Below are 49,274 nucleotides of genomic sequence, written 5' to 3'. Positions count from 1 at the left end.
TTTTTCTCGTCGCAAGATTTTGATGACGACCGACCTGGTGTGTGGTCTCCTTTGTTTGGCGATTTCTTTTATCAGGAACGATCGTTGGATGATTGGAGCTTTGATCTTTGCTAATATTGTTCAGGCCATTGCCTTTGCATTTTCTCGTACGGCTAACAAAGCCATTATCACTGAGGTCGTAGAGAAGGACGAGATTGTGACCTATAATGCCCGCTTGGAGTTGGTCTTACAGGTTGTCGGTGTTAGCTCACCTGTGTTCTCTTTCCTTGTTTTACAATTTGCCAGTCTCCATGCGACCCTCTTACTGGATGCACTGACCTTTTTCATCGCCTTTGTCCTAGTGGCATTCCTTCCGAAAGAAGAAGCCAAAGTTCAAGAAAAGAAACGGTTCACAGGAAAAGATATTTTTTCGGACATCAAGGATGGACTGCACTATATCTGGCATCAGAAAGAAATTTTCTTTCTCCTCTTGGTGGCTTCCAGTGTCAATTTCTTCTTTGCAGCTTTTGAGTTTTTACTCCCATTTTCCAATCGGCTCTACGGGGTCAAGGGCGCTTATGCGACCATCTTAACCTTGGGGGCTATTGGCTCCATCATCGGAGCCTTGATTGCTAATAAATTTAAATCAAGCATGGAAATGCTTCTCTTCTTATTGATTTTAACAGGAGTAGGAGTATTCATGATGGGCTTGCCTCTTCCTCCTCTTCTATCCTTTTCTGGAAATTTAGTCTGTGAACTCTTTATGACGATTTTTAATATCCACTTTTTTACCCAAGTGCAAACAAAGGTGGAAAGAGACTATCTGGGCAGGGTATTAAGCACTATTTTTACCCTAGCCATTCTCTTTATGCCCATCGCTAAAGGCTTGATGACTTGGTTACCAAGTGTCCGAGTAGAATCGTTTCTCCTGATTGGAGCTGGAGTCATTCTCTTTTCACTCCTAGCTCAAGTAGTCGCCAAACAACTGCAAGCAAAAGAAAGTAAATCAGCATAAAAAAAGCACCGATCGGTGCTTTTTTAGTTGTTATCTTTTTCTTCTATTTTTACTTCTTTCTTTTCTTCCTCCAGTTGTTTTTGAGTGCTCTTGAGTTCTTTTTTTAGGGAGAAGCCCTTTGAAAAATTAACCAAGGTCATGACAAATGCACCCAAGAGGACACAGAGCAAGATCAGAATGATCAAGGGCAATTTAAATTGGACCAAGAGGAAATTCACAGTTACTGGTTGCATGTTTGCAAGGGAAATACCAGCAATCAATAAAATTAAAAGTAATAAAGCAATGTAGTGTAGATTATTTTTGTTCATCATTATCTCCTTATTGTTCAGTCGGTGCCTTGCTTTTCACATCAGCGTATTCTTCCGGCTGCTCTAGGCTTAGAATCTCCTCATAAGCCGGTAGGGAAAGGTCCTTGCCATATTTATTTTTTAAGGCAGTGCTCACTAGGCGATAGGCCAAATTGGCATTTCGGGACAAGATAGGACCGTGGAAGTAGCTGCCAAAGACATTTTTGTAATGAACCCCTTCGCCCCCATCTTCTTTGTTGTTCCCATTTCCATAGACAACCTTGCCCAGCGGTTTTTCATCCTCTGCCAAGAAGGTCCGACCTTGGTGGTTTTCAAAACCATAGTAGGTTTCATTGAACTCTTCGTTATGGATTTTGATGTCGCCAATGTAGCGATTGTTTTCTTGGTTGAGGGTATAATGCCCCATAATACCAAGGCCCTCAATGCGTTTGCCAGAAGCTTCAATGTAGTACTGGCCTAGAAGCTGAAAGCCACCACAGATAGCAAGGACCACACCATCTTCATCAATAAAGCGTGCAAGATCTTCTTTTTTATCTGGAAGATCTTCTGATACAATGGTCTGTTCGTAGTCTTGGCCTCCACCGAAAAAGGCGATATCATAGGCATCAGGGTCAAATCGGTCTTTGAGAGAGACGATATCCACTGTGACATGGGCTCCAAGTTTTTCCGCAACGTACTTGAGCATGAGGATATTCCCATTGTCTCCGTAGGTATTCATTAAGTTGCCGTAGAGATGGGCAATGCGCAGGCTGTAAGGATACTGTGCCTGATCAGAAGATTCTAGAGAAGTATAAGTCATTAGTGCATCTCCTTTTCAATCAGGTGTTCTTGGGCCAAGAGTTCACGGAACTCAAGCATGGCCGTATAAGTGGCTAAGATATAGGCGTGAGGGGTTTCCTGTTGCTGGATGCGTTGGAAGACCTCTTTTAATTCAGCCATTTCTGTGATCTTTTCAGCCGGATAGCCAGTGACCCGAAGTCGCCGAGCAATCTCAGAGTGGCGCACCCCACCAGCATTGATTTCTGGAATATCCATCTGGGTGATTTGCTCAAAATCTGCATCCCAAATCCAGCTGGTGTCGATTCCGTCTGCATAATTCGCATTAAGGAGGACTGATAAGCTAAAGGAATAAGGTGCTAGTTTGATCATTTCAATGGCTTGGGTCGCACCAACTGGATTCTTAATCAGAACCAAGGTACATTCCTTATCCCCAATCTTAAAGGTTTCCTGACGACCAAAGACAGCGCGACTGCGATCAAATCCTTGCTTAATCACTTCAGGTTGCACTCCAAAGAATCCAGCAACGGAAACAGCAGCTAAGGCATTGTAGATGTTGTAGAGACCGCCGATATTGATGTGGTAGTCTTGGCCTTGAATCCGAAATTGGGAAGAGCGCTGGGTTAAAGAGAGGAGGTCTGATACGGCATAAGTCAGAGGAGGTCTGTGGAAACCACAGTGCTCACAGATATAATCCCCAAGATTTGCATAGGTATTGAGCTTGTACTTGAGGATGTTGTGGCAATGCGGACAGAGGATTCCTTCCGTATTGTAATGAGCTAGTTGTGGCTCTGATTTGTCAGTATCAAATCCATAATATTGGATCGGATTGGATAAGGTCTGACTATTAAAGAGCGGACTATCACCATTTAACAAGACTGTTGCAGTTGGGACCTTGTGAATGGCATCCAAAATCATTTGGTAGGTCGTATAGATCTCTCCATAGCGGTCCATCTGGTCCCGGAAAATATTAGTGACCACAAAAAGGCTGGGCTTAATATAATCACAAATCCGAGAGAGGCTGGCCTCGTCAATTTCAAGTACCGCAATCGGTCGATTTGATTTCGAATGCTTAGCCCGTAAGAAGGTCGTTGTAATCCCAGAGATCATATTGGCCCCACTTGGATTGGTCAAAATAGGTCCAAAAGCTTCTTGGAGAATACCTACTGTTAGCGCAGTGGTCAGGGTTTTTCCATTTGTCCCTGTAATCACAACAATCTCATAGTTTTTTGCCAGTTGACTGAGAATATCTTTATCAAATTTGAGGGCTACTTTACCTGGTAGGGTTGATCCCCGCCCCATCTTTTCTAGAATAGAGCCGGAAAGCTTTCCTGCCAGAAGGCCCAAGGTTGTATTTATCTTCATAAATCATATTTTATCATAAAAAGCATCAGAAGGTTACAGAAAAATCTGTTGAAACGTGTTATAATAAGATGATGTCTTTTAGAGAAGTGGTAGGTATGAGAATATGAATATTCAACAGTTTTCAAATCCACAATTTTGGACCAGTTTGTTCCCGAATTGGTGGAGTGTTATTATCAATATCATCGATATTGCCCTGGTGGCTTGGTTGTTGTATTTTTTGATCAAGGCTATCGTCGGGACCAAAATCATGATTTTGGTGCGTGGGGTCATTATCTTTTTCTTGGCTCAATTTTTAGCCAATTTTTTGGGTTTAACGACTATTTCTTGGCTGATCAATCAAGTGATTACCTATGGGGTTATCGCGCTGGTTGTGATTTTCTCCCCTGAAATTCGGATTGGCTTAGAGCGTTTAGGTCGGGCGACAGAATTTTTTACGACGAGTGAAGTCAGTCAGGAAGAGAAAATGGTACAGGCCTATGTTAAGGCAGTGGCTTATATGAGCCCACGTAAGATTGGTGCTTTGGTAGCTATTCAAGGGGCCAGAACCCTTCAGGAATACATTTCTACAGGGATTCCACTAGATGCGGAAATTTCAGGAGAATTGCTGATTAATATCTTCATTCCTAATACTCCTTTGCACGATGGAGCGGTCATTGTCCGCAATGATAAAATTGCCGTTTCTTGTGCCTACCTGCCCTTGACGGAAAATACCGGAATTTCAAAAGAGTTTGGAACGCGTCACCGTGCAGCTATTGGCTTATCTGAAGTTTCTGATGCCTTTACCTTCGTGGTATCAGAAGAAACGGGCGGGATCTCTGTGACCTATAATGGAACTTTCCGACACGATTTAACTTTAGAAGAGTTTGAGGCAGAATTGAGATCCTTCTTGGTTCCTGAAGAGAATAAAACGAGTAGTTGGAAAGAGCGTCTATTTGGGAGGGTAACAAAATGAGATCGAAAAAAGAATTTCTTTATGTTTTCGCCTCCGTCTTATTGTCCTTTATCTTGTTTATCAATGCATCTTCCTTTAATTTTCAAAATAATAGTAGCGCTAGACAAGTGAGCTCAGAGACCTACACCAATACCTTGACCAATATTCCAATTGATGCCAAGTATAATGACAAGAAATATTTTGTCAGTGGATTGACATCTGAGGTAACAGTCTTTCTAAAGGGTTCAAACCGGGTCGCACTTGCAAGTGAGATGCAACCGGGAACTAGGAAGTTTCGCGTGGTAGCGGATCTTCGTAAGGTCAAGGAAGGTACCGTTGAAGTGCCGTTGATTGTGGAAGATCTTCCAGCTGGTTTGACAGCAACCGTAGAGCCTCAGAAAGTTTCTGTAAAAATCGGTAAGAAAGCGAAAAAATCGTTTGCAGTTAGAGCCACGATCCCGGATAATCAAATTGTGGATGGAATTACGGTAACGGATATTTCTCTTGAAAAAACTAAGGTGGAAGTGACGAGTGATCAAGAAACCTTAAGTCGTATTGATCATGTCCAAGCTGTCTTCCCATCCAGTGAGATCATCAGTGGAAATTATAGCGGAGCCATTTCCTTAAATGCAGTGGATGCTCAAGGAAATATTCTACCAGGCTTGGTTAATCCGAGTGAAACACGGATTCAAGTGACTACAAAGAGTAGCTCGTCTACGTCAAGCTCTAGCAGTTCGTCGTCGACCTCTTCCAGTTCAAGTAATTAGAAAGTAAAAAGGTAATCAAAAATGGGTAAATATTTTGGAACGGACGGTGTCCGTGGAGAAGCAAATGTAGAATTAACGCCAGAATTAGCCTTTAAGTTGGGTCGTTTCGGTGGTTATGTGTTGAGCCAACATGAAGAAGAAACACCTTTGGTATTTGTTGGACGTGATACGCGTATTTCTGGTGAAATGCTGGAGCATGCTTTGATCGCTGGCCTCTTATCAGTTGGGATTCGCGTTTATAAGTTGGGTGTGATTGCCACGCCAGGTGTTGCCTATCTGGTTCGTACGGAAAAAGCCAGCGCCGGCGTTATGATTTCTGCTAGCCACAATCCAGCCTTGGACAATGGAATCAAATTCTTTGGTGGTGATGGTTTCAAATTGGATGATGATCGCGAGCTTGAAATTGAAGCCTTGCTTGATGCCGCTGAAGATACCCTTACACGTCCAAGTGCGCAAGGTTTAGGAACAGTCATGGAATATCCGGAAGGCTTGCGTAAGTATCAAGAATTCCTTGTATCGACAGGTGTCCAACTCGAGGGCATGCACGTGGTTTTGGATACAGCAAATGGTGCAGCCTCTACCAGTGCTCGTCAAATCTTTGCAGATTTAGGAGCTCAATTGACTGTCATCGGTGAAAACCCAGATGGTTTGAACATCAATGATGGGGTTGGCTCTACTCACCCAGAGCACTTGCAAGAGAAAGTGAAAGAAGTAGGCGCAGCGATTGGTCTTGCCTTTGACGGAGATAGTGATCGCTTGATTGCAGTGGATGAAAATGGAGAAATCGTAGACGGGGATAAGATCATGTACATCATCGGTTCGTATTTTTCAAGCAAGGGCTTGCTCGAAAAAAATACGATCGTTACAACCGTCATGTCCAATCTCGGTTTCCACAAGGCATTAGATGCGAAGGGGATTCAAAAAGAAATCACAGCTGTTGGAGACCGTTATGTGGTCGAAGAAATGCGCAAATCTGGGTATAACCTTGGTGGGGAACAGTCCGGTCATGTAGTCATCATGGATTACAACACGACTGGTGATGGTCAATTAACAGGCGTTCAATTAACCAAAATCATGCAAGAAACCGGCAAAAAATTGTCTGAATTAGCTGCAGAAGTAACCATTTACCCACAAAAGCTTGTCAATATCCGGGTTGAAAATAGCATGAAAGACAAGGCGATGGAAGTGCCTGCTATTCGTGAAATCATTGAAAAAATGGAAGCGGAAATGGCAGGAAATGGTCGTATCCTTGTGCGTCCAAGTGGAACCGAACCCCTCCTTCGTGTCATGGCAGAAGCACCAACCCATGAAGAAGTGGACTACTATGTGGATACCATTGCTGCAGTTGTCCAAGCAGAAATCGGACTTTAAAAATGAATGTGTCTAGGTGTGAGCTTTGTGTATTCAAAAGTCAGGGACCATTCTTATCGATCCTGCTTATGAGCGTTCGTATCTTTCGCTCAGAAAAAAACACTCCTAAAGATAAAAAGAGATCAGACTTCTGTCTGGTCTTTTTGTGTAGGCGCGATTTGAAAAATCCCCTATTTCGTGGTAAAATAGGGCTAATGAATTTATAGTAATCGAGGTATTAGAAGTGGCTTTTGGAGATAACGGAAAACGTAAAAAAACACCATTTGAAATGATCACGATGGTTGTCATTGTGATTATGTTGATTGTAACGGTTGGTGCAATCTTTGCAACCGCAATTGGTGCTCTTTCTTATTAAGACGCACACAGAAATAAAGGAAATCATCTATTTATGAGTATGTTTTTAGATACAGCCAAGATTAAGGTCAAGGCTGGAAATGGCGGCGATGGCATGGTGGCCTTTCGCCGTGAAAAATATGTCCCTAATGGCGGACCTTGGGGTGGTGATGGAGGTCGTGGAGGAAACGTCATCTTCGTAGTAGACGAAGGTTTGCGCACTCTGATGGACTTCCGTTATAACCGTCATTTCAAAGCCCAAAATGGGGAAAAAGGAATGACAAAAGGGATGCACGGACGGGGAGCAGAAGATCTCTATGTACGAGTCCCTCAAGGAACGACCGTCCGAGATGCTGAGACTGGCAAGGTCATTACAGACCTAGTTGAAAATGGACAAGAGTACATTGTCGCACACGGTGGCCGTGGAGGACGTGGAAATATTCGTTTTGCTACTCCAAAGAATCCAGCTCCAGAAATTTCTGAGAATGGGGAACCTGGTCAGGAACGCGAACTCGAATTAGAACTCAAGGTCTTGGCAGACGTTGGTTTGGTTGGCTTCCCTTCTGTTGGGAAATCTACCCTTCTTAGTGTCATCACTTCAGCCAAACCAAAGATTGGAGCTTATCATTTCACTACTATCGTTCCAAATTTGGGCATGGTTCGGACGCCATCAGGTGAATCCTTTGCAGTCGCAGACCTTCCTGGATTGATCGAAGGAGCTAGCCAAGGTGTTGGACTAGGAACCCAGTTCCTTCGTCACATCGAGCGCACCCGTGTTATCTTGCATGTTATTGATATGTCGGCGAGCGAAGGACGCGACCCTTATGAAGACTATGTTCAAATTAATAAAGAGCTTGAAACCTATAATCTTCGTTTGATGGAGCGGCCTCAGATTATTGTGGCAAATAAGATGGATATGCCAGAGAGCCAAGAAAACTTGAAAGAGTTCAAGAAGAAATTGGCAGCCAATTACGATGAGTTTGATGAACTGCCACAGATCTTCCCGATCTCTAGTTTGGCGCATCAAGGTTTGGACAACTTGTTAGAAGCAACGGCAGAATTGTTAGACAAAACGCCAGAATTCCTCTTGTATTCAGAAGACGAAATGGCCCAAGAAGAAGTCTACTATGGCTTTGATGAAGACCAGCCAGCCTTTGACATCAGTCGGGATGACGATGCCGCTTGGGTCTTGTCTGGTGAAAAACTTGAAAAACTCTTTAATATGACGAATTTCGATCGTGATGAAGCGGTCATGAAATTTGCTCGTCAATTGCGTGGCATGGGTGTTGATGAAGCTCTCCGTGCGCGTGGGGCAAAAGATGGCGATATCGTCCGGATCGGTAAATTTGAATTTGAGTTTGTAGATTAGGATAGATCCCCAGCGGATCAAGGATTCCAAATAAGAAGTGAGGCTTTTTCAGTGGGAGATAAACCAATATCTTTTCGAGATGAAAATGGAAATTTTGTTTCAGCAGCCGATGTTTGGAATGCTGAAAAACTAGAAGAACTCTTTAATACGCTAAATCCTAAGCGCAAATTGCGCTTACAAAGGGAAAAATTAGCAAAAGAAAACCAGCAGAAGTAAATAGACTTGGAGAATACTATGGCAAAAACAATTCATACAGATAAAGCACCCGCAGCAATTGGACCTTATGTTCAAGGGAAAATCGTAGGGAATCTTCTCTTCGCAAGCGGACAAGTTCCCTTGTCACCTGAAACAGGCGAAATCATTGGCGAAACCATCCAAGAACAAACAGAACAAGTCTTAAAGAACATTGGGGCTATTTTGGAAGAGGCTGGGACAGACTTTGACCACGTGGTGAAAACTACTTGTTTCTTAAGTGATATGAATGACTTTGTACCTTTTAATGAGGTCTATAAAACAGTCTTTACTACAGAGTTTCCAGCTCGATCTGCTGTTGAAGTAGCACGCCTGCCACGTGATGTGAAGGTTGAAATTGAAGTTATTGCGGAAATCAAAGCCTAATAACCATTCAAAGACAAAAAGACAGAGTGGAGAGCAGGAAACTGTAGGCCACTCTGTTTTATTTATGGGAGGAGAAAATGACAGAAAGTAAGATTCAACTGGTCATGGTAACAGGGATGAGCGGTGCGGGCAAGACCGTCGCCATCCAATCGTTTGAGGATTTGGGTTACTTTACCATCGATAATATGCCACCGGCGCTCTTGCTGAAATTTATTGAGCTCATGCGCCACAGTCCCGATAACAATAAATTAGCCGTTGTTGTGGACATGCGGAGCCGTTCTTTTTTCAATGAAATTCGCACCATTTTGGATGAATTGGACAACCAAGAAGACCTCGATTTCAAGGTCTTGTTCTTGGATGCCACTGATAGTGAGTTGGTAGCACGATACAAGGAAACCCGTCGCAGCCACCCACTAGCGGCAGATGGCCGTGTCTTAGATGGGATTACTCTAGAGCGCGAACTCTTGTCCCCTTTAAAAAATATCAGTCAAAATGTAGTAGATACGACTGAGTTGACGCCTCGTAATCTGAGAAAAACTATCGCAGAACAATTTGCCAGTCAAGATAATCAGCCAGATTTTCGGGTTGAGGTCATGTCATTTGGGTTTAAATATGGCCTTCCGATCGATGCTGACCTCGTCTTTGACGTGCGTTTTCTTCCCAATCCCTACTACAAGTTAGAACTTCGTAATTTAACAGGTCAAGATCCAGCTGTTTATGATTATGTCATGGATCACCCTGAATCAGAGGACTTTTACCGTCATCTCCATGACTTGATCGTACCTATTTTACCGTCTTATAAACGAGAAGGTAAATCCGTTCTCACCATCGCCATGGGCTGTACTGGAGGGCAACACCGTTCAGTAGCCTTTGCAGAGCGATTAGCGCATGATTTAGAAAAAAATTGGCAGGTCAATTGCAGTCATAGAGACAAGGACAGACGGAAAGAAACGGTGAATCGCTCATGAGAAAACCTAAAGTAACCGTTATTGGAGGAGGAACAGGGATTTCTGTTATTCTCGATAGTCTGAGAAAGAAACCGGTCGATATCACTGCAATTGTAACCGTTGCAGATGATGGCGGGAGTTCAGGTGAATTGCGGAAGAACATCCAAAAATTGACACCACCTGGGGATCTTCGAAATGTGCTGGTTGCCATGTCAGATATGCCTCGTTTTTATGAGAAGGTCTTTCAATACCGCTTTGCTGACGATGATGGCCCTTTGGCCGGACACCCTTTGGGAAACTTGATCATTGCAGGGATTTCAGAGATGCAAGGTTCGACCTATAATGCCATGCAGTTGTTAACCAAGTTCTTTCATACGACCGGCAAGATCTATCCTTCCAGTGATAGTCCTTTGACCCTTCATGCCGTCTTTCAAGATGGAAAAGAAGTGGTAGGAGAAAGCCATATTGCCAACTACACCGGCATGATTGATCATGTCTATGTGACCAATACCTTTGATCAAGAGCGTCCAAAAGCTAGTAAGAAAGTGGTGGAAGCTATTCTTGAAAGTGATATGGTCGTCTTAGGTCCTGGTTCGCTCTTTACCTCGATCCTTCCAAATTTGATGATCGATGAAATTGGGAAAGCCATCCTTGAAACCAAGGCTCAGGTAGCCTATGTGTGTAACATCATGACCCAAAGAGGAGAAACCGAACATTTCACAGACAGTGACCACGTTGCCGTTCTCCATAAACATTTGGGAGAGAAGTTCATTGATACAGTCCTTGTCAATATCAATCAGGTTCCCGCAGCTTACATGAACAGTAACAAATTTGATGAATACTTGGTGCAGGTAGAGCACGATTTCAAGGGACTGCACTTGCAAGTTCCCCAAGTGATTTCTTCTGATTTCTTAAAGCTGGTCAATGGAGGAGCCTTTCATGATGGCGAAAAAGTAGTCGAAGAGTTGATGCAGATCGTGCAGGTGAGAAAATGAGTTTTACGGTTCGGGTCAAAGAAGAATTATTGTCTCTCAAGCGATTTGAAAAGAGTGAATTGGCTGCCATTATCAAGATGTCTGGAAGTCTTGGGATTTCAATGGGGGGCTTGACGCTCTCGGTAACGACAGAAAATGCCAAGATCGCACGCCATATCTATGAATTGTTGCATCATTTTTATGAGGCTAAATCGGATATTCGCCACCACCAAAAAACCAATTTGAAAAAAAATCGTGTCTACACAGTATTCTTGGATGAAAAGGTGGAAGAGATTCTAGCTGACTTACATTTGGCAGATGCCTTCTTTGGGATTGAAACAGGTATTGATGCTAGTGTTTTAGAAGATGAAGCAGCTAGTCGTGCTTATCTTCGGGGGGCCTTTCTGTCGAGTGGTTCCATCAAGGATCCTGAAAAAGGGAAGTACCAGTTGGAAATTCATTCTATTTACACAGACCACGCGGAAGGAATTGCCCTTCTCATGCAAGGATTTTTACTAGATGCCAAAACCATCGAGCGGAAAAAAGGAGTGTTGACCTATCTGCAACGAGCGGAAGATATTATTGATTTTCTCATTGTAGTAGAGGCCATGCAAGCCATGCAGGAATTTGAGGCCATCAAGGTCATGAGAGAGACGCGCAATGACCTCAATCGAGCCAATAATGCCGAGATGGCCAATATCCAGCGCACGGTTACTGCTAGCATGAAAACCATTAATAATATTAGTAAAATTGTGGATACGGTCGGTCTAGGAAGTTTACCAAGTGACCTGCAAGAAGTTGCCTATATCCGGATGAATCATCCAGATTATTCCATCCAGCAGATCGCAGATAGCTTGCAACAACCTATTTCAAAAAGCGGCGTTAACCACCGCTTGCGTAAGATCAATAAGATCGCAGACGATTTAGACAAATAAAAAAGGCCAAAGGCCTTTTTTATTATAAACTAGTTGAGTGCGTTGGTTGGACTTTCTTATCTGGATAGATGTAGTTGATGGCATTGTTCACGGCTGTTGGAGCTTCCCCCAGACCTGTAGCGATGAGATCAATCTTTCCTTCGTAGAAGCAGCAGTCTCCACAGGCATAAATTCCAGGAAGGCTGGTTTCTTGTTTTTGGTTCACCTTGATTTTATGGCGTTGCAATTCTACACCCCATTCTTTCAAGTTTCCGATTGAAGATTTAAAGCCATAGTTGACAAATAAGTGATCAATCGGGATAAGTTCGGTTTCATCAGCTTTAACTTTTGTGATTTCAAGATGAGTGGCATGACCATTTTCGCCAATCAAGCGGCTAGGAACAAATGGTGTTTTGATGCTGACAGAAGATTGTTTGAGTTCTTCAACGCTATGTTCCAAGGCACGGAAGTTGTCCCGACGGTGAATGATTGTAGTTGGAGCAATCTTGTCAAAAGCAAGAGCCCAGTCCACAGCAGAGTCCCCACCACCAAGGACGGTCACTTGCTGTCCTTCATATTGCTGGATGTTTGAAACATGGTAGTGGACGTTGTCAAAGTCTTCAGCTCCCTCGATATCAAGAGCGCGTGGCTTGAAGGCCCCGCCACCCATGGCAATGATGACTGCTTTAGACTGATGAACCTGGCGAGAAGTAGTGATAGTGAAGAGGTCACCCTCTTTTTGAATATCCTCTACAGTTTCATTGAGGAAGATCGGCGTATCAAACCGTTTGACTTGCTCGATCAAGCGGTTGCTCAATTCTTCACCTGTTAAATTGGTAAATCCGGGTACATCGAGGATACTTTTTTCTGGATAGAGAATGGCTGGTTGCCCTCCAAGTTGAGGTAAGGAATCAATCAGTTTGACTTTAACTTGGCGCATATTGCCATAAAAAGCAGCAAACAGACCAACTGGTCCGCCCCCAACAATCGTAATATCATAAATTTCTGACATGGTATCTCCTTCAGGGTTTTCTTTGTTTCCATTGTATCATAAAATAGGAGGATTGAAAAAGTCATAAAAAAGAAATGGCATAAAGGCTAGGAAGGCTAGAAAAGTTTCAAAAGATCTTGACAGCACCTTTAAAATGTGATAAAATGATTAAGATTTTAGGCTTGAAGGGAGTGAAAAATATGTCAAAAACAGTAGTACGTAAGAATGAATCTCTTGACGATGCTCTTCGTCGTTTCAAACGTGCGGTTACTAAAGCTGGTACTCTTCAAGAAACACGCAAACGTGAATTCTATGAAAAACCTTCTGTAAAACGTAAACGTAAATCAGAAGCAGCTCGTAAACGTAAAAAATTCTAATTGAATACAGAAACAGACTTCGGTCTGTTTTTTGTTTTTTCTCATCCATCAAAGACAAAAAAACCGACCTTCCAGCTAGAAGATCGGATCTTTTTATCTGATTATTTGTTTGCAAGCAAGTCGCGGATTTCAGCAAGCAACTCTTCTTGAGTAGGAGCTGGAGCTTCTTCTTCGACAGCTTCTTCTTTTTTACCGAAGTTTTGAGCTTTTTCAGCAGCTTTCACTACGAAGAAAAGAACAGTACCGATAACAAGGAAGTTGATTACAGCGCTCAAGAAGCTACCATATGCAACACCGTTCCAAGTCAACTCAGCAATCTTTTCAACACCAGCAGCTTTCAAAGCTGGGTTCAAAATAAGCGGAGCGATGATGTCGTTTACAAATGATGTAACGATGGCTCCAAATGCAGCACCAATAATCACTGCAACAGCAAGGTCAACAACGTTTCCACGAAGGAGGAAAGCTTTCAATTCTTTTAACATATCCTATATATGTCCTTTCATAATAATTTTTTACTATGACAGTATAACGGAAAATAAATCGGCTGACAAGAAATATGCCTAATTTTTTAAAAATTAGTGATAAAGGTTGAAAATCTTTTCTTTTCTTTTCTTTTCTGTGTGAAATCGGTAGGAAAAAATTTACTTTTACTAACTTTTAGTATAAAATATAAAGTGATAGTCTATGGTAAAATGGAGGCACTGTTTATGGTTGATAAGGAGCTGATTGCAGAAATTAAAAACAGTGTAAACATTGTTGAAGTCATTGGAGAAGTTGTTTCTTTGACCAAGGCTGGCCGTAACTTTTTAGGCCTCTGTCCTTTTCATGGCGAAAAGACTCCTTCCTTTAATGTCGTTGAAGACAAGCAGTTTTACCATTGTTTCGGATGTGGTCGCTCTGGAGATGTCTTTAAGTTTATTGAAGACTACCGTGGAGTCGCCTTCATGGATGCGGTCCAGATCGTAGCGGAAAAGGCTGGCATTGCGCTTCAGTACCAGGCAAGGCCGGCTCAACCAGCGTCTGTCAATCCAAACCAAGAACTTTATGAGATTCATCAGGAAGCTAGTAAGTTTTATCAGGCGATTTTGATGACGACTAAGATGGGGGAAGAAGCGCGACACTATCTGCATGAACGTGGTCTGACCGATGAAGTGATCCGACATTTTCAATTGGGCTTAGCACCAGCAGAAGGAAATTACCTCTATCGCAATCTCTCTGAGAAATTCTCTGAGAAAGTGATTACCGATTCGGGTTTGTTTACAATTTCAGATGCTGGAACGGTTTTTGATGCCTTTCAGGATCGGATCATGTTTCCCTTGACGGATGATAGTGGACGTGTCATTGCTTTTTCTGGTAGGCTCTGGAAACTGACGGATGATGGCAGTCATCAAGCTAAGTACAAGAATAGTCGTAGTACCCGTCTATTTAATAAAAGTTATGAACTCTATCATTTGGATCAAGCCAAGACGAGCGCCAAAAAGCAACATGAAATGTATATCATGGAAGGCTTTATGGATGTCATTGCGGCTTATCGGGCTGGGATAGAAAATGCAGTCGCCTCTATGGGGACAGCCTTGACACCAGAGCACGTCCAGCACCTGTCTCATTTTACTAAAAAGGTCATCTTGACCTATGATGGGGATAAGGCAGGACTTGAAGCAACAGCTAAGGCCTTGGATATCTTGCAGGATCTAGAGTTGGAGATCGTCCGTATCCCAGATCAGATGGACCCTGATGAGTACCTCAAAAAGACGTCTCCAGAAGATCTAGCTACCCTCTTGAAGAATTCTCGGATCAGTAAGGTTGAATTCTTGATGCACTACTGGAAACCCCAGTATATCGAAAACTTGCAAGCGCAAATTGAGTTTGTCGAAAAGTTGGCACCGATTATCGCCCAGACGCGCTCTATTACAGCGCAAAACACTTATATTTATAAGCTGGCCGATTTATTGCCGGACTTTGATTACTTGCAGATTGAACAGATTGTCAATAATAGTCGTTTGCAACAACGGCAGGAGGGTCAAAGTGGTGGACGATCAAAAACGTCGAATTTTTCAGTGGAGCTCTTGCCGAATCGTGGGATGACGCGCTTGATCAAGGCGGAAAATCATTTATTAAGTAGGATGAAGGATTTTCCAATGGTCCTCAATGATTACCGTTTGCGACCTGATTTTGCCTTTGACACGCCGGAGTTACAGATCTTGTATCAATTGCTCTGTCAAAATGGAGAAGTCACCTCTCAGGATCTATCCGAGCAGCCTGAAGGGGTTCAGCACGCCTGGTACCGCATGTTAGAAGAAAATTTACCAGAAGAGATAGCAGATGGTGAGTTAGAAGAAGTAGAAGCGACGCGGAATCGTGAACTTCTTCGAAAAGAAAGTCAACAAATTGGAAATAAAGTGAAGGAAGCTTCCTCAATAGGGGATGCGGAAAAAGCTTTATTGGAACTCGAGCGTCTAATCGCTCAAAAAAGAAGAATGGAGTAAGAATGGCTAAAGAACAAAAAGATATTACAACATTGGACGTTCAAATTGCAGAATTTATTCGCAGCCACAAGAAAAGCGGAACTGCAACAGATGATGAAATTAATGACCAATTGGTTATTCCATTCACGCTAGATGCAGATGGGATTGAAGACCTTTTGCAACGCATTCAAGATGCAGGGATTTCGATCACTGATAAAGACGGCAACCCGAGTGCGCGTGTGCTGAACAATGAGGAAGAGCCAGAGTTGTCAGATGAGGAATTGCTTGGAAGCAACTCTGCTAAGGTCAATGACCCAGTACGGATGTACTTGAAAGAAATTGGGGTTGTTCCTCTTTTGACCAATGAAGAAGAACAAGAATTGGCTATCTTAGTGGAACAAGGTGATTTGGAAGCTAAGCAACGTCTAGCAGAAGCCAACCTTCGTTTGGTTGTATCCATTGCGAAACGTTACGTTGGTCGTGGAATGCAATTTTTGGATTTGATCCAAGAAGGAAACATGGGCTTGATGAAGGCGGTTGATAAGTTTGACTATACCAAAGGGTTCAAGTTTTCTACTTATGCTACTTGGTGGATTCGTCAGGCCATCACTCGTGCCATTGCAGACCAAGCGCGTACCATTCGGATTCCTGTTCACATGGTGGAAACCATTAACAAGTTGGTTCGTGAACAACGCAATCTCTTGCAAGAATTGGGACAAGACCCAACACCTGAACAAATCGCTGAACGCATGGATATGACACCAGACAAGGTGCGTGAAATCTTGAAGATTGCTCAAGAGCCTGTTTCTCTTGAAACTCCAATCGGGGAAGAAGACGATAGCCATTTGGGTGATTTCATCGAAGACGAAGTGATTGAAAATCCAGTAGACTACACCACTCGTGTGGTTCTACGTGAACAATTGGATGAAGTCCTCGATACCCTGACAGACCGGGAAGAAAATGTTTTGCGTCTTCGTTTTGGTCTCGATGATGGAAAAATGCGGACCTTGGAAGATGTGGGGAAAGTCTTCAACGTGACCCGTGAACGGATCCGTCAGATCGAAGCCAAAGCCCTCCGCAAACTCCGCCATCCAAGCAGAAGCAAACCATTGCGTGACTTTATAGAGGATTAAAAAGGTCCGGGGGACCTTTTTAACCCGAGCCAAGAAATTCAAAAGCGAGGAATGTCCAGTGGACCTTTTTAACGGTCGCCCCAAAATAAGAGAGTGGCCCAGGTCCTGCGGATCTTTTTAACTCGAGCCAAAAAATTTTATCGAAAGTAAATAGCAGAAAAAGGAAGTCATATGGCATATACAACTGAGCAAATTGAAGAAATTAAAAATAAAATCTTAAATGCTTTGGAAGAGGTAATCGATCCTGAGCTTGGGATTGATATTGTCAATTTAGGTCTTGTCTACGAGATCCATTTTGACGGTGAAACTGGAGCAACCGTCATTGATATGACCCTAACGACCATGGGGTGTCCATTAGCGGATCTTCTGACAGATCAGATTCATGATGTTTTAGCAGAAGTAGAAGAAGTGACATCAGTGGATGTGAAGTTGGTCTGGTACCCTGCTTGGACGGTTGAAAAGATGAGCCGTTATGCACGGATCGCACTTGGAATCAGTTAAACATTCTATGCATCAAAACAAATCAGAGGTTGGGGTTTCCCTAACCTCTGATTTATTTATCCCTATTTTTTTGAACAAGCATTTACAAATTCTTAGCAAATTTTCAGATAAAGTTGCAATCATCAAGGGGACAAGGTATAATAGCATAAATAGAAAATAAAGGAGATTTACATGAATCAGTATCCTTTGGTCTACTTGGACCATGTGACAAAGAATTATGGGCATGAAGTTGCTCTCATGGATGTTAGTTTGAACATCCAACCTGGCCGTATTATTGGCCTTTTGGGTCCCAATGGTAGCGGGAAAACAACCATCATTAAATTGATTAATGGTTTGTTGCAACCAAGCCTTGGAAATATCTATATTCATGGGCAATTACCATCCCCAGCTTCTAAAAAAGTGGTTTCCTATTTGCCAGATACAACTTATCTGAATGAAAATATGAAAATTATTGATGCTATTAACTATTTCCAAGATTTTTATGCAGATTTTAATGTCCAACGAGCTTACCAATTGCTCAACGATTTGCATTTGCAGCCAAATCAAAAATTGAACAGCCTTTCAAAAGGGAACAAGGAAAAAGTGCAATTGATTTTGGTGATGAGCCGTGAAGCTGACTTGTATGTTCTTGATGAACCAATCGGTGGGGTTGATCCAGCGGCGCGTGATTATATTTTGCGGACCATTATTCAAAACAGACGTCCAAACTCTTCTGTCTTGATTTCTACTCACTTGATTGCGGATATTGAGCAAGTTTTGGATGAAGCTATTTTCATCAACCAAGGAAGAATCCTCTTGCATGAAAATACGACTGTTTTGCGCAATCAACACGGAAAATCTATCGATGAAATCTTCCGTGATCAATTCCGTGTTTATTAGGAGGAACCCATGTTTGGTAAATTATTAAAATACGAATTTAAGTCAACAAGTAAATGGTATCTGTTGATTACTTTGATCGCACTAGGTTTGTCAGTGATTACAGGTGTTATTGGTGGAAGTGCTACAAACGGTTTTGTGAATATGGAAACCAATAGTATGCAAATCATGACGGGGACTCTTGGGATTCTCATTTTTGGAGGAGTCATTGGTCTTTATCTTAGTAACTACTATATTATTATCCGTCGTTTTTATTCCAACTTATACGGACGTGAAGGTTACTTGACCTGGACCCTTCCAGCTAGCCCACATGCGATTATTTTGTCTAAATTTGTGGGAGCTTTAGTAGCGAGTCTTTACTGCCTATTCCTTCTATTTTTGAGTGGTTTTATCACAATTATTGTGATGGGCGCTGTCATTGGACAAGACCTCTCTCCTGTATTTGGTATTATCGCTGAGGCTTTTAGTCATTCTATTGCTTATTGGATTATCGTTTGGTGGATTTTTACCACAGCTTCAGGGATCTTCCTATTTTATGTATCGATCGCACTTGGCCAACTCTTCCAAAATCGTCGTGGATTTAAGGCTATTCTGTTTTTCTTTCTCTTGTGCATTGTTTTAAGTATCATCGGTACAGCATTCAATCCATTAAAAGATTCATATGCTGTCGGGTCTGCATTGGTTTATGGAAATATTGATGATTTTGGACCTAACTTCATCCCAGGCCTCATCTATGAAGTCATCAAAATTGTTTCTATGTACTTCACGATTCACTATATCAGCAAGTACAAGTTGAATCTTCAATAATAACAGTAAATTGAGCAAGAAGCTTCCCAGTGGAAGCCTTCTTGTTCAATTTTTTTCTTTTGCATTTTTGGCTACATTTTGATATACTAATTGTATTCGTTTTGGGGTCGTTACGGATTCGACAGGCATTATGAGGCATATTTTGCAACTCATCTAGCGGATGTAAAACGCCAGTTAAATATAACTGCAAAAAATAATAATTCTTACGCTTTAGCTGCCTAAACACCAGCAGGCGTGACCCGATTCGAATCGCTCGTGTTTGATGACAGGTCTTAATTTTAGCGAGATACGATCTAGCTTTGTCTAGGAGTTAGATAAGAGATTGATAGACTCGCAGGTACAGGGCTTGAGTTATGTGTCGTGTAGCTGTTAAAATAAAACATAACCTATGGTTGTAGACAAATATGCTGGCAGGTGTTTGGACGTGGGTTCGACTCCCACCGGCTCCATATTTTTATTCATGGAAGATTACTCAAGAGGCTTAAGAGGCCGTGTTGGAAACGCGGTAGGCGTGTAAAAGCGTGCGTGGGTTCGAATCCCATGTCTTCCGTTGTTGAGACATCATTGTGTAGCAGTGGTGTTTTTTTGTACAAAAAAGAGTCCCAAAAATAGACAAGTGAGGGAGGAGAAAAAGTGATTGCACAGCTAGATACCAAAACAGTCTATACCTTTATGGAAAGCCTTGTGAGCATAAAAGACTATGTCCAAGTGGCTAAAAGCATGGGTTATGGCGCATTGGGAATCATGGATGTAGATAATTTGTATGGTGCTTATGAATTTATCGAAGCCTGTCAGGCCCACAAGCTCAGTCCCTTGGTCGGTTTAGAAATTGAACTAGAAGTAGACAATGAAACAATTCCGTTTCGGATGATGGCCTTGTCAACGAAGGGCTACCAGAATCTGATGAAGATGTCGACCGTCAAAATGATGGGGAAAAATAATTGGGAAGATGTGAAACACCTAACAGAAGGAGTAGCAGTCATTGTCCCAGCGCCTTTTGCTAGTGGAGACTTGCCACTTGGTCTAGATTACTTCATCGGAGTTTTTGTGGATACGCCGGTCCAAGAGTTTAGCCACCCTGTGCTCCCTCTTCATACTGTGCGTTTCTTTGAGGTGGAAGATGTGGAAGCCATGCAGATGCTGGCAGCCATCAAGGACAATCAAAGCTTGACAGAAACAGGGTCAATTGATCCTACAACAGTCCTAAAAACTCCTCAGAATTTAAAGAATGATTTTGCAGAGCGATTTCCTCAAGCCATCACAAATCTGGAAAAACTAGTCCAAGGGATTCAATATGATATTGACACCCAGTTGAAATTGCCTCGCTTCAATCCCCAGAAACCAGCTGTTGAGGAACTGAGAGAATTAGCTCAAGCGGGTCTCCTTCGAAAGAACTTGACCAGTCCGGTCTATCAAGAACGTCTGGAGCATGAATTAGACATTATTCACCAGATGGGCTTTGATGATTATTTCTTAATTGTCTGGGACCTTCTTCGTTTCGGACGGAGTCAAGGCTATTATATGGGAATGGGACGTGGGTCTGCTGTAGGCTCACTGGTAGCCTATTCCCTAGGGATTACAGGGATTGATCCTGTGGAGAAGAACCTCCTCTTTGAGCGCTTTTTAAATGTGGAGCGCTACACCATGCCGGATATTGATATTGATATTCCTGATATCTATCGTCCAGAATTTATCCGCTATGTGCGAGACCGTTACGGGAGTTACCATGCAGCTCAGATCGTGACCTTTTCAACATTTGGAGCCAAACAAGCCATTCGAGATGTCTTCAAACGTTTTGGGGTCCCAGAGTATGAATTGACCTCCATTACCAAGCGGATTGGCTTTAGGGATACACTGACGACTGCTTATGAACAGAATCTAGCTTTTCGACAAGTGATTCATAGCCGAGCAGAATTTGAGCGTGGCTTTGAAATTGCCAAAAGAATAGAAGGCCAACCAAGACAGACATCGATCCACGCAGCTGGGGTTGTGATGAGTGACCAGGATTTGACGGATCACATTCCTCTCAAGTATGGAGAAGACATGTTTGTCACCCAGTATGATGCCCATGCGGTTGAAGCCAATGGTCTGTTGAAGATGGACTTTTTGGGTCTGCGAAATTTAACCTTCGTTCAGAAAATGAAGGAAGCGGTCTATGAAAAGTACCAAGAAGAGATCGTGATTGAAGCCATTGATTTAGAAGATCCAGAAACCTTGGCCTTGTTTGCTGCTGGGGATACCAAGGGGATTTTCCAATTTGAACAGGCTGGAGCCATTCGCCTCTTGAGACGTGTGAGACCCAATCATTTCGAAGAAGTGGTAGCGACCACCTCTCTCAATCGTCCAGGAGCTAGTGATTACATTGATAATTTCGTCAAAAGAAAGCACGGCCAGGAAAAAGTTGACATTCTGGATCCAGCTATCGAAGAAATCTTAAGGCCCACTTATGGGATCATGCTCTATCAAGAGCAGGTCATGCAGGTTGCCCAGCGTTTTGCAGGCTTTAGCCTGGGGAAAGCCGATATTTTACGTCGGGCTATGGGCAAAAAAAATGCAGCTGAAATGCATCAGATGGAAGACGATTTTGTCTCAGGTGCTCTTAAACTTGGTCATACGGAAGAAAAAGCCAAAGAAGTCTTTGCAATCATGGAAAAATTCGCAGGATATGGGTTTAACCGTTCCCATGCCTATGCCTATTCTGCCTTGGCTTTTCAGATGGCCTATTTCAAGGTCCATTATCCAGATGTTTTCTTTGATGTCATGCTCAATTATTCGAGCAGCGATTATCTGGCAGATGCTCTTCAGTTTGATTTTAAAGTCGCGCCATTATCCATCAACACCATCCCTTACAGAGATAAGTTCCAGGATCGAAAAATCTACTTGGGAATGAAAAATATCAAGGGACTCCCGAGAGATTTAGCGTATTGGATCATTGACAATCGTCCCTTTGAAAGTGTCGAAGATTTCATTTTACGACTCCCCAATCAGTATCATAAATTACCTCTGTTAACACCTTTAGTGGAGCTTGGATTGTTTGATATTTTTGAAAAAAATAGGCGCAAGGTGCTTCACAATTTGCCGAATTTGTTTGTATTTGCTGATGAGCTAGGTAGTTTATTTGCAGATTCTAACTATTCCTGGACAGAAGCGGAGGACTTTAGCCAGGCTGAAAAATATGAGAAGGAAGAGGCCATTATTGGCGTCGGGCTCAGTACTCACCCATTGGTTGCGATTGGGCAAACGAGTCCCTACGAGATCCAACCAATTTCTCAACTCATACAAGGAGAGCAGGCACGCATTCTCATTGAGGTACAAAACATCAGAACCATTCGAACCAAGTCGGGTGATCTCATGGCTTTCTTACAAGTCAGTGATACCAAGAAAAAATTGGATGTGACCCTTTTCCCTGAAACCTACAATCGATTTTCCTCCTTGATAAAAGAAGGTGGCTTTTATTACTTGACAGGGAAGATACAAGAGCGTGATGGGCGCTTGCAGATGATTCTAGCAGAGGCACAACTAGCGACCAATGAAAAGTTCTGGATCCAGTTGCTCGATCATCGTCAGGATAAAACGATTCTTTCTATCTTGAAAAAATATCCGGGCCCATATCCTGTGATATTACGCTATGAAGACGAGAAAAAAACTCTTCAATTGAAGGGCTATACAGTCCAGAAAAACAAAGAATTGGAAGATGAACTAAAGAATCTCGTTATGAAAACGATTTATCGGTAAAAACTGCGAAAAATACGAGAATTTTAGTCTTCTTTGTGTTATAATTACGTAGAATGTAAAAGAAAAAAAGGAGCAAACAACGAAATGAAACGTATTGCTGTTTTAACTAGTGGTGGAGATGCCCCTGGTATGAACGCTGCCATCCGTGCAGTTGTTCGTCAAGCAATTTCAGAAGGAATGGAAGTTTTCGGTATCTATGATGGATATGCGGGAATGGTTGCTGGTAAAATTCAGCCCCTTGACGCCTCATCTGTTGGAGATATTATTTCCCGTGGTGGTACCTTCCTTCATTCAGCTCGTTACCCTGAATTCGCACAACGCGAAGGTCAATTAAAAGGGATCGAGCAATTGAAGAAACACGGGATCGAAGGTGTTGTCGTTATTGGTGGAGATGGTTCTTACCATGGTGCGATGCGCTTGACTGAGCTTGGATTCCCAGCTGTGGGTCTTCCTGGTACGATCGACAACGATATCGTCGGAACTGACTTTACAATTGGTTTTGATACGGCAGTCACAACTGCAATGGACGCGATCGATAAGATCCGTGATACTTCTTCTAGTCACCACCGTACTTTCGTTATCGAAGTGATGGGACGTAACGCTGGAGATATCGCTCTTTGGGCAGGGATTGCATCTGGTGCAGATGAAATCATCATCCCTGAAGAAGGATTCAAGATCGAAGATGTTGTTGAGAGCATCAAAGAAGGTTACGCAAAAGGTCGTACCCACAACATCATCATCTTGGCTGAAGGCGTGATGTCTGCAGATGAATTTGGTAAAGCGTTGAAAGAAGCTGGTGATGAAAGTGACCTTCGTGTGACTGAGCTTGGCCACATCCAACGTGGTGGTTCACCGACTGCGCGTGACCGTGTTCTTGCTTCACGTATGGGAGCACACGCAGTTAAATTGTTGAAACAAGGAATCGGTGGTGTAGCCGTTGGTATCCGCAATGAAAAAATGGTGGAAAACCCAATCCTTGGTAAAGCAGAAGAAGGAGCCCTCTTTAGCTTGACAGAAGATGGTAAGATTGTGGTAAACAATCCACATAAAGCTGATCTTGGTCTTGCCGAGTTGAACCGTAGCTTGTCTTCAATCTAATTTTATTTCATAAATTTGTTAACCTTGTCTTAAAAAGACAGATATATTTAAAAAGGAGTCATATATATCATGAACAAACGTGTAAAAATCGTTGCAACTTTAGGTCCTGCGGTAGAAATCCGTGGTGGTAAAAAATTCGGTGAAGATGGATACTGGGCTGAAAAACTTGACGTTGAAGCTTCAGCACAAAACATTGCTAAATTGATCGAAGCTGGCGCTAACACTTTCCGTTTCAACTTCTCACACGGTGACCACCAAGAACAAGGTGAACGTATGGCGACTGTTAAACGTGCAGAAGAAATCGCTGGTAAAAAAGTTGGTTACCTTCTTGATACAAAAGGTCCTGAAATCCGTACTGAATTGTTCGAAGGCGAAGCTAAAGAATATTCATACAAGACTGGTGAACGTATCCGCGTTGCTACAAAACAAGGCATCAAATCAACTCGTGAAGTGATTGCTTTGAACGTTGCTGGTGCGCTTGACATCTTTGATGACGTTGAAGTTGGACACCAAGTATTGGTTGATGATGGTAAATTGGGTCTTCGCGTTGTAGAAAAAGACGCTGCAAAACGTGAATTTGTTGTTGAAGTTGAAAACGATGGTATCATCGCTAAACAAAAAGGTGTAAACATCCCTAACACTAAGATTCCTTTCCCAGCACTTGCTGAACGCGATAACGACGATATCCGCTTTGGTTTGGAACAAGGTATCAACTTCATCGCGATCTCATTCGTACGTACTGCAAAAGACGTTCAAGAAGTTCGTGCTATCTGTGAAGAAACTGGTAACAGCCACGTTCAATTGTTTGCGAAAATCGAAAACCAACAAGGTATTGAAAACTTGGATGAAATCATCGAAGTTACTGATGGTATCATGATCGCTCGTGGTGACATGGGTATCGAAGTACCATTCGAAATGGTTCCAGTTTACCAAAAAATGATTACTTCTAAAGTAAATGCTGCTGGTAAAGTTGTTATCACTGCAACAAACATGCTTGAAACAATGACTGAAAAACCACGTGCAACTCGTTCTGAAGTATCTGACGTCTTCAACGCTGTTATCGATGGTACTGATGCTACAATGCTTTCAGGTGAATCTGCAAACGGTAAATACCCACTTGAATCTGTAGCTACAATGGCGAAAATCGACATGAACGCTCAAACACTTTTGAAAGAATATGGTCGTTTGAACCCAGCTTCATTCGAACGTAATTCTAAGACAGAAGTTATGGCTTCAGCTGTTAAAGATGCTACAAACTCAATGGATATCAAATTGGTTGTAACATTGACTAAGACAGGTCACACTGCACGTTTGATCTCTAAATACCGTCCAGATGCTGATATCTTGGCATTGACATTTGACGAATTGACTGAACGTGGATTGATGTTGAACTGGGGTGTTATCCCAATGTTGACAGATGCTCCTTCTTCAACTGATGATATGTTCGAAATTGCTGAACGTAAAGCAGTTGAAGCTGGCCTTGTTAAATCTGGTGATGATATCGTTATCGTTGCTGGTGTACCAGTTGGAGAAGCTGTTCGTACAAACACAATGCGTATCCGTACAGTACGTTAATAGACAATTATATCTGAAAACCTTGCTGGTTGGTCCGAAAGGACTGACCGCGAGGTTTTTCTTTTTCTTCTGGTGTGTGTTGATAAGAATTCTCACTAATGCTTACTTTCTCTTTTTTAAAGATCAAAAACATGGTATAATAAATGAAAAGGAAGGGAGACATACATGCCAAGGAGAGATTTAATTAGAAATGTCATCATTGTCGGTGTACTGGTTTTGGCACTGATTTTGCTTCGAATCTTTGTATTTCATCCATTTAGTATCAATGATAAGATGGCCAATGCTTCTGTGAAAACTGGAGATCTTGTGGTAGCGACTAGAAATGCTCAGGTAGATCGCAGTGATTTGGTCTTATACAAGGTCGGTGGAAAAGAATACCTTGGACGTGTCATTGCCAAAGAAAACGATGAAGTCAGCTACGTAGATGACGTCCTCTATTTGAATGGACAGGCAACACCAGAACCTTACCTAAATAAAATGCTGAACAAACATCTAGCTGCTCCAACGAGTAATGGATATTATACGGACGATTTCTTCTTATCAGAGTTAAAAGGGACTAAGGCTGGTCGTGTACCATCCGATACTTATCTAGTCTTAAATGATAACCGTGGAGATACAGAAGATAGTCGTGAGTTTGGTTATATCCATAAAAATCAGATCGAAGGAGTCGTGAATCTGCGTCTCTATCCTCTCAAAAAATTTGGATTTATAAAAGTAGAAGAATAGCCGAAAGGCTATTTTTTTTTATAAATATCATGATGAACTAGTTTTTTTCCCATTTTTGTGGTAAGATGTTCATTAAATAATTTTTTAGGAGGAGAATGCTATGCAGTATGCTTTGGAAATTTTACCAAGTTTGTTAAAGGGAGCAAGCCTCACTTTGCAAGTGTTTGCTTTCGTATTGATTTTATCGATTCCACTTGGAATCGTCGTTGCCTTTTTGCTTCAATTGCGCTCAAAGATCCTGCATGGACTCCTAACGATTTATATCTGGATCATGCGAGGGACCCCTCTATTGCTCCAGTTGATCTTTATTTATTACGTCCTTCCAAGTATTGGGATTCGGATTGATCGGTTGCCTGCAGCTATTACAGCCTTCACCCTTAATTATGCAGCCTATTTTGCGGAAATCTTCCGTGGAGGAATTGTCGCCATTCCGACAGGTCAGTATGAGGCGGCCAAGGTCTTAAAATTGAGTTCATGGCAAACAATTCGCTATATCATTTTGCCTCAGGTGGTGAAGATCGTTCTTCCGAGTGTCTTCAATGAAGTCATGTCCTTGATTAAAGACACCTCCTTGGTCTATGCTCTGGGAATTAGTGATTTGATCCTGGCTAGTCGGACGGCGGCCAATCGTGATGCCAGTCTAGCACCCATGTTTTTAGCGGGAGCTATTTATTTAATCCTCATTGGGATTGTGACCATCATTGCCAAGCGAGTTGAAAAGAAGTTTTCATATTATAAATAGGAGGAGAAGCATATGTTAGAATTAAAACAAATTTCGAAACGGTTTGGGGATAAGCAGATTTTATCAGATTTCAATCTTCTCGTTCCTGAAAAACAAATTGTCGCCATTGTTGGTCCTTCTGGGGGAGGAAAGACCACCTTGCTTCGCATGTTAGCTGGTCTTGAAACCATTGATTCTGGTCAGATCGTCTATAATGGTGAAAATTTGCCTCTAGATGCCTTAGAAAAACGAAATCTTCTCGGTTTTGTCTTCCAGGACTTTCAATTATTTCCACATTTATCGGTCATGGAAAACCTTATCTTGTCCCCTATAAAGACCATGAATGTGACCAAGGAAGAAGCGAGTAAAAAAGCCATGAGCTTACTGGAGCGTTTGGGACTCGAACAACATGCGGATGCTTATCCCTTCTCTCTATCTGGTGGTCAGAAGCAACGGGTGGCACTGGCTCGTGCTATGATGATCGATCCAGAAATTATTGGCTATGATGAGCCGACTTCGGCCTTAGATCCAGAATTGCGATTAGAAGTTGAGAAGTTAATCTTGCAAAACCGTGAACTGGGGATGACTCAGATCGTTGTTACCCATGATATCCCATTTGCAGAAGGAATTGCGGATGTTCTTCTCAAGGTTGAGCCTAAATAGGAGGAGACTATGAAACGAGTAATACCATGGCTGCTAGGTGTCCTTAGTCTCGCTCTTCTGACTGCCTGTGGACAGACAGTGAGTGATCCTAAAGTGGACAACTGGCAAAAATACCAAAAAGAGCAGTCCATCACGATTGGTTTTGATAATACTTTCGTTCCCATGGGCTTTGAGCAAAAAGATGGGAGCTACGCTGGTTTTGATATTGATTTGGCTAATCAAGTCTTTGAATCTTATGGGATTCATGTCAACTGGCAACCCATTGATTGGGATATGAAAGAGACGGAACTGAAAAATGGTACCATTGATGCCATCTGGAATGGCTATTCGGCAACAGATGAACGCCGGGAAAGTGTTGCTTTTACCAAGCCCTATATGAAAAATGAACAAGTCTTGGTCACTAAGAAAGCCTCTGGGATCCAATCAGTCGATGGGATGAAAGAGAAACGATTAGGTGCCCAGACCGGATCGTCTGGCTATATGGATTTTGAAGCTAATCCTAAAATCTTAAAAAATAAGGTTAAAAATCAAAAGGCTACCCAATACCAGAGTTTCAACGAGGCGCTGATCGATCTTCAGAATGATCGGATCGATGGGCTCCTAATCGACCGTGTCTATGCCAACTATTATTTGCAAACGGAAGGAATTTTAAAAGATTACAATGTCTTTCCTGTAGGTTTTGATACTGAATCCTTTGCGGTAGGGGTGCGCAAGGCGGATAAAACCTTGAAGAAAAAAATTGATGAAGCCTTCGTAAAACTCTATCAAAAGGGCCAGTTCCAAAAGATCTCTAAGAAGTGGTTCGGAACGGATGTAGCAACAGACGATATCAAGTAAAAAAGAGAGGGGGACAGAAATCGGTAATTCGTTAGAATTCGATTTCTTTGTCCCGCCTCCGCACAGTTGAGTAGGGCTGTAAAAGCTGATGAAATCAGCGTAGTAGAGCCCACTCAAGCACTGCGTCTTGCTCGATAATCCAAGACAATTGAGAGGCTAGGACTTTTGTCCCAGCCTCTTTTAGTCGGTTTTATTAGTAATTTGATGGAAAATCTTTTGCCAAGTTTCGTGGCGACGCCAGAGACTGGTATGGATTTGACCGTCTAGTTCATAACGTATGAGTTTGGTTTTTTGACTGATGGACTCCAGTTCAAAGTTTTGGAATTGAACTTGGTCGTTTGCAAGAGCCTCTATTAATTCTGCCTTGTTGTGTTCGTGACCGGTATCGTCAATCAAGGTATAATTATCTGCTAGTAATGTATCAAACTCTTGCTTAGCATAGAGGCGTTTTTCGTAGGTTAAGAGTTTCTTTTCAACGTTTTCGATCAACTCATCCTCTGGAATTGAGCTAGGTTCCACATGGACGTCAATGTCAAAGACACCAAATTCTTCTTTCAGGAGATCCTCGACTTCTTCTGTGATCGCATGGCTTTCATAGACTGAAAGATCGGGATTCATCTCCAAGACGACGTCTAAGTAAATATTACTTCCATAGGTCCGTCCGCGTTGGTATTTCACACGCGCAATCTTAGGGAGTTTTAAAATAGCTTTTTCGTAATCTTCGAGGAGACTATCATCAAAGCCGTCTGAAAGACTAAAGGAAGATTCCATAAAAATATCGTAGGCTGTTTTGAGGATAAAGAAGGTGATGATGATGGCTGCGATCTTATCAACAATTGGATAGTTAAAAGCACTAGCAGCGATCGCGATCGACGTTCCAAGAGATGTGACGACGTCTGAAAGATTGTCTTTTGCGGCTGCTTTTAAGGCTTTGGATTTGGCTCGTTTGGCTAAGCGAAGATTGTAGAAATAAACGCCTAGCATAACAAGGGCTGAAATCACTCCGACACCAGCACCGAGTGGATCAATGCTAACTGTTTCATTGCTGAAGATCTTTTGGAGGGTATCGCGTAAGACATCAAAACCAACATAAAACATAATGATGGAGGTAACTAGACTAGCTAGATCCTCAATTTTCCAGTGACCAAACTTGTGATCGCGGTCAGCAGGTTGGCGAGCGAGACGAATCCCGATGAGCAGGGCAGCATTGCTGATAATATCTGATAAGTTGTTAAATCCATCGGCTACCAAACTAGAGGAGTGAAGCAGATGGCCAGTAGCTAATTTTGCTGAAGAAAGTAGTAAATAGGCTAAAATACTGATGATGGCACCACGTTCGGCCAGTTTTAAGTTACTGTATGGTTTTTCCAAAATTTCCTCCTACAACCTCGGATATGAACCTGTTTTCTTTAAGCTACTATTATATCGTTTTTGGAAGGGAAATTCAAATGAGTCCTTTTTTAAAAGAAGCTAGGCAGGTTTTGTGGTATAATAGAACGATTGAATGAATGAGGAGTATGAGATGAATCCTTTATTGAATGGTATGAATGATCGCCAAGCAGAGGCGGTCCAAACGACAGAAGGTCCCCTCTTGATCATGGCGGGGGCTGGTTCGGGTAAGACACGTGTCTTAACCCACCGCATCGCTTACTTGATCGATGAAAAAATGGTCAATCCTTGGAATATTTTGGCCATTACCTTTACCAATAAAGCCGCTCGGGAGATGAAGGAGCGGGCTTATCAATTGAATCCAGCCACCCAAGACTGCTTGATTGCCACCTTCCACTCCATGTGTGTGCGTATTCTCCGTCGAGATGCGGATCACATTGGCTACAATCGTAACTTTACCATTGTCGATCCAGGAGAACAACGGACCTTGATGAAACGGATCTTGAAGTCCTTGAATTTGGATCCTAAGAAATGGAATGAACGGACCATTTTGGGGACTATTTCCAATGCCAAAAATGACCTGATCGATGAAGTGGCCTATGCTGCCCAGGCGGGAGATATGTATACTCAGATCGTCGCCAAGTGTTATGAGGCTTACCAAAAAGAACTCCGTCAGTCGGAAGCAGTGGACTTTGATGATTTGATTATGCTGACCTTGCGTCTTTTTGATCAGCATCCAGATGTGCTGACCTATTACCAGCAGAAGTTCCAATACATCCACGTAGACGAGTATCAAGATACCAACCATGCACAATACCAGTTGGTCAAACTCTTGGCTTCACGCTTTAAAAATATCTGTGTCGTTGGGGATGCGGACCAGTCTATTTATGGCTGGCGGGGAGCAGATATGCAGAATATCCTGGACTTTGAGAAGGATTATCCTGATGCCAAGGTCGTTTTGTTGGAGGAAAATTATCGTTCCACTAAAACCATCCTGCAAGCAGCCAACGACGTCATCAAAAACAATCGCCACCGCCGTCCGAAGAATCTCTGGACACAAAATGAAGACGGGGAAGAGATTGTCTATTATCGGGCCAATGACGAGCAGGATGAAGCGGTCTTTGTTGCTAAAACCATTGAAGAGCTTAGTCGTGAAGCTGGCTACAAACACCGTGATTTTGCCGTTCTCTACCGGACCAATGCTCAGTCACGGACCATTGAAGAAGCGCTACTCAAGTCCAACATTCCCTACACCATGGTAGGGGGCACCAAGTTCTACAGCCGGAAGGAAATTCGGGATGTCATTGCTTATCTGAACTTGATTGCCAACCCCAGTGACAATATCAGTTTTGAGCGTATTATCAATGAACCCAAGCGGGGAATCGGGCCAGGTACAGTGGATAAAATTCGCGATTTTGCTCAAATGCAAGAGTCTTCACTCCTGGATGCTTCAGCCAATATCATGCTCTCTGGCATCAAAGGAAAGGCAGCTCAATCCATCTGGGACTTTGCCAATCTCATTCTTGATTTGAGAGAAAGATTGGACCAGCTGACCATTACAGAGTTGGTCGAAGAAGTCCTTGACAAGACAGGTTATATGACAGCCCTAACCAATCAGGGAAATTTGGAAAGTCAGGCCCGCATCGAGAATATCCAAGAGTTCCTATCTGTTACCAAGAATTTTGATGAAAATGGAGAGACAGTCGAATACGAATCAGGTGTGGAAACCTTGAGTCGCTTCTTGAATGATTTGGCTTTGATTGCCGATACAGATGATGGGGCCCAAGAAACTTCAGAAGTCACCTTGATGACCCTTCACGCGGCTAAGGGATTGGAGTTTCCAGTCGTCTTCTTGATTGGGATGGAAGAAAATGTCTTTCCTCTTAGTCGTGCGGCTGAGGATCCAGATGAGTTGGAAGAAGAGCGTCGCTTGGCTTATGTGGGGATCACGCGGGCAGAGAAGGTTCTCTTCTTGACCAATGCTAACTCTCGTTTGCTCTTTGGACGGACCAGCTACAATCGTCCGACGCGTTTTATCAATGAAATCAGCTCGGATTTATTGACCTATCAAGGATTAGCGCGTCCAGTTAATACCAGCTTTAAGGCTTCTTATAGCAATGGAGGCGGAACGACCTTTGGAAAAGGAATGAGCCTGTCACAAGCCCTTCAAGAGCGCAAGAGACAAGCAGCTCCAAGTGCCCTAACGTCATCAAGCCTCCCCTTTGGTAATGGCAACCGTTCTAGCGCCAAAGAGAGCGTCGCTTGGTCCATTGGCGACATTGCCATTCACAAGAAGTGGGGTGAAGGAACCGTGCTTGAAGTATCTGGTAGTGGTAGTACCCAAGAACTCAAGATCAACTTCCCAGAAGTGGGGCTAAAGAAACTCTTAGCCAGTGTCGCGCCAATTGAGAAGAAATAAACTGAAACCAGTAAGCTTAGCTTGCTGGTTTTGTCCTTTTATCAACTTCACTTAGGTGAGGACGGACGGTAGCGACTCCCTTTGGGATTCCATACCTTAGATTTGAGCCTTCCGTCTCAAATCTACCGAGCAGGAGAAACAAATCTGTTTCTCCTTCTTTTCTCACGGCGGGAAGTTTTGATGATCATCGTTCGGCTTTCTCAAATTCTCTCATTTACTCTATTCACTGTCAAAAATTAGGGAAATAGTAGGAGCAAGCCTCGTTTGCTGGTTTTGATTTTACAGGTAGCATGATATAATATAGTAAGAATAGAGAAAGAGGCATGCTATGAACGAAATCAAGTGCCCCAACTGTGGGGAAGTTTTTACGGTCAATGAAAGTCAATACAGCGAACTCTTGTCACAGGTACGGACAGCAGAGTTTGACAAGGAAATTCATGAGCGGATTCGACAAGAGTTGGCATTAGCAGAGCAAAAGGCCCTTAATGAGCAACAAGAGAAGTTAGCCAAGAAGGATCAAGAAATTGCCCAGTTACAAAACCAGATTCAACAGTTTGATACTGAAAAAGAATTGGCCAAAAAAGAGGTGGAGCAAACCGCTAGCCAAAGTCTGCTAGAGAAAGAAAAAGAAGTGCAGGCGCTGGAAAATCAGTTGGCCACCTTGCGCTTGGAGCATGAAAATCAGCTGCAAAAAACACTGTCTGATCTAGAGAAAGAAAGAGATCAGGTCAAAAATCAGCTCCTATTACAAGAAAAAGAAAACGAGCTTTCTCTGACTTCTGTTAAGCAAAACTATGAAGCCCAACTTAAGGCAGCCAATGAACAGGTCGAGTTCTACAAGAATTTTAAGGCCCAGCAGTCGACTAAGGCTATCGGGGAAAGTCTGGAACAGTATGCGGAAAGTGAATTCAACAAGGTTCGCAGTTTTGCCTTCCCAAATGCCTATTTTGAAAAGGACAACAAGGTCTCTGCGCGTGGGTCTAAAGGCGACTTTATTTTCCGCGAGTGCGATGAAAATGGGGTGGAGATTATCTCCATTATGTTCGAGATGAAAAATGAAGCTGACGGGACAGAGAAGAAGCATAAGAATGCGGATTTCTACAAGGAGTTGGACAAGGATCGTCGAGAAAAGAACTGTGAATATGCCGTTTTGGTGACCATGCTTGAAGCAGATAACGACTACTTCAACACAGGGATTGTCGATGTCAGCCACGAGTATGAGAAGATGTATGTGGTCCGTCCTCAGTTCTTTATCCAGATTATTGGGCTCCTGCGCAATGCGGCCCTCAATTCCCTTAAATACAAGCAGGAATTGGCGCTTGTTCGTGAACAAAATATCGACATCACCCACTTTGAAGAAGACCTGGATGCTTTCAAAGTTGCTTTTGCAAAGAACTATAACTCCGCTTCAACCAACTTTGGTAAAGCAATCGATGAAATCGATAAAGCCATTAAGCGTATGGAAGAGGTTAAGAAATTCCTAACCACATCCGAAAACCAACTCCGCCTCGCTAATAACAAATTGGATGATGTTTCCGTTAAAAAATTGACTCGGAAGAATCCAACCATGAAGGCTAAGTTTGATGCCTTGAAGGAAGACTAGGAGGCTCCTATGCAGATACGAAAAGCAACCATAAAAGATACTGAAGCACTACTGTCTCTATACGAAGACTTGGGCTATCCAACGACCGCTTCTAAGCTGGCTCGACGTTTAGAAATGATTCTTTCTCAGCCACATTATGGCTGTCTTCTAGCTGAAAGAAACGGAGAAATTTTAGGTTTCTTAGGTTATGCAAAACTCTTCTTTTTTGAAACAGATGGATCTTACTATCGTATTTTGGCTTTGTCAGTTGCAAAAGAAACAAGACGACAAGGAATTGCTAGTAGGCTAATTGATGAATTGAAAAAACAAGCGGTAAAAGAAGGAGTTAAGGCACTGGCTCTAAATAGTGGATTAACCGCTGAACGAAATGCTGCACATCAGTTTTATCAGGCGGTTGGATTTGAAAAAGTGACTGCCGGCTTTGCCCTGCATTTAAAAACTCAACATGAATAAACATGATAAAATAGGAGAGAAAACGAAGTAATGTCTTCAACAGAAGGGAAAACCTTATATTTTAACGAAAAGAGCATGGACTATGTGACATTTGGAAAAGGTAAACAGCCATTAGTGATCATGCCAGGATTGGGGGATGGGTTACAGACCGTTAAAGGAAAGGCACAGCTCTTTTCTCTCTCGTATCGTCTACTTGCTAAGCGATATAAGATCTATGTTTTTTCTCGAATCAATGAGTTGAGACAGGGCTATACGACGCGGAATATGGCAGCAGATGTAGCAGAAGCAATGGAGACACTAAACCTAGGTACAGCCTATGTCATGGGGATTTCACAAGGTGGAATGATTGCCCAATGGTTGGTGGCGGATTTCCCTGAAAAGGTTCAAAAGCTCATCTTAGCTGTGACCACTGCAAAACCTAGTCAACTTGCTAGAGAACGAATTGAGCATTGGCAAAAACTTAGTCAATCTGGAAATTTTAAGCATCTCATGCTGGATATCGCAAAGCATTCCTACACGCAAAAGAGCTATCAAAAGTGGCGGTTGCTTTATAATATCATGGGTCGCTTGGGGCGAATCAAAGATGAAAATAGAATAGCCATTCAGTCTCAGTCTTGTCTTACTCACGATAGCCTTGAGGTCTTAAAGGAAATTCATTGTCCGACCCTGATCCTTGGTGCCCTTGAAGATGATGTGATTGGTGTGGACGGATCTAAGGAACTAGCAAAAGCGATTTCAGGTTGTCAACTCCTCATTCTTAAGCACTCTGGTCATGCTCTTTATGAAGAAAATAAAGCATTTCAAGAGGCTGTCTGTGAATTCTTAAACTAAAAAACGCTGGAAAAATTTTCCAGCGTTTTTATTCTATTTAAATCGCAAAGAGATCGTTTAGGTTTTCTGCCATGGTTGGGTGGGTAAAGATTTGTTTTGCAATGTAAGTATAAGGGATCTTGTTGTCCATGGCCATGGTGATCTGGTTGATGATTTCGCCTGCAGCTTCTCCAAAGAGTGTCACTCCAAGAATTTCTTTAGTTTCTGGGTTGACCACGGCTTTGAAGGCACCTCGAAGGTCTGCATTGACATGTCCACGAGGCATGGCAGCAACTGGCAATTCTTTAACAGCAACTGGAAGTCCTTTGTCACGTGCTTCTTGCTCGGTCAAGCCGACTTGGGCAAGTGGAGGAGCAATAAAGAGTGTTGTCGCATAATTTCTACGAGTTTCAAGATTGTAGCTACCATCGCCTGTAAGGTAGTTGAAGACAATGCGGAAGTCATCGAGTGACATGTAGGTGAATTGTGGACCACCATTGACATCCCCAACTGCAAAGACACCAGGGACGCTGGTTTCCAAATGACGGTTGACTTGGATCGCTCCACGATCAGTGACTTGGATATCTGTGTTTTCAAGACCAAGTCCAGCTGTGTTTGGCTTCCGTCCTGTTGCGTAGAGAAGGATATCAAACTCGAAGTCTCCCTTATCTGTGACAACCGTTAAGCTGTTTTGGCCATCTTTGATTTCTTGGGTATGAACGCCTTGCAAGAATTGAATACCGTCTTCTTCAAGGTAGCTTTTTGCAAGAGCTGCAATACTTGGCTCGATCCGTGGCAAAAATGTTTCAGAAGCATCCAGCACCGTTACTTGGCTGCCCAAGGTATTGTAGAGATGAGCAAATTCCAATCCGATTGGTCCACCACCAAGGACACCGAGGCGTTTAGGTAGGTTTTCCAAACGTTGAATGCCGGTTGAATCCACGGCAAATTTACTTTCAGCCAAACCTGGGATCGGAAGGACATTTGGCACAGCACCAGTATTAATAATAATGGTTTCAGCTGTCAATTCTTCCTTCTCATCTCCAGCTTGAATTTCGATGACCTTGTTAGAAACGAAACGAGCTGTCGCATCGATGATGTCTACACCGGTTCCAGCAATGGTTGCATAGTTCTTTCCGTTGAGACGAGTGGTGACAGCATTTTTCTCATTCATAGCTTGCTCAAAATCCAAGCCTTTTTCTGCTGCAACAATCAAGGTCTTGGTGGGAATACAAGCAATATTGATGCAAGTACCACCGTACATAGACTTGCTCTTTTCAATCAGAGCGACTTTTTTTCCTTGGCTTGATAATTTCGCTGCGAGTGTTTTACCAGCTTTACCAAATCCAATCACAATAACATCATACATTAACATATGTTACACCTTCTTTCGATTTCTATTGTATCAAACCCATTTTAAAAAGTCTGAAATCTGCTACGGGATTTTTTTGAAGCTCATGAGAAGGGGGAAAGAGGGACAAGAAGTCTCGTTTCATGGTATAATAAAGGGTCGGTGACCCGGATGGTCACACAAGAGTTAGAAAGAGCAAATCAGATGGACGGAATTATCAATATAAAAAAAGAAGCAGGCATGACCTCACATGATGTGGTCTTTAAACTGAGAAAAATCTTAGGAACTAAGAAGATCGGACATGGGGGAACGCTGGATCCAGATGTGGTGGGAGTGCTTCCGATTGCAGTTGGCAAGGCGACCCGGATGGTCGAATTTATGCAAGATGAAGGCAAGGTCTATGAAGGAGAAATCACTTTGGGATTTTCTACCACGACGGAGGATGCCAGTGGGGAAGTCGTAGAGCGGACCCCAGTGGAAGCCCCTTTAGATGCAGTAGAGGTTGATCGCATGATTGCCCAAATGGTGGGAGAAATCGAGCAAGTACCACCTATGTATTCAGCGGTCAAGGTCAATGGACGTAAGCTCTATGAATATGCGCGGGCAGGAGAAGAAGTGGAACGCCCTGTCCGACAGGTAACCATTTATGAATTCACGCGCACCAGTGAGATTAGCTACAAGGAAGGATTAGCCCGTTTTCGCTTCCGGGTTAAATGCAGCAAGGGCACCTATATCCGGACCTTGTCTGTGGATTTGGGTCAAAAACTGGGTTATGCAGCCCATATGTCTCATCTGATCCGAACCAGTGCTGCCGGTTTGTCACTGGATGATGCCCTGACCTTAGAAGAAGTGGCTGAAAAAGTAGCGCAAGGAGATTTGAGCTTCCTTCACCCACTTGAAATTGGCACCGGGGATCTGGAAAAAGTAGAGCTGACAGTAGAAGAGGTCGGTGAAGTCCAAGTGGGACGCTTTATTCCAGTTGAGAGTGACTCCAAAGAGTTAGCTGCTTTTTACCAAGGGAAATTGATAGCCATTCTAGAAAAAAGAGAAGAACTTTACAAACCTCGAAAAGTTTTTCTAACAGAAAGTGTGTTACAATAAATTCATGAATATTCGTACGATTACTACTGCTAACCAGATCCATTTGGAGAATGAGACAGTTTTGGTTCTGGGCTACTTTGATGGCCTGCATCTGGGGCATCAAGAACTCTTTAAAAAGGCGTGTCAGATCGCGGATGAAAAAGGCTTGAAGGTCGCTTTGTTAACCTTCCCTGAATCTCCTAAGTTAGCCTTTGTTCGCTACCAACCAGAATTACTACTCCATTTGCAAAGTCCTGAGGATCGGTTCCAAAAATTAAACGAACTAGGAGTGGATGAGCTCTTCCTCATTGATTTTACGACCGATTTTGCTTCTAAAACAGCGAAAGATTTTGTCGATCAATTTGTCAAAGCCTTGAGAGCCCGAGTTTTAATTGCTGGATTTGATTATAGTTTTGGCTCTGATAAGAAAACTGCCTCTGACTTAGTTGCTTATTTTGATGGTCAAGTGGAAGTCATTTCTCCTGTATTGGATCAGGGGGAAAAGATCAGTTCAACCCGCATTCGTCAAGCTGTCCTAGAAGGACGCGTCCAAGAAGCTGCCCGTCTACTTGGTCACCCTTTATCCAGTCGAGGAATCGTGGTGCACGGGGATGCGCGGGGAAGGACCATTGGTTACCCCACTGCTAATCTAGCACCGATTGATCGGACCTATCTACCATCCGATGGAGTCTATGTGGTTGATGTCGATTTTAAAGGGCAGACCTATCGTGGCATGGCTTCTGTCGGGAAAAATATCACCTTTGATGGGAAAGAGCTTCGTTTCGAAGTCAATCTCTTTGATTTTACTGGAGATATCTACGGTCATACCCTGACCATTCACTGGTTAGATAAGATTCGAGAAATGGTCAAATTCGATGGGATCGATCAACTAGTGGCTCAATTGAAAGAAGATGAAGCAGTTTCACGAAACTGGACCAAGAGAGTGGGACAAAAGTCCTAGCCTCTCAATTGTTTTTGGACTGTCGAGCAAGACGCAGTGGTTTAGTGGGATATACTACGCTGATTTCATCAGCTTTTACAGCCTTACTCAACTGTGCGGAGGTGGGACAACGAAATCGAATACTAACGAATTACCGATTTCTGTCCCACTCTCTTTTTTCGGGCCTCTTCTTGGGAAAAATGAAAGGGATTTCTTTTTTCCACTGAAATTCAGAAAAATCGTCTAGAAATCAAAAAAGCGCTTTTCAAGCACCTATTTTTTTTGTATAATAGAGTCAGATAGTTATATATAAAAAAAGAAGTGAACCACATGATTACATTATTTTTATCACCGAGTTGTACATCATGTCGAAAAGCTCGGGCTTGGTTAAAAAAGCACGATGTTCCATTTAAAGAACACAATATTATGACAAGTCCTTTGAGCAAACAGGAGTTGACAAGTATATTGGCCTTGACCGAAAACGGAACAGACGACATTATTTCAACTCGTTCAAAAATTTTTCAAAAATTGGATGTTGATGTTGAAGATTTATCTATCTCAGCCTTGATCCGTCTGATTGAGGAAAATCCTAGTCTCTTGCGGAGACCGATTATTTTAGATAACAAACGCATGCAGATTGGCTTTAACGAAGATGAAATTCGGGCCTTCTTACCACGGAGTTATCGCAAACAAGAGTTACGCTCTGCCACTCTAAGAGCAGAAATAAACTAAGAAGTATGTCGAATGCAAAAAAATTATAGTTACCCACTGGACTTATCGTGGAGCACTGAAGAGCTTGCTTCAGTGCTTTCTTTTTTCAATAAAGTTGAAGAAGCCTATGAAAGTAAGGTAGAGGCCAAAGAATACATGGAAGCCTACCGCGCTTTTAAGAAGGTCGTACCTAGTATCGGAGAAGAAAAGCGTCTTGGACGGGAGTTCGAAGAAGTGAGCGGTTATTCTCTCTATCGTGCGACCCAGGCTGCAAAGCAAAAAGAGGAAGGATGGTTTTCTCTTGAAGAATAAATTAGAGTTTGCCAAACAAATCGTTTTAGAGGCTGGAGACTACTTGCGTCTTCATCTCCATGATGACTTGATGATCTCAAAAAAGACGGGGCCGACAGATTTAGTAACCCAGATGGACCAACAGGTTCAAAAGGATTTGGTTGAAAAAATTACACATCGCTACCTAGAAGATCGGATTTTTGCGGAAGAAGATGGCCTTCGCTCGCCGATTTCAGAAGGTTCCGTTTGGGTGATTGATCCTATTGATGGGACCAATAATTTTGTGACCCAAAAGGAAGATTTTGCGGTGATGGTGGCCTATTTTGAAGACGGAATTGGTCAGTTTGGCCTGATCTACGATGTGATGCGGGATCACCTTTTTTACGGGGGTGGAGAATTCCCTGTTTATCGAAATGAGGTTGAACTAACCCCCTTTGTGGACCAACCTCTAGAAAACTTTTTGATTGCTTCAAATGTCGGCATGCTTGAGAAAAATGACTGGGGCATGGCCGATCTTGGCATGGATTCTCTTGGAATTCGGGTTTACGGAAGTGCAGGTATTAGTTTTTCAAAAATTCTCTCAGGTGGGATTCTAGCTTATTTTAGCTACATCTGGCCCTGGGATTATGCCGCAGCAGCGATCATGGGCGAACAGTTGGGCTATACCGTTTTAAATCTAAATGGAGATAAACCTAATTACCAGTCAGTGGAACCCATTATGATGGTTCCAAAAGTGAAGTTAACAGAAATTCAAACCTATCTTAAGAAAGGGAGAAGTTAAATGAATTTTCCCAATGGTTTTAAAGAAAAATACCAGCATCTTCTAGGTGAGGATGCTGCTGCTTTTTTTGCGACCTTTGAACAAGAAGCAGTATCGGCCTTTCGGACTAATCCTTTGAAAGAAGCTCAAAAAGCATTTGATGATCCGATTCCCAATACCCCTTGGGGCCATTATGGAAAGGTCTCAGGAAAATCCATTGAGCACGCAACAGGCTTGGTCTATTCGCAAGAACCAGCAGCTCAGATGGTGGCTCAAGTTGCCCAGCCGAAGCCAGGGATGAAGGTCTTAGATTTGGCGGCAGCTCCTGGTGGCAAGACCACCCAGCTCTTGTCTTATTTGGATAATCAGGGACTCTTGGTCTCCAATGAAATCCACAAGGGGCGCTCGAAAATTCTTGTAGAGAATGTCGAACGTTTCGGTGCCCAAAATGTATTGGTAACCAATGAGTCAGCCGATCGCCTGGCAAAAGTTTTCTCAGGCTTTTTTGATCTGATTGTATTAGATGCTCCTTGTTCGGGTGAGGGGATGTTTCGTAAGCAACCAGATGCCATGGACTATTGGTCTGTCGAATATCCTCGAGAGTGTAGTCTTCTTCAAAGAGAAATTCTGGAGGATGCCCTCAAGATGTTGGTCCAAGGTGGTTCCTTGGTTTATTCAACCTGTACCTGGGCTCCAGAGGAAAATGAAGAAATTGTATCCTGGCTTTTGGAAAACTATGATCTGGAGCTGGAAACGATCGAGAAGATCAATGGTATGGCAGAAGGCATTGACTATCCAGAAACCGCGCGTATGTATCCTCATCGCTTTAAAGGGGAGGGCCAATTTGTCGCTAAGTTTCGTTATCTAGGAGAGAATCGGCCTGCTAAAATCCCTTCCAAAAAGGACCAATTATCTGCTGAACAAAAGAAATGGTGGCAGGAATTTGCTAAGAAACATTTGAAGATTACTCTAGAAGGGGTTCTTGAAACCTTTGGTGACGAGCTGTATTTGGTTCCACTTGGTTTACCTGAGTTGCGAAAAGTAAAAATTGCCCGAAATGGCTTGCACCTAGGAACCTTCAAGAAAAATCGATTTGAACCTAGTTTTGCCCTTGGTCTAGCTCTGAAACCGAGTGAAGTCAAAGAGACCGTTTCGATCACGCCTGAGGACTTTGTTCATTATGTGGCGGGAGAGACAGTTCAATTGAAGGAAACGCATCCAAATGGATGGTACCAGGTTCTTGTAGAAGGCAATGGTTTGGGCTTTGCCAAAGTGACCGGGCAAACCCTGAAAAATTTCTATCCAAAGGGGCTTCGTTTTAGGTAAAATGCTGGGCAAAGAACCCGTTCTATGATATAGTGGAAGTACAGTTTTTTTTGAAAAAACTTGTCAAAATCATAAGTGAAATAGTGAAATATCAAGGAGACATGATTTGAAAAAGTCTAAAAAGCTGATCTTAGGACTAGCGACGATCGCATTAGCAGGAAGTTTATCTGCTTGTGCTTCTTGGATCAATCGCGGAGAATCCATCACTGCTGTTGGATCCACTGCCTTGCAACCCTTGGTTGAAGGAGTGGTAGATCGCTACATTGAAGAACATCCTGGTAAGATTGTGAATGTACAAGGAGGAGGTTCTGGTACAGGACTTTCACAAGTTCAATCAGGTGCTGTGGACATCGGAAATAGTGACCTGTTTGCAGAGGAAAAGTCTGGGATCGATGCCTCTAGTCTGGTCGATCATCAGGTAGCCGTAGCAGGGACAGCCATCATTGCCAATAAAAATATCTCGATTGACAATCTGACAACGGAGCAATTGCGAAAGATCTTTACAGGTGAATATACCAACTGGAAGCAGTTGGGTGGTCCAGATCTTGAGATCACGATTGTGAACCGTGCCGTAGGTTCTGGTAGCCGTGCTGTCTTTGATGCCATTATCATGGATGGCAAACAACCCAAGCAGGCCCAAGAGCAAGACTCTAATGGAATGGTGAAAAACATCGTTTCTCAAACTCCAGGAGCCATCTCTTATCTAGCCTTTACCTACTTGGATAGCAGTGTCAAAACCATGAAGCTCAATGGTTATCAACCAACCAAAGCCAATGTCGTCAACAATAACTGGCCCATCTGGTCTTACGAACATATGTATACCAAGGGAAAACCCAATGAGTTGTCTAAAAAATTCATTGACTACATGATGACGGATGAGGTTCAGCAAAAAGTTGTTGGCAAGATGGGCTATATCCCCATCAATGATATGAAAGTCACCCGTGATTTAAAAGGGAATGTGACAAAAAAATAAAAGAATTAGGTAAAAAATGAACGAAGTAGCAAAAAAAATGCTGACGAAATCAAAAAACTCCCGCCTAGAAAAATTTGGGAAGACCATTACCTTTCTATGTATGAGTTTGATTGTTGTCGTCGTTGCCATGATTTTAATTTTTGTGGCCCAAAAAGGTTTATCGACTTTCTTTGTTAATAAAGTCAATATCTTTAGTTTTCTATTTGGGAGCTCTTGGAATCCTGCTGCAAAGGAATTTGGAGCACTACCCATGATTCTTGGTTCCTTTATTGTAACCTTGCTTTCTGCCCTCTTGGCAACGCCGTTTGCCATTGGTGCGGCTGTTTTCATGACAGAAGTCTCCCCCAAAGGAGCTCGTTTCTTGCAACCAGCGATTGAGCTTTTGGTGGGGATTCCTTCCGTTGTTTATGGATTCATTGGTCTTCAAGTGGTCGTACCATTTACGCGTAGTCTCTTTGGAGGGACTGGTTTTGGGATCCTCTCAGGGGTCTTTGTCCTCTTTGTTATGATCCTACCAACTGTTACCTTTATGACGACCGATAGCCTCCGAGCTGTACCCCGTCATTACCGGGAAGCTAGTATGGCCATGGGAGCGACCCGCTGGCAAACCATTTGGCATGTCACGCTCAAGGCAGCCCGCTCTGGAATCTTTACAGCGGTTGTCTTTGGTATGGCGCGTGCCTTCGGGGAAGCTTTAGCCATCCAGATGGTGGTCGGAAACTCTGCTGTCGTGCCAACTTCACTCACGACACCAGCTTCCACCCTCACCTCTATTTTGACCATGGGAATCGGAAATACCGTCATGGGTACGGTCAATAACAATGTTCTTTGGTCACTCGCCTTGGTATTGCTCCTCATGAGTCTTGCCTTTAACAGTGTGATTAAACTGATTACGAAAGAAAGAGGTAAGAAGAACTATGCACGCTAAACGAATGGATAAAATTGCAACAGGATTACTGTATGCTATTTCAGGGATCATCGTTGCGATTCTTGCCTCATTGATCCTGTATATCTTGGTCCGTGGCTTGCCCCATGTATCCTGGCACTTCTTGACTGGGAAATCCTCTTCTTATCAAGCAGGAGGAGGGATCGGAATTCAATTGTATAATTCCTTTTTCCTCTTAGTCATTACCTTGGTGATTTCCTTCCCACTTTCTCTTGGGGCTGGGATTTACCTTTCTGAGTACGCTAAAAAAGGGCGCTTGACCAATTTGGTTCGTACCTGTATTGAGATCTTGTCTTCCTTGCCATCTGTCGTTGTAGGTCTCTTTGGTTACTTGGTCTTTGTTGTCCAGTTCAAATATGGATTTTCGATCATTTCAGGGGCTTTGGCCTTGACCGTCTTTAATCTGCCCCAGATGACCCGCAATATCGAAGATAGCTTGCAGCACGTCCATCATACGCAGCGCGAAGCAGGTTTAGCACTGGGCTTATCTCGTTGGGAAACCGTGATTCATGTCGTGGTACCGGAGGCTCTTCCAAGCATTATTACTGGGGTCGTATTGGCATCAGGACGGATCTTCGGGGAAGCCGCTGCCTTGATCTATACAGCAGGTCAATCGGCTCCAGCTCTTGATTGGTCTAACTGGAACATCTTTAGTGTGACGAGTCCGATTTCGATCTTCCGTCAGGCTGAAACCTTGGCCGTCCATATCTGGAAGGTCAACAGTGAAGGAACCATTCCAGACTCGATCGAAGTCTCAGCTGGTTCTGCCGCTGTTCTTTTGATCTTTATCTTGATCTTTAACTTTGGAGCCCGCAAACTCGGAAGTTACCTCCATAAAAAACTAACATCTGCTTAAAGGAGAAGAAATGTCAAAATACAATTGGGATGAGAGACACATCATTACTTTTCCTGAAGAAAAAGTGGTCCTATCGACTAAAGATTTGCATGTCTATTATGGAACTAACGAGTCCATTAAAGGCGTCGACATGCAGTTTGAAAAGAATAAGATTACAGCCTTGATCGGTCCTTCAGGATCTGGGAAATCAACCTATCTTCGTAGTTTGAACCGGATGAATGATACCATCGATATTGCGCGTGTTACGGGTGAAATTTGGTATGAAGGAATCGATGTCAACCGTCCAGATATCAATGTCTATGAAATGCGCAAGCACATCGGGATGGTTTTCCAACGGCCCAATCCTTTTGCCAAATCAATATACAAAAATATCACCTTCCCGCATGAACGTGCTGGGGTGAAAGACAAGAAGATCTTGGAAGAATTGGTCGAAACTTCTTTGAAACAGGCAGCCCTATGGGATCAGGTCAAGGATGATCTTCACAAATCAGCTCTAACGCTTTCAGGTGGTCAACAGCAACGACTTTGTATCGCGCGGGCTATCTCGGTGAAGCCAGACATTTTGCTCATGGATGAGCCAGCTTCAGCGCTTGATCCGATAGCAACAGCGCAATTAGAAGAAACCATGCTGGAGTTGAAGAAGGATTACACCATTGTCATTGTGACCCACAGCATGCAACAAGCAGCCCGTGCTAGTGATTATACCGGTTTCTTTTATCTGGGAAACCTCATCGAGTACGATAAGACTTCGAATATTTTCCAAAATGCAAAATTGCAATCGACCAACGATTATGTATCGGGTCACTTTGGATAAAGTAAAATGACAACAAAAAGGAAAATAGAATGACAGAACCAATTTTACAAGTCAAGGACTTGTCGGTTTATTACAATAAAAAGGAGGCTTTGAATAGTGTCTCTTTGGACTTTGCTCCTAAGGAGATCACAGCCTTGATTGGTCCTTCAGGATCAGGGAAATCTACCCTTTTAAAAGCCATTAACCGCATGGGGGACCTTAATCATGAGGTCACCACCACAGGGACCGTCCTCTACAACGGTCACAATATCTACGGACCACGGACCGATACGGTCGAATTGCGTAAGGAAATCGGAATGGTCTTCCAACAGCCCAATCCCTTTCCAATGTCCATTTATGATAATGTGACTTATGGCTTGATGATTAATGGTGTCAAGGACAAGGCTGTCTTGGATGAAGCAGTTGAAACCTCTTTGAAACGCGCTTCCATCTGGGATGAAGTCAAGGATCGCCTGCATGATTCAGCTATCGGACTTTCCGGTGGTCAGCAGCAGCGGGTCTGTGTGGCGCGGGTTCTTGCGACTAGTCCAAAGATTATTCTTTTGGATGAACCAACTTCAGCGCTGGACCCGATTTCAGCTGGTAAGATTGAAGAAACCTTATATGGACTAAAAGACCGCTACACCATGCTCTTGGTGACACGCTCCATGCAGCAAGCGAGTCGGATTTCTGATAAAACAGCCTTTTTCTTGGATGGCGATTTGATTGAGTACAATGACACCAATGAAATGTTCTTGAACCCAGCTAAGAAAGAAACAGAAGACTATGTCTCTGGTAAATTTGGATAGGAAGAAAATAAAATGTTACGAGTTCAATTTGAAGAAGATTTAGAGAAGTTGCATAACCAGTTTTATGCAATGGGAAATGAGGTGTTGAGTCAGATCAACCGTACGGTCCGCGCTTTCGTGACCCATGACCGTGAATTGGCCCGCCAAGTTATCGAAGATGATGCGGAGATCAACGACTACGAAGTGAAATTAGAGCGTAAATCCTTTGAGATTATTGCCCTTCAACAGCCCGTTTCACAAGACCTTCGTATCGTGATGACTGTCTTAAAAGCGGTCTCTGACTTAGAGCGGATGGGTGACCACGCAGTATCAATTGCCAAGGCAACGATTCGCATGAAAGGGGAAGTCCGCATCCAATCTGTTGAGGAAGAGATCAGCAAGATGGGCCGTGAAGTCAAAGATTTTGTCGAAGCGACACTAGATGTTTACCTCAAAGGCGATGTGGATTTGGCCTATGAAGTTGCGACACGAGACGAAGTCATCAACCATTACTTCGATAGTATCCAAGAATTAGCAACAGAAGAAATTCGGAAAAATCCTGAGTCCATCGTGACCGGACGGGATTATTTCCAAGTGATCAACTTCTTGGAACGTATCGGAGATTATGCAAAAAATATCTGTGAGTGGGTGGTTTACTTCGAAACAGGTAAAATTATCGAAATGTAAGATCATGGAGTCTTTTCGATCACAGACAGGCATTGTCATGCTTGTCTTTTCTTTTATCTTAACTTTGTGATAAAATAGTTTTATTAGGGCTTTTCATTGGAAAAGCGTAAAACATTTAAAGGAGGAAATTATGCAAGCAGTTGCACATTTTGTAGAAACATTCGTTCCAGAACATTACGAAGTGTTTTTGGATTTAAGTCGTAAAACCAAGACCTTTAGCGGTCGTGTGGTGATCACGGGTCAAGCCAAGGCGGACAAGATCTCGCTTCACCAAAAGGATTTGACCATCGAAACAGTAGAAGTAGCAGGTCAAGCCCGCCCATTTACGGTTGATGATGCTAATGAAGCGGTTTATGTTGAATTGGAAGGCACAGGTCAAGTAACGATTACCTTGACCTATTCTGGTAAGATCACAGACAATATGACAGGAATTTATCCTTCTTACTACACAGTAGATGGTGTGAAGAAGGAAGTAATCTCTACTCAGTTTGAGAGCCATTTTGCGCGTGAAGCCTTCCCAAGTGTGGATGAGCCAGAAGCCAAAGCAACATTTGATCTTTCTTTGAAATTTGACCAAGAAGAAGGTGAAATTGCCCTCTCAAATATGCCTGAAATTGATGTGGAAAACCGCAAAGAAACAGGTATTTGGAAGTTTGATACGACTCCACGTATGTCTTCTTATCTCTTGGCTTTTGCGGCTGGAGACCTTCAAGGAGTGACAGCTAAGACCAAGAATGGAACCCTAGTCGGTGTCTACTCTACCAAAGCTCACCCATTAGAAAATTTGGACTTCTCATTGAATATTGCCGTTCGTGCTATTGATTTTTATGAAGACTACTATGGCGTCAAGTATCCAATCCCTCAATCCCTTCATATCGCCCTTCCAGACTTCTCTTCAGGAGCGATGGAAAACTGGGGCTTGGTAACCTACCGTGAAGTCTACCTTCTAGTAGATGAAAACTCTACGGCCCAAAGCCGTCAAACAGTAGCCTTGGTGGTGGCTCACGAATTGGCTCACCAATGGTTCGGAAACCTCGTGACCATGAAATGGTGGGATGATCTCTGGTTGAATGAAAGCTTTGCCAATATGATGGAATATGTCAGCTTGGATGCCATTGAACCAAGCTGGAATATCTTTGAAGACTTCCAAACAACTGGAGTGCCTGCTGCCTTGAAACGCGATGCTACAGATGGCGTTCAATCCGTCCATGTGGAAGTCAAACACCCTGATGAGATCAACACCCTCTTTGACCCAGCCATCGTTTACGCCAAGGGTAGCCGTCTCATGCACATGCTTCGCCGCTGGTTAGGCGATGACGCCTTCCGTAAAGGGTTGAAGATCTACTTTGAAAAACACCAATACGGCAATACTATCGGTCGTGACCTTTGGGATGCTCTTGGGCAAGCTTCAGGTCGTGATGTCGCAGCCTTTATGGATTCTTGGTTGGAGCAACCAGGATACCCTGTTGTTTCAGCTTCTGTGGAAAACGATACCTTGATCATCTGTCAAGAGCAGTTCTTCATCGGAGAAAGAGAAGAAAAAGGACGCAAGTGGGTTGTTCCGTTAAATAGCAACTGGACGGGTATTCCAGATACCTTGGAAACAGAAGTTTTAGAAATTCCAAACTACAGTGCCTTGAAAGCAGCTAACAGCGGAGCTCTTCGCTTCAATACAGAAAATACAGCTCACTATATCAGTGACTACTGTGGGGAATTGTTGGAAGACATCCTTGCTGATCTTGCTAGCTTGGATAGCACTTCGAAACTACAAGTGGTTCAAGAACGCCGTCTCTTAGCGGAAAGTGGTCAAATTTCTTATGCAAGCCTCTTGCCAGTGATTGAACACTTGACAGAAGAAAGTTCCTACTTGGTTGTTTCAGCTGTTTCGAGCGTCTTAGCTGGAATCAGTCTCTTTGTGGATGAAGGAACTGAAACAGAAGCGGCCTTCCATGAGTTGTTGAAACGCCTGAACCGTTACAACTTTGAACGCTTGGGTCTAGAAGCTAAGCCTGGTGAAACAGAAGAAGACGAAAAAGTTCGTCAACTAATGATTGCTAATATGATCAAGGCCAATGATGAAGCTGCAAAAGCTCAAGCGAGCGCTATCTTTGAAGCGCATGCAGATGATTTGGAAAAACTTCCAGCGGCCATCCGCTTGCAAATCTTGGTCAACCAAATCAAGCACCAGGAAACCAAGGAGCTTAGCCGACAATACCTGGATACTTATGTTAAGACAGTTGATGGAAACTTTAAACGCCAGTTGGCGGCTGCACTTTCTTATACCAAGGATAAGGAAACTTTGGAAGCTCTATTGAAGGAGTGGAAGAACAAGGATGTGGTGAAACCTCAGGACTTGGCTATGAGCTGGTATTACAACTTCTTGCATGATGACTTTACCCAAGGTAGAACCTGGACTTGGGCACGTGAAAACTGGGATTGGATCAAGAAAGCCCTCGGTGGTGATATGAGCTTTGATAAGTTTGTCATCTACCCAGCTAACTGTTTCAAGACCCGTGAACGGTTGAATGAATACAAGGCCTTCTTTGAGCCTCAATTGGATGATATGGCGATCAGCCGTAATATCAAGATGGGAATTAAAGAAATTGCAGCTCGTATTGATCTTATCGAGCGGGAGAAAGCAGCAGTAGAAGCCGCTATCCTTGCGACAAAATAGATTGAAAAAAGATGCTACAGAATTCATTCTGTAGCATCTTAGAATGTAGACAACGTCATCTTTGAAACTTTCCTTAGGTGAGTACGGACGTCAGCGAACTTCTTTGAAGTTCCATGACTTAGTTTTGAGCCCCTTCACTTTTCAATTTTTGGGCTCAGGCTAAAACAGTTCCCCGAACTGTTTTACTCTCAAAACTCCCGAGTGCCTGAAACAATTGTGTTTCAGGCACTTTTCTCACGGCGGAAAGTTTC

At 43.0% G+C, this 49,274-nt stretch carries 48 protein-coding genes, 1 tRNA gene and 1 other RNA gene; 43 read left to right on the top strand and 7 right to left on the bottom strand.

Features of this window, described 5'->3' with window-relative positions:
* Window positions 1-994: MFS transporter (locus tag HMPREF2832_RS04905; protein WP_070505770.1), on the top strand; the 994-nt coding region annotated here is incomplete at its 5' end.
* A 23-nt stretch (window positions 995-1,017) separates the two neighbouring features.
* On the opposite strand, the gene HMPREF2832_RS04900 is transcribed toward HMPREF2832_RS04905, so the two are convergent.
* From HMPREF2832_RS04900 to murT, 3 genes are read right to left on the bottom strand one after another with little or no spacing between them, the layout of a single operon-like run.
* Window positions 1,018-1,302 carry a LapA family protein gene (locus tag HMPREF2832_RS04900; RefSeq protein WP_049496690.1) on the bottom strand — a complete coding sequence of 95 codons (285 nt, stop codon included), beginning with the start codon at window positions 1,300-1,302 and terminating at the stop codon, window positions 1,018-1,020.
* Between the two features lie 10 nt (window positions 1,303-1,312).
* Window positions 1,313-2,101: a lipid II isoglutaminyl synthase subunit GatD gene (gene gatD / locus HMPREF2832_RS04895; protein WP_049496688.1), complete on the bottom strand. Its 789-nt coding sequence runs from the start codon at window positions 2,099-2,101 to the stop codon at window positions 1,313-1,315.
* A complete protein-coding gene (gene murT / locus HMPREF2832_RS04890) occupies window positions 2,101-3,444 on the bottom strand; it encodes a lipid II isoglutaminyl synthase subunit MurT (RefSeq protein ID WP_049490563.1) in 1,344 nt (447 codons plus the stop codon). The genes gatD and murT overlap by 1 nt, the downstream gene beginning before the upstream one ends.
* Window positions 3,445-3,547: 103 nt before the next feature.
* Between murT and cdaA the strand changes: the two genes are divergently transcribed.
* The 10 genes from cdaA to whiA all read left to right on the top strand — a co-directional run bounded on the left by cdaA (window position 3,548) and on the right by whiA (window position 11,689).
* A complete protein-coding gene (gene cdaA / locus HMPREF2832_RS04885; protein ID WP_049490565.1) occupies window positions 3,548-4,396 on the top strand; it encodes a diadenylate cyclase CdaA in 849 nt (282 codons plus the stop codon).
* Window positions 4,393-5,142, top strand: a complete 750-nt coding sequence (locus tag HMPREF2832_RS04880; RefSeq protein ID WP_003006499.1) for a CdaR family protein — start codon at window positions 4,393-4,395, stop codon at window positions 5,140-5,142. Before cdaA ends, HMPREF2832_RS04880 begins: the two co-directional genes overlap by 4 nt.
* 21 nt (window positions 5,143-5,163) lie before the next feature.
* Window positions 5,164-6,513 (top strand): phosphoglucosamine mutase, encoded by a 1,350-nt coding sequence (gene glmM / locus HMPREF2832_RS04875; protein ID WP_070505768.1) that lies wholly within the window; start codon window positions 5,164-5,166, stop codon window positions 6,511-6,513.
* Between the two features lie 223 nt (window positions 6,514-6,736).
* Window positions 6,737-6,868, top strand: coding sequence for a DUF4044 domain-containing protein (locus HMPREF2832_RS04870; protein WP_003011566.1), 132 nt, complete (start codon window positions 6,737-6,739; stop codon window positions 6,866-6,868).
* A 33-nt stretch (window positions 6,869-6,901) separates the two neighbouring features.
* Window positions 6,902-8,215, top strand: coding sequence for a GTPase ObgE (gene obgE, locus HMPREF2832_RS04865; RefSeq protein WP_023917726.1), 1,314 nt, complete (start codon window positions 6,902-6,904; stop codon window positions 8,213-8,215).
* A gap of 51 nt (window positions 8,216-8,266) precedes the next feature.
* Window positions 8,267-8,431 carry a hypothetical protein gene (locus HMPREF2832_RS10195; RefSeq protein WP_003006512.1) on the top strand — a complete coding sequence of 55 codons (165 nt, stop codon included), beginning with the start codon at window positions 8,267-8,269 and terminating at the stop codon, window positions 8,429-8,431.
* Window positions 8,432-8,449: 18 nt separating this feature from the next.
* Window positions 8,450-8,833 carry a RidA family protein gene (locus HMPREF2832_RS04860; protein WP_003006514.1) on the top strand — a complete coding sequence of 128 codons (384 nt, stop codon included), beginning with the start codon at window positions 8,450-8,452 and terminating at the stop codon, window positions 8,831-8,833.
* A 77-nt stretch (window positions 8,834-8,910) separates the two neighbouring features.
* Window positions 8,911-9,801 (top strand): RNase adapter RapZ, encoded by an 891-nt coding sequence (gene rapZ / locus HMPREF2832_RS04855; protein WP_009732574.1) that lies wholly within the window; start codon window positions 8,911-8,913, stop codon window positions 9,799-9,801.
* A complete protein-coding gene (locus HMPREF2832_RS04850; protein ID WP_070505766.1) occupies window positions 9,798-10,775 on the top strand; it encodes a YvcK family protein in 978 nt (325 codons plus the stop codon). The genes rapZ and HMPREF2832_RS04850 overlap by 4 nt, the downstream gene beginning before the upstream one ends.
* Window positions 10,772-11,689 (top strand): DNA-binding protein WhiA, encoded by a 918-nt coding sequence (whiA, locus tag HMPREF2832_RS04845; RefSeq protein ID WP_070505765.1) that lies wholly within the window; start codon window positions 10,772-10,774, stop codon window positions 11,687-11,689. Before HMPREF2832_RS04850 ends, whiA begins: the two co-directional genes overlap by 4 nt.
* A 22-nt stretch (window positions 11,690-11,711) precedes the next feature.
* Here the strand turns inward: whiA and HMPREF2832_RS04840 are convergent, their stop codons facing one another.
* On the bottom strand, window positions 11,712-12,680 hold the full coding sequence (locus HMPREF2832_RS04840; protein WP_070505763.1) for an NAD(P)/FAD-dependent oxidoreductase: 969 nt from the start codon (window positions 12,678-12,680) through the stop codon (window positions 11,712-11,714).
* A 179-nt stretch (window positions 12,681-12,859) separates the two neighbouring features.
* Between HMPREF2832_RS04840 and rpsU the strand changes: the two genes are divergently transcribed.
* Window positions 12,860-13,036: a 30S ribosomal protein S21 gene (gene rpsU / locus HMPREF2832_RS04835; protein WP_000048054.1), complete on the top strand. Its 177-nt coding sequence runs from the start codon at window positions 12,860-12,862 to the stop codon at window positions 13,034-13,036.
* Window positions 13,037-13,137: 101 nt separating this feature from the next.
* Here the strand turns inward: rpsU and mscL are convergent, their stop codons facing one another.
* Complete coding sequence (gene mscL, locus HMPREF2832_RS04830; protein WP_070505760.1) at window positions 13,138-13,518, bottom strand: large conductance mechanosensitive channel protein MscL; 381 nt, start codon at window positions 13,516-13,518, stop codon at window positions 13,138-13,140.
* Window positions 13,519-13,743: 225 nt separating this feature from the next.
* On the opposite strand from mscL, the gene dnaG reads away from it, so the two are divergent.
* The 14 genes from dnaG to HMPREF2832_RS04760 all read left to right on the top strand — a co-directional run bounded on the left by dnaG (window position 13,744) and on the right by HMPREF2832_RS04760 (window position 28,173).
* Window positions 13,744-15,522, top strand: coding sequence for a DNA primase (gene dnaG, locus HMPREF2832_RS04825; RefSeq protein WP_070505758.1), 1,779 nt, complete (start codon window positions 13,744-13,746; stop codon window positions 15,520-15,522).
* Between the two features lie 2 nt (window positions 15,523-15,524).
* Window positions 15,525-16,634: an RNA polymerase sigma factor RpoD gene (gene rpoD, locus HMPREF2832_RS04820; protein ID WP_003003251.1), complete on the top strand. Its 1,110-nt coding sequence runs from the start codon at window positions 15,525-15,527 to the stop codon at window positions 16,632-16,634.
* 171 nt (window positions 16,635-16,805) lie between these two features.
* Complete coding sequence (locus HMPREF2832_RS04815) at window positions 16,806-17,135, top strand: metal-sulfur cluster assembly factor (RefSeq protein ID WP_049486316.1); 330 nt, start codon at window positions 16,806-16,808, stop codon at window positions 17,133-17,135.
* A 171-nt stretch (window positions 17,136-17,306) separates the two neighbouring features.
* Window positions 17,307-18,014: an ABC transporter ATP-binding protein gene (locus HMPREF2832_RS04810; RefSeq protein ID WP_070505755.1), complete on the top strand. Its 708-nt coding sequence runs from the start codon at window positions 17,307-17,309 to the stop codon at window positions 18,012-18,014.
* A 9-nt stretch (window positions 18,015-18,023) separates the two neighbouring features.
* The gene (locus tag HMPREF2832_RS04805; RefSeq protein ID WP_070505753.1) at window positions 18,024-18,818 is read left to right on the top strand and encodes a hypothetical protein; all 795 of its coding nucleotides are present in this window, start codon (window positions 18,024-18,026) and stop codon (window positions 18,816-18,818) included.
* A gap of 103 nt (window positions 18,819-18,921) precedes the next feature.
* Window positions 18,922-19,270, top strand: a transfer-messenger RNA (tmRNA) gene (gene ssrA / locus HMPREF2832_RS04800).
* Between the two features lie 10 nt (window positions 19,271-19,280).
* A tRNA-Ser gene (locus HMPREF2832_RS04795) sits at window positions 19,281-19,368 on the top strand.
* An 83-nt stretch (window positions 19,369-19,451) separates the two neighbouring features.
* Entirely contained in the window at window positions 19,452-22,553 is a 3,102-nt protein-coding gene (locus tag HMPREF2832_RS04790; RefSeq protein ID WP_070505751.1) for a DNA polymerase III subunit alpha, read from the top strand.
* Between the two features lie 84 nt (window positions 22,554-22,637).
* The gene (pfkA, locus tag HMPREF2832_RS04785; RefSeq protein ID WP_021152956.1) at window positions 22,638-23,651 is read left to right on the top strand and encodes a 6-phosphofructokinase; all 1,014 of its coding nucleotides are present in this window, start codon (window positions 22,638-22,640) and stop codon (window positions 23,649-23,651) included.
* 69 nt (window positions 23,652-23,720) lie between these two features.
* On the top strand, window positions 23,721-25,226 hold the full coding sequence (pyk, locus tag HMPREF2832_RS04780; protein WP_013903352.1) for a pyruvate kinase: 1,506 nt from the start codon (window positions 23,721-23,723) through the stop codon (window positions 25,224-25,226).
* 165 nt (window positions 25,227-25,391) lie between these two features.
* Window positions 25,392-25,952, top strand: a complete 561-nt coding sequence (gene lepB, locus HMPREF2832_RS04775; protein WP_049496542.1) for a signal peptidase I — start codon at window positions 25,392-25,394, stop codon at window positions 25,950-25,952.
* A gap of 100 nt (window positions 25,953-26,052) precedes the next feature.
* Entirely contained in the window at window positions 26,053-26,694 is a 642-nt protein-coding gene (locus HMPREF2832_RS04770) for an amino acid ABC transporter permease (RefSeq protein ID WP_061455444.1), read from the top strand.
* Window positions 26,695-26,706: 12 nt separating this feature from the next.
* Window positions 26,707-27,336, top strand: coding sequence for an amino acid ABC transporter ATP-binding protein (locus tag HMPREF2832_RS04765; RefSeq protein WP_049496535.1), 630 nt, complete (start codon window positions 26,707-26,709; stop codon window positions 27,334-27,336).
* Window positions 27,337-27,345: 9 nt separating this feature from the next.
* Window positions 27,346-28,173 (top strand): amino acid ABC transporter substrate-binding protein, encoded by an 828-nt coding sequence (locus HMPREF2832_RS04760; protein WP_049496532.1) that lies wholly within the window; start codon window positions 27,346-27,348, stop codon window positions 28,171-28,173.
* Between the two features lie 180 nt (window positions 28,174-28,353).
* On the opposite strand, the gene HMPREF2832_RS04755 is transcribed toward HMPREF2832_RS04760, so the two are convergent.
* The gene (locus tag HMPREF2832_RS04755) at window positions 28,354-29,544 is read right to left on the bottom strand and encodes a cation diffusion facilitator family transporter (RefSeq protein WP_049496529.1); all 1,191 of its coding nucleotides are present in this window, start codon (window positions 29,542-29,544) and stop codon (window positions 28,354-28,356) included.
* Between the two features lie 151 nt (window positions 29,545-29,695).
* Between HMPREF2832_RS04755 and pcrA the strand changes: the two genes are divergently transcribed.
* The 4 genes from pcrA (at window position 29,696) to HMPREF2832_RS04735 (ending at window position 34,868) form a co-directional block, all read left to right on the top strand.
* Window positions 29,696-31,981 (top strand): DNA helicase PcrA, encoded by a 2,286-nt coding sequence (gene pcrA / locus HMPREF2832_RS04750; protein ID WP_070505749.1) that lies wholly within the window; start codon window positions 29,696-29,698, stop codon window positions 31,979-31,981.
* A gap of 328 nt (window positions 31,982-32,309) precedes the next feature.
* Entirely contained in the window at window positions 32,310-33,584 is a 1,275-nt protein-coding gene (locus tag HMPREF2832_RS04745) for a DUF2130 domain-containing protein (protein WP_049496525.1), read from the top strand.
* A 9-nt stretch (window positions 33,585-33,593) separates the two neighbouring features.
* The gene (locus tag HMPREF2832_RS04740) at window positions 33,594-34,037 is read left to right on the top strand and encodes a GNAT family N-acetyltransferase (protein ID WP_049496522.1); all 444 of its coding nucleotides are present in this window, start codon (window positions 33,594-33,596) and stop codon (window positions 34,035-34,037) included.
* A 30-nt stretch (window positions 34,038-34,067) separates the two neighbouring features.
* Complete coding sequence (locus tag HMPREF2832_RS04735; protein ID WP_049496520.1) at window positions 34,068-34,868, top strand: alpha/beta fold hydrolase; 801 nt, start codon at window positions 34,068-34,070, stop codon at window positions 34,866-34,868.
* A 37-nt stretch (window positions 34,869-34,905) separates the two neighbouring features.
* Here the strand turns inward: HMPREF2832_RS04735 and HMPREF2832_RS04730 are convergent, their stop codons facing one another.
* The gene (locus HMPREF2832_RS04730; RefSeq protein ID WP_049496517.1) at window positions 34,906-36,222 is read right to left on the bottom strand and encodes an FAD-containing oxidoreductase; all 1,317 of its coding nucleotides are present in this window, start codon (window positions 36,220-36,222) and stop codon (window positions 34,906-34,908) included.
* A 180-nt stretch (window positions 36,223-36,402) separates the two neighbouring features.
* On the opposite strand from HMPREF2832_RS04730, the gene truB reads away from it, so the two are divergent.
* The 13 genes from truB to HMPREF2832_RS04665 all read left to right on the top strand — a co-directional run bounded on the left by truB (window position 36,403) and on the right by HMPREF2832_RS04665 (window position 49,023).
* Entirely contained in the window at window positions 36,403-37,299 is an 897-nt protein-coding gene (truB, locus tag HMPREF2832_RS04725) for a tRNA pseudouridine(55) synthase TruB (RefSeq protein ID WP_186823067.1), read from the top strand.
* Between the two features lie 4 nt (window positions 37,300-37,303).
* On the top strand, window positions 37,304-38,239 hold the full coding sequence (locus HMPREF2832_RS04720; protein WP_049496510.1) for a bifunctional riboflavin kinase/FAD synthetase: 936 nt from the start codon (window positions 37,304-37,306) through the stop codon (window positions 38,237-38,239).
* A gap of 309 nt (window positions 38,240-38,548) precedes the next feature.
* Entirely contained in the window at window positions 38,549-38,950 is a 402-nt protein-coding gene (locus tag HMPREF2832_RS04715; protein ID WP_021152971.1) for a Spx/MgsR family RNA polymerase-binding regulatory protein, read from the top strand.
* Window positions 38,951-38,962: 12 nt separating this feature from the next.
* On the top strand, window positions 38,963-39,241 hold the full coding sequence (locus HMPREF2832_RS04710; protein ID WP_003003480.1) for a UPF0223 family protein: 279 nt from the start codon (window positions 38,963-38,965) through the stop codon (window positions 39,239-39,241).
* Window positions 39,231-40,001 (top strand): inositol monophosphatase family protein, encoded by a 771-nt coding sequence (locus tag HMPREF2832_RS04705; RefSeq protein WP_049496119.1) that lies wholly within the window; start codon window positions 39,231-39,233, stop codon window positions 39,999-40,001. Before HMPREF2832_RS04710 ends, HMPREF2832_RS04705 begins: the two co-directional genes overlap by 11 nt.
* Window positions 40,002-41,306, top strand: a complete 1,305-nt coding sequence (locus HMPREF2832_RS04700) for an RsmF rRNA methyltransferase first C-terminal domain-containing protein (RefSeq protein ID WP_070505746.1) — start codon at window positions 40,002-40,004, stop codon at window positions 41,304-41,306.
* A 106-nt stretch (window positions 41,307-41,412) separates the two neighbouring features.
* Window positions 41,413-42,279, top strand: coding sequence for a phosphate ABC transporter substrate-binding protein PstS family protein (locus HMPREF2832_RS04695; RefSeq protein ID WP_003017442.1), 867 nt, complete (start codon window positions 41,413-41,415; stop codon window positions 42,277-42,279).
* Between the two features lie 16 nt (window positions 42,280-42,295).
* Entirely contained in the window at window positions 42,296-43,207 is a 912-nt protein-coding gene (gene pstC / locus HMPREF2832_RS04690) for a phosphate ABC transporter permease subunit PstC (protein WP_014713132.1), read from the top strand.
* Window positions 43,197-44,081: a phosphate ABC transporter permease PstA gene (gene pstA / locus HMPREF2832_RS04685; RefSeq protein WP_049496106.1), complete on the top strand. Its 885-nt coding sequence runs from the start codon at window positions 43,197-43,199 to the stop codon at window positions 44,079-44,081. Before pstC ends, pstA begins: the two co-directional genes overlap by 11 nt.
* Window positions 44,082-44,091: 10 nt before the next feature.
* The gene (pstB, locus tag HMPREF2832_RS04680) at window positions 44,092-44,895 is read left to right on the top strand and encodes a phosphate ABC transporter ATP-binding protein PstB (RefSeq protein WP_070505745.1); all 804 of its coding nucleotides are present in this window, start codon (window positions 44,092-44,094) and stop codon (window positions 44,893-44,895) included.
* Between the two features lie 29 nt (window positions 44,896-44,924).
* A complete protein-coding gene (gene pstB, locus HMPREF2832_RS04675; RefSeq protein ID WP_070505743.1) occupies window positions 44,925-45,683 on the top strand; it encodes a phosphate ABC transporter ATP-binding protein PstB in 759 nt (252 codons plus the stop codon).
* 12 nt (window positions 45,684-45,695) lie between these two features.
* Window positions 45,696-46,349, top strand: a complete 654-nt coding sequence (gene phoU / locus HMPREF2832_RS04670; protein WP_021152974.1) for a phosphate signaling complex protein PhoU — start codon at window positions 45,696-45,698, stop codon at window positions 46,347-46,349.
* A gap of 130 nt (window positions 46,350-46,479) precedes the next feature.
* Window positions 46,480-49,023, top strand: coding sequence for a M1 family metallopeptidase (locus HMPREF2832_RS04665; RefSeq protein ID WP_070505741.1), 2,544 nt, complete (start codon window positions 46,480-46,482; stop codon window positions 49,021-49,023).
* Window positions 49,024-49,274: the final 251 nt, after the last annotated feature.

Source organism: Streptococcus sp. HMSC073D05 (genome assembly GCF_001812015.1).
GTDB classification, from domain to species: domain Bacteria; phylum Bacillota; class Bacilli; order Lactobacillales; family Streptococcaceae; genus Streptococcus; species Streptococcus parasanguinis_D.
Note: the sequence above shows the minus strand (reverse complement) of the source record. Positions and strands in the feature narration are given on the sequence as shown.

Coding starts and splice junctions, on each gene's coding strand:
- whiA (WP_070505765.1), top strand. CDS start 10,772: ATGAGTTTTACGGTTCGGGTCAAAGAAGAATTATTGTCTCTCAAGCGA.
- pstC (WP_014713132.1), top strand. CDS start 42,296: ATGAACGAAGTAGCAAAAAAAATGCTGACGAAATCAAAAAACTCCCGC.
- obgE (WP_023917726.1), top strand. CDS start 6,902: ATGAGTATGTTTTTAGATACAGCCAAGATTAAGGTCAAGGCTGGAAAT.
- HMPREF2832_RS04760 (WP_049496532.1), top strand. CDS start 27,346: ATGAAACGAGTAATACCATGGCTGCTAGGTGTCCTTAGTCTCGCTCTT.
- pstA (WP_049496106.1), top strand. CDS start 43,197: ATGCACGCTAAACGAATGGATAAAATTGCAACAGGATTACTGTATGCT.
- rpsU (WP_000048054.1), top strand. CDS start 12,860: ATGTCAAAAACAGTAGTACGTAAGAATGAATCTCTTGACGATGCTCTT.
- pstB (WP_070505743.1), top strand. CDS start 44,925: ATGACAGAACCAATTTTACAAGTCAAGGACTTGTCGGTTTATTACAAT.
- HMPREF2832_RS04815 (WP_049486316.1), top strand. CDS start 16,806: ATGGCATATACAACTGAGCAAATTGAAGAAATTAAAAATAAAATCTTA.
- HMPREF2832_RS04730 (WP_049496517.1), bottom strand. CDS start 36,222: ATGTTAATGTATGATGTTATTGTGATTGGATTTGGTAAAGCTGGTAAA.
- HMPREF2832_RS04710 (WP_003003480.1), top strand. CDS start 38,963: ATGCAAAAAAATTATAGTTACCCACTGGACTTATCGTGGAGCACTGAA.
- HMPREF2832_RS04900 (WP_049496690.1), bottom strand. CDS start 1,302: ATGAACAAAAATAATCTACACTACATTGCTTTATTACTTTTAATTTTA.
- pyk (WP_013903352.1), top strand. CDS start 23,721: ATGAACAAACGTGTAAAAATCGTTGCAACTTTAGGTCCTGCGGTAGAA.
- murT (WP_049490563.1), bottom strand. CDS start 3,444: ATGAAGATAAATACAACCTTGGGCCTTCTGGCAGGAAAGCTTTCCGGC.
- dnaG (WP_070505758.1), top strand. CDS start 13,744: ATGGTTGATAAGGAGCTGATTGCAGAAATTAAAAACAGTGTAAACATT.
- HMPREF2832_RS04720 (WP_049496510.1), top strand. CDS start 37,304: ATGAATATTCGTACGATTACTACTGCTAACCAGATCCATTTGGAGAAT.
- rpoD (WP_003003251.1), top strand. CDS start 15,525: ATGGCTAAAGAACAAAAAGATATTACAACATTGGACGTTCAAATTGCA.
- HMPREF2832_RS04810 (WP_070505755.1), top strand. CDS start 17,307: ATGAATCAGTATCCTTTGGTCTACTTGGACCATGTGACAAAGAATTAT.
- phoU (WP_021152974.1), top strand. CDS start 45,696: ATGTTACGAGTTCAATTTGAAGAAGATTTAGAGAAGTTGCATAACCAG.
- HMPREF2832_RS04805 (WP_070505753.1), top strand. CDS start 18,024: ATGTTTGGTAAATTATTAAAATACGAATTTAAGTCAACAAGTAAATGG.
- pcrA (WP_070505749.1), top strand. CDS start 29,696: ATGAATCCTTTATTGAATGGTATGAATGATCGCCAAGCAGAGGCGGTC.
- rapZ (WP_009732574.1), top strand. CDS start 8,911: ATGACAGAAAGTAAGATTCAACTGGTCATGGTAACAGGGATGAGCGGT.
- cdaA (WP_049490565.1), top strand. CDS start 3,548: ATGAATATTCAACAGTTTTCAAATCCACAATTTTGGACCAGTTTGTTC.
- HMPREF2832_RS04840 (WP_070505763.1), bottom strand. CDS start 12,680: ATGTCAGAAATTTATGATATTACGATTGTTGGGGGCGGACCAGTTGGT.
- HMPREF2832_RS04765 (WP_049496535.1), top strand. CDS start 26,707: ATGTTAGAATTAAAACAAATTTCGAAACGGTTTGGGGATAAGCAGATT.
- HMPREF2832_RS04665 (WP_070505741.1), top strand. CDS start 46,480: ATGCAAGCAGTTGCACATTTTGTAGAAACATTCGTTCCAGAACATTAC.
- HMPREF2832_RS04735 (WP_049496520.1), top strand. CDS start 34,068: ATGTCTTCAACAGAAGGGAAAACCTTATATTTTAACGAAAAGAGCATG.
- glmM (WP_070505768.1), top strand. CDS start 5,164: ATGGGTAAATATTTTGGAACGGACGGTGTCCGTGGAGAAGCAAATGTA.
- pfkA (WP_021152956.1), top strand. CDS start 22,638: ATGAAACGTATTGCTGTTTTAACTAGTGGTGGAGATGCCCCTGGTATG.
- gatD (WP_049496688.1), bottom strand. CDS start 2,101: ATGACTTATACTTCTCTAGAATCTTCTGATCAGGCACAGTATCCTTAC.
- lepB (WP_049496542.1), top strand. CDS start 25,392: ATGCCAAGGAGAGATTTAATTAGAAATGTCATCATTGTCGGTGTACTG.
- truB (WP_186823067.1), top strand. CDS start 36,403: ATGGACGGAATTATCAATATAAAAAAAGAAGCAGGCATGACCTCACAT.
- pstB (WP_070505745.1), top strand. CDS start 44,092: ATGTCAAAATACAATTGGGATGAGAGACACATCATTACTTTTCCTGAA.
- HMPREF2832_RS04850 (WP_070505766.1), top strand. CDS start 9,798: ATGAGAAAACCTAAAGTAACCGTTATTGGAGGAGGAACAGGGATTTCT.
- HMPREF2832_RS04700 (WP_070505746.1), top strand. CDS start 40,002: ATGAATTTTCCCAATGGTTTTAAAGAAAAATACCAGCATCTTCTAGGT.
- HMPREF2832_RS04860 (WP_003006514.1), top strand. CDS start 8,450: ATGGCAAAAACAATTCATACAGATAAAGCACCCGCAGCAATTGGACCT.
- HMPREF2832_RS04715 (WP_021152971.1), top strand. CDS start 38,549: ATGATTACATTATTTTTATCACCGAGTTGTACATCATGTCGAAAAGCT.
- mscL (WP_070505760.1), bottom strand. CDS start 13,518: ATGTTAAAAGAATTGAAAGCTTTCCTCCTTCGTGGAAACGTTGTTGAC.
- HMPREF2832_RS04770 (WP_061455444.1), top strand. CDS start 26,053: ATGCAGTATGCTTTGGAAATTTTACCAAGTTTGTTAAAGGGAGCAAGC.
- HMPREF2832_RS04740 (WP_049496522.1), top strand. CDS start 33,594: ATGCAGATACGAAAAGCAACCATAAAAGATACTGAAGCACTACTGTCT.
- HMPREF2832_RS04880 (WP_003006499.1), top strand. CDS start 4,393: ATGAGATCGAAAAAAGAATTTCTTTATGTTTTCGCCTCCGTCTTATTG.
- HMPREF2832_RS04745 (WP_049496525.1), top strand. CDS start 32,310: ATGAACGAAATCAAGTGCCCCAACTGTGGGGAAGTTTTTACGGTCAAT.